At 64.8% G+C, this 56,941-nt stretch carries 51 protein-coding genes and 1 tRNA gene (2 of these 52 only partly in view); 26 read left to right on the forward strand and 26 right to left on the reverse strand.

Annotated features, from left to right (window positions below; genetic code table 11):
- The 5 genes from leuB to leuC all read right to left on the reverse strand — a co-directional run.
- On the reverse strand, positions 1-948 hold the 5' portion of the coding sequence (gene leuB, locus LZA78_RS11645) for a 3-isopropylmalate dehydrogenase (RefSeq protein ID WP_233677108.1). It extends 159 nt beyond the left edge of the window; 948 of the gene's 1,107 nt are visible here — the first part of the coding sequence; its start codon is at positions 946-948; its stop codon lies off the left edge, out of view.
- Between the two features lie 81 nt (positions 949-1,029).
- Positions 1,030-2,190, reverse strand: a complete 1,161-nt coding sequence (locus LZA78_RS11650) for an endonuclease/exonuclease/phosphatase family protein (RefSeq protein ID WP_233677109.1) — start codon at positions 2,188-2,190, stop codon at positions 1,030-1,032.
- A complete protein-coding gene (locus tag LZA78_RS11655) occupies positions 2,076-2,879 on the reverse strand; it encodes a hypothetical protein (RefSeq protein ID WP_233677110.1) in 804 nt (267 codons plus the stop codon). Before LZA78_RS11655 ends, LZA78_RS11650 begins: the two co-directional genes overlap by 115 nt.
- A 294-nt stretch (positions 2,880-3,173) precedes the next feature.
- A complete protein-coding gene (gene leuD / locus LZA78_RS11660) occupies positions 3,174-3,779 on the reverse strand; it encodes a 3-isopropylmalate dehydratase small subunit (RefSeq protein ID WP_233677111.1) in 606 nt (201 codons plus the stop codon).
- A gap of 12 nt (positions 3,780-3,791) precedes the next feature.
- Positions 3,792-5,219 carry a 3-isopropylmalate dehydratase large subunit gene (gene leuC, locus LZA78_RS11665; RefSeq protein WP_233677112.1) on the reverse strand — a complete coding sequence of 476 codons (1,428 nt, stop codon included), beginning with the start codon at positions 5,217-5,219 and terminating at the stop codon, positions 3,792-3,794.
- A 286-nt stretch (positions 5,220-5,505) separates the two neighbouring features.
- Here leuC and LZA78_RS11670 point away from each other — a divergent pair, with 286 nt between their 5' ends.
- The 4 genes from LZA78_RS11670 (at position 5,506) to LZA78_RS11685 (ending at position 10,286) form a co-directional block, all read left to right on the forward strand.
- Entirely contained in the window at positions 5,506-6,849 is a 1,344-nt protein-coding gene (locus LZA78_RS11670; RefSeq protein ID WP_233677113.1) for a mechanosensitive ion channel family protein, read from the forward strand.
- A gap of 133 nt (positions 6,850-6,982) precedes the next feature.
- Positions 6,983-7,345 (forward strand): ribosome silencing factor, encoded by a 363-nt coding sequence (gene rsfS / locus LZA78_RS11675; protein ID WP_233677114.1) that lies wholly within the window; start codon positions 6,983-6,985, stop codon positions 7,343-7,345.
- The gene (rlmH, locus tag LZA78_RS11680; protein WP_233677115.1) at positions 7,346-7,813 is read left to right on the forward strand and encodes a 23S rRNA (pseudouridine(1915)-N(3))-methyltransferase RlmH; all 468 of its coding nucleotides are present in this window, start codon (positions 7,346-7,348) and stop codon (positions 7,811-7,813) included.
- A 97-nt stretch (positions 7,814-7,910) separates the two neighbouring features.
- The gene (locus LZA78_RS11685; RefSeq protein WP_233677116.1) at positions 7,911-10,286 is read left to right on the forward strand and encodes a calcium-binding protein; all 2,376 of its coding nucleotides are present in this window, start codon (positions 7,911-7,913) and stop codon (positions 10,284-10,286) included.
- A gap of 5 nt (positions 10,287-10,291) precedes the next feature.
- On the opposite strand, the gene LZA78_RS11690 is transcribed toward LZA78_RS11685, so the two are convergent.
- Positions 10,292-11,098 carry an ABC transporter permease gene (locus LZA78_RS11690; protein WP_233677117.1) on the reverse strand — a complete coding sequence of 269 codons (807 nt, stop codon included), beginning with the start codon at positions 11,096-11,098 and terminating at the stop codon, positions 10,292-10,294.
- A gap of 95 nt (positions 11,099-11,193) precedes the next feature.
- On the opposite strand from LZA78_RS11690, the gene LZA78_RS11695 reads away from it, so the two are divergent.
- Together LZA78_RS11695 and LZA78_RS11700 are read left to right on the forward strand one after the other, a co-directional pair.
- A complete protein-coding gene (locus LZA78_RS11695; protein WP_233677118.1) occupies positions 11,194-12,363 on the forward strand; it encodes a KpsE/RkpR family capsule polysaccharide export protein in 1,170 nt (389 codons plus the stop codon).
- Positions 12,360-13,031 (forward strand): ABC transporter ATP-binding protein, encoded by a 672-nt coding sequence (locus LZA78_RS11700; RefSeq protein ID WP_233677119.1) that lies wholly within the window; start codon positions 12,360-12,362, stop codon positions 13,029-13,031. Before LZA78_RS11695 ends, LZA78_RS11700 begins: the two co-directional genes overlap by 4 nt.
- Here the strand turns inward: LZA78_RS11700 and LZA78_RS11705 are convergent.
- Positions 13,028-13,846, reverse strand: coding sequence for a hypothetical protein (locus LZA78_RS11705; RefSeq protein WP_233677120.1), 819 nt, complete (start codon positions 13,844-13,846; stop codon positions 13,028-13,030). The two genes, LZA78_RS11700 and LZA78_RS11705, sit on opposite strands and share 4 nt — an antisense overlap.
- A complete protein-coding gene (locus LZA78_RS11710; RefSeq protein WP_233677121.1) occupies positions 13,843-16,146 on the reverse strand; it encodes a rhamnosyltransferase WsaF family glycosyltransferase in 2,304 nt (767 codons plus the stop codon). Before LZA78_RS11710 ends, LZA78_RS11705 begins: the two co-directional genes overlap by 4 nt.
- A 148-nt stretch (positions 16,147-16,294) precedes the next feature.
- On the opposite strand from LZA78_RS11710, the gene LZA78_RS11715 reads away from it, so the two are divergent.
- Entirely contained in the window at positions 16,295-17,686 is a 1,392-nt protein-coding gene (locus LZA78_RS11715) for a phosphomannomutase (RefSeq protein WP_233677122.1), read from the forward strand.
- Here the strand turns inward: LZA78_RS11715 and kdsA are convergent, their stop codons facing one another.
- Both kdsA and LZA78_RS11725 read right to left on the reverse strand, forming a co-directional pair.
- Positions 17,687-18,517 (reverse strand): 3-deoxy-8-phosphooctulonate synthase, encoded by an 831-nt coding sequence (kdsA, locus tag LZA78_RS11720; RefSeq protein ID WP_233677123.1) that lies wholly within the window; start codon positions 18,515-18,517, stop codon positions 17,687-17,689. It lies immediately after the preceding gene.
- Positions 18,518-18,631: 114 nt separating this feature from the next.
- Positions 18,632-19,945 (reverse strand): DUF2793 domain-containing protein, encoded by a 1,314-nt coding sequence (locus LZA78_RS11725; RefSeq protein WP_233677124.1) that lies wholly within the window; start codon positions 19,943-19,945, stop codon positions 18,632-18,634.
- A 159-nt stretch (positions 19,946-20,104) separates the two neighbouring features.
- On the opposite strand from LZA78_RS11725, the gene rfbC reads away from it, so the two are divergent.
- The 6 genes from rfbC (at position 20,105) to LZA78_RS11755 (ending at position 25,913) form a co-directional block, all read left to right on the forward strand.
- Positions 20,105-20,677 (forward strand): dTDP-4-dehydrorhamnose 3,5-epimerase, encoded by a 573-nt coding sequence (gene rfbC, locus LZA78_RS11730; RefSeq protein ID WP_233677125.1) that lies wholly within the window; start codon positions 20,105-20,107, stop codon positions 20,675-20,677.
- Positions 20,674-21,720 (forward strand): dTDP-glucose 4,6-dehydratase, encoded by a 1,047-nt coding sequence (gene rfbB / locus LZA78_RS11735; RefSeq protein ID WP_233677126.1) that lies wholly within the window; start codon positions 20,674-20,676, stop codon positions 21,718-21,720. Before rfbC ends, rfbB begins: the two co-directional genes overlap by 4 nt.
- The gene (rfbD, locus tag LZA78_RS11740) at positions 21,717-22,565 is read left to right on the forward strand and encodes a dTDP-4-dehydrorhamnose reductase (protein WP_233677127.1); all 849 of its coding nucleotides are present in this window, start codon (positions 21,717-21,719) and stop codon (positions 22,563-22,565) included. The genes rfbB and rfbD overlap by 4 nt, the downstream gene beginning before the upstream one ends.
- A complete protein-coding gene (gene rfbA, locus LZA78_RS11745) occupies positions 22,562-23,443 on the forward strand; it encodes a glucose-1-phosphate thymidylyltransferase RfbA (RefSeq protein ID WP_233677128.1) in 882 nt (293 codons plus the stop codon). The genes rfbD and rfbA overlap by 4 nt, the downstream gene beginning before the upstream one ends.
- 7 nt (positions 23,444-23,450) lie before the next feature.
- Positions 23,451-24,377 carry a glycosyltransferase gene (locus LZA78_RS11750; RefSeq protein WP_233677129.1) on the forward strand — a complete coding sequence of 309 codons (927 nt, stop codon included), beginning with the start codon at positions 23,451-23,453 and terminating at the stop codon, positions 24,375-24,377.
- A 102-nt stretch (positions 24,378-24,479) separates the two neighbouring features.
- Entirely contained in the window at positions 24,480-25,913 is a 1,434-nt protein-coding gene (locus LZA78_RS11755) for a mannose-1-phosphate guanylyltransferase/mannose-6-phosphate isomerase (RefSeq protein WP_233677130.1), read from the forward strand.
- A gap of 5 nt (positions 25,914-25,918) precedes the next feature.
- Here LZA78_RS11755 and mtgA read toward each other — a convergent pair whose 3' ends face one another.
- The 6 genes from mtgA to LZA78_RS11785 all read right to left on the reverse strand — a co-directional run bounded on the left by mtgA (position 25,919) and on the right by LZA78_RS11785 (position 35,580).
- Complete coding sequence (gene mtgA / locus LZA78_RS11760) at positions 25,919-26,662, reverse strand: monofunctional biosynthetic peptidoglycan transglycosylase (protein ID WP_233677131.1); 744 nt, start codon at positions 26,660-26,662, stop codon at positions 25,919-25,921.
- 162 nt (positions 26,663-26,824) lie between these two features.
- A complete protein-coding gene (gene gltB / locus LZA78_RS11765; RefSeq protein WP_233677132.1) occupies positions 26,825-31,363 on the reverse strand; it encodes a glutamate synthase large subunit in 4,539 nt (1,512 codons plus the stop codon).
- Between the two features lie 12 nt (positions 31,364-31,375).
- Positions 31,376-32,092 carry a hypothetical protein gene (locus LZA78_RS11770; protein WP_233677133.1) on the reverse strand — a complete coding sequence of 239 codons (717 nt, stop codon included), beginning with the start codon at positions 32,090-32,092 and terminating at the stop codon, positions 31,376-31,378.
- A gap of 107 nt (positions 32,093-32,199) precedes the next feature.
- The gene (locus LZA78_RS11775) at positions 32,200-33,633 is read right to left on the reverse strand and encodes an NAD(P)-dependent oxidoreductase (RefSeq protein ID WP_233677134.1); all 1,434 of its coding nucleotides are present in this window, start codon (positions 33,631-33,633) and stop codon (positions 32,200-32,202) included.
- A 160-nt stretch (positions 33,634-33,793) separates the two neighbouring features.
- Positions 33,794-34,594: an undecaprenyl-diphosphate phosphatase gene (locus LZA78_RS11780; protein WP_233677135.1), complete on the reverse strand. Its 801-nt coding sequence runs from the start codon at positions 34,592-34,594 to the stop codon at positions 33,794-33,796.
- Entirely contained in the window at positions 34,594-35,580 is a 987-nt protein-coding gene (locus LZA78_RS11785) for a complex I NDUFA9 subunit family protein (protein WP_233677136.1), read from the reverse strand. Before LZA78_RS11785 ends, LZA78_RS11780 begins: the two co-directional genes overlap by 1 nt.
- 160 nt (positions 35,581-35,740) lie before the next feature.
- Here LZA78_RS11785 and LZA78_RS11790 point away from each other — a divergent pair.
- From LZA78_RS11790 to LZA78_RS11815, 6 genes are all read left to right on the forward strand, one after another.
- Positions 35,741-35,825 (forward strand) — tRNA-Leu (locus LZA78_RS11790).
- Between the two features lie 167 nt (positions 35,826-35,992).
- Positions 35,993-36,640 carry a hypothetical protein gene (locus LZA78_RS11795; protein ID WP_233677137.1) on the forward strand — a complete coding sequence of 216 codons (648 nt, stop codon included), beginning with the start codon at positions 35,993-35,995 and terminating at the stop codon, positions 36,638-36,640.
- A 126-nt stretch (positions 36,641-36,766) separates the two neighbouring features.
- Complete coding sequence (gene gpmI, locus LZA78_RS11800) at positions 36,767-38,287, forward strand: 2,3-bisphosphoglycerate-independent phosphoglycerate mutase (RefSeq protein ID WP_233677138.1); 1,521 nt, start codon at positions 36,767-36,769, stop codon at positions 38,285-38,287.
- The gene (locus LZA78_RS11805; protein WP_233677139.1) at positions 38,284-39,420 is read left to right on the forward strand and encodes a murein hydrolase activator EnvC family protein; all 1,137 of its coding nucleotides are present in this window, start codon (positions 38,284-38,286) and stop codon (positions 39,418-39,420) included. Before gpmI ends, LZA78_RS11805 begins: the two co-directional genes overlap by 4 nt.
- A gap of 15 nt (positions 39,421-39,435) precedes the next feature.
- The gene (locus tag LZA78_RS11810; protein WP_233677140.1) at positions 39,436-40,785 is read left to right on the forward strand and encodes a S41 family peptidase; all 1,350 of its coding nucleotides are present in this window, start codon (positions 39,436-39,438) and stop codon (positions 40,783-40,785) included.
- Positions 40,786-40,834: 49 nt separating this feature from the next.
- Positions 40,835-41,320: an RNA pyrophosphohydrolase gene (locus LZA78_RS11815; RefSeq protein ID WP_233677141.1), complete on the forward strand. Its 486-nt coding sequence runs from the start codon at positions 40,835-40,837 to the stop codon at positions 41,318-41,320.
- Here LZA78_RS11815 and nadC read toward each other — a convergent pair.
- From nadC to LZA78_RS11850, 7 genes are all read right to left on the reverse strand, one after another.
- A complete protein-coding gene (gene nadC / locus LZA78_RS11820; protein ID WP_233677142.1) occupies positions 41,317-42,162 on the reverse strand; it encodes a carboxylating nicotinate-nucleotide diphosphorylase in 846 nt (281 codons plus the stop codon). The two genes, LZA78_RS11815 and nadC, sit on opposite strands and share 4 nt — an antisense overlap.
- Positions 42,159-43,718, reverse strand: a complete 1,560-nt coding sequence (locus LZA78_RS11825) for an L-aspartate oxidase (RefSeq protein ID WP_233677143.1) — start codon at positions 43,716-43,718, stop codon at positions 42,159-42,161. The genes nadC and LZA78_RS11825 overlap by 4 nt, the downstream gene beginning before the upstream one ends.
- Positions 43,715-44,767, reverse strand: a complete 1,053-nt coding sequence (nadA, locus tag LZA78_RS11830; protein WP_233677144.1) for a quinolinate synthase NadA — start codon at positions 44,765-44,767, stop codon at positions 43,715-43,717. The genes LZA78_RS11825 and nadA overlap by 4 nt, the downstream gene beginning before the upstream one ends.
- Positions 44,768-44,879: 112 nt before the next feature.
- On the reverse strand, positions 44,880-45,575 hold the full coding sequence (gene dnaQ / locus LZA78_RS11835; RefSeq protein WP_233677145.1) for a DNA polymerase III subunit epsilon: 696 nt from the start codon (positions 45,573-45,575) through the stop codon (positions 44,880-44,882).
- The gene (coaE, locus tag LZA78_RS11840; protein WP_233677146.1) at positions 45,568-46,164 is read right to left on the reverse strand and encodes a dephospho-CoA kinase; all 597 of its coding nucleotides are present in this window, start codon (positions 46,162-46,164) and stop codon (positions 45,568-45,570) included. The genes dnaQ and coaE overlap by 8 nt, the downstream gene beginning before the upstream one ends.
- On the reverse strand, positions 46,161-47,000 hold the full coding sequence (locus tag LZA78_RS11845; RefSeq protein ID WP_233677147.1) for a shikimate dehydrogenase: 840 nt from the start codon (positions 46,998-47,000) through the stop codon (positions 46,161-46,163). Before LZA78_RS11845 ends, coaE begins: the two co-directional genes overlap by 4 nt.
- Positions 46,997-47,596, reverse strand: coding sequence for a Maf family protein (locus tag LZA78_RS11850; RefSeq protein WP_233677148.1), 600 nt, complete (start codon positions 47,594-47,596; stop codon positions 46,997-46,999). Before LZA78_RS11850 ends, LZA78_RS11845 begins: the two co-directional genes overlap by 4 nt.
- Positions 47,597-47,994: 398 nt before the next feature.
- Here LZA78_RS11850 and LZA78_RS11855 point away from each other — a divergent pair, with 398 nt between their 5' ends.
- The 7 genes from LZA78_RS11855 to LZA78_RS11885 all read left to right on the forward strand — a co-directional run bounded on the left by LZA78_RS11855 (position 47,995) and on the right by LZA78_RS11885 (position 55,384).
- Positions 47,995-48,459, forward strand: a complete 465-nt coding sequence (locus LZA78_RS11855) for a CopD family protein (protein ID WP_233677149.1) — start codon at positions 47,995-47,997, stop codon at positions 48,457-48,459.
- A gap of 139 nt (positions 48,460-48,598) precedes the next feature.
- Entirely contained in the window at positions 48,599-49,870 is a 1,272-nt protein-coding gene (gene rho / locus LZA78_RS11860) for a transcription termination factor Rho (protein WP_233677150.1), read from the forward strand.
- A gap of 15 nt (positions 49,871-49,885) precedes the next feature.
- Positions 49,886-51,169 carry a tRNA uridine-5-carboxymethylaminomethyl(34) synthesis GTPase MnmE gene (mnmE, locus tag LZA78_RS11865; protein ID WP_233677151.1) on the forward strand — a complete coding sequence of 428 codons (1,284 nt, stop codon included), beginning with the start codon at positions 49,886-49,888 and terminating at the stop codon, positions 51,167-51,169.
- 11 nt (positions 51,170-51,180) lie between these two features.
- Positions 51,181-53,043 (forward strand): tRNA uridine-5-carboxymethylaminomethyl(34) synthesis enzyme MnmG, encoded by a 1,863-nt coding sequence (mnmG, locus tag LZA78_RS11870; protein ID WP_233677152.1) that lies wholly within the window; start codon positions 51,181-51,183, stop codon positions 53,041-53,043.
- Positions 53,040-53,669 (forward strand): 16S rRNA (guanine(527)-N(7))-methyltransferase RsmG, encoded by a 630-nt coding sequence (gene rsmG, locus LZA78_RS11875; RefSeq protein WP_233677153.1) that lies wholly within the window; start codon positions 53,040-53,042, stop codon positions 53,667-53,669. Before mnmG ends, rsmG begins: the two co-directional genes overlap by 4 nt.
- Positions 53,662-54,477: a ParA family protein gene (locus LZA78_RS11880; protein ID WP_233677154.1), complete on the forward strand. Its 816-nt coding sequence runs from the start codon at positions 53,662-53,664 to the stop codon at positions 54,475-54,477. Before rsmG ends, LZA78_RS11880 begins: the two co-directional genes overlap by 8 nt.
- A gap of 4 nt (positions 54,478-54,481) precedes the next feature.
- A complete protein-coding gene (locus LZA78_RS11885; protein ID WP_233677155.1) occupies positions 54,482-55,384 on the forward strand; it encodes a ParB/RepB/Spo0J family partition protein in 903 nt (300 codons plus the stop codon).
- Positions 55,385-55,387: 3 nt separating this feature from the next.
- Here LZA78_RS11885 and LZA78_RS11890 read toward each other — a convergent pair whose 3' ends face one another.
- The 3 genes in view from LZA78_RS11890 to LZA78_RS11900 are tightly spaced (each overlapping or abutting the next) and all read right to left on the reverse strand, a layout consistent with a single transcriptional unit that may run on beyond the window.
- Positions 55,388-55,741 carry a YbaN family protein gene (locus tag LZA78_RS11890; protein WP_233677156.1) on the reverse strand — a complete coding sequence of 118 codons (354 nt, stop codon included), beginning with the start codon at positions 55,739-55,741 and terminating at the stop codon, positions 55,388-55,390.
- On the reverse strand, positions 55,741-56,898 hold the full coding sequence (gene hemW, locus LZA78_RS11895) for a radical SAM family heme chaperone HemW (protein WP_233677157.1): 1,158 nt from the start codon (positions 56,896-56,898) through the stop codon (positions 55,741-55,743). The genes LZA78_RS11890 and hemW overlap by 1 nt, the downstream gene beginning before the upstream one ends.
- Positions 56,895-56,941, reverse strand: the 3' end of a protein-coding gene (locus LZA78_RS11900; protein ID WP_233677158.1) for a RidA family protein. 337 nt of this gene lie beyond the right edge of the window; only the last 47 of its 384 coding nucleotides appear in the window; its start codon lies beyond the right edge, outside the window; it ends in the stop codon at positions 56,895-56,897. Before LZA78_RS11900 ends, hemW begins: the two co-directional genes overlap by 4 nt.

Below are 56,941 nucleotides of genomic sequence, written 5' to 3' on the forward strand. Positions count from 1 at the left end.
GAAGCTGTAACGCAGCGCCATGGCGAAGCTGAGGATACAGGCGATCGGGTTGGCCTTGCCCTGACCCGCGATATCGGGGGCCGAGCCGTGGACGGGCTCGTACATCGCTTTCGGGCGGCCGTTCTCCATCGGCGCGCCGAGCGAGGCCGAGGGCAGCATCCCGAGCGAGCCGGTCAGCATCGCCGCGCAATCCGAGAGGATGTCGCCAAAGAGGTTGTCGGTCACGATGACGTCGAACTGCTTGGGCCAGCGCACCAGCTGCATCGCGCCGTTGTCGGCATACATATGCGACAGTTCGACCTCGGGGTATTCCTCGTCATGGACGCGCTGGACGACTTCGCGCCACAGGATGCCCGATTCCATCACGTTGGCCTTCTCCATCGAGCAGACCTTGTTACCGCGGCGCTTGGCCAGCTCGAACGCCGAACGCGCGACGCGCTCGATCTCGCTCTCGGTGTAGCGCTGCGTGTTGATGCCCACGCGCTCGCCATTCTCTTCGAAGATCCCGCGCGGCATGCCGAAATAGACGCCCGAGGTCAGTTCCCGCACGATCATGATGTCGAGGCCAGCGACCACGTCTTTCTTGAGCGACGAGAAATCGGCCAGCGCGTCGAAGCACTGCGCCGGGCGCAGGTTCGAGAACAGGTCCATCTCCTTGCGCAGGCGCAGCAGGCCGCGCTCGGGCTTCACCGAGAAGTCGAGGTTGTCGTATTTCGGGCCGCCCACGGCGCCCAGCAGAACCGCGTCCACCTCTTGCGCCCTGGCCATGGTCTCGTCCGCCAGCGGCTTGCCATGCACGTCATAGGCCGCGCCGCCGACCAGGTCTTCGCTCACGTCGAAAACGAGGCCGCGCTTGTCGCCGTACCAGCTGATGATCTTTTTCACCTCGGCCATGACTTCAGGGCCGATACCGTCGCCGGCGAGGATGAGGATGGAAGGGTTGGCCATTCGTTTTCTCCAACGTCTATTGGTTGGAAGCGGCCTATCCAATGCCCGCCCTCGGGTCAAGCCAAGCCTTGGCATTGCGCGTCAGGGGAGCGAAATATCCACCCAGACAAGGGCATGGCGCGAGGCGGTGGCGGCTGTGTGCGCCATCGGCGCCTCGGGGGCGGGCCAGAAGGTGCCCGCGTCCAGCACCGTCAGATCGCGCGAGGGCAGCACGTAATCCACCCGCATATTGCCGATCCGCGCGTCGTCCCAGTCGGCGGTGTCGAGCGCCGCCTCGCCCCCGTGTTGCGCATTGCGCCCGGTCTGTGGCGCCATGGCCGCGCCAACGCTGGCGGGGCGCGGGTCTTGCAGGCGCAGATGAGCCAGCAGCGCGCGCAACGCGTCCGGTCGGCCCTCGCCATCCACCGGGTCGAGGTTTGCGTCGCCGAGCAGCACGAAAGACCCCTCGGGCGGGGTCATCGGCAGATCGCCGTCAAGATAGCGCAACCAGAAGGCGGCCTCGTCATGGTTGCGGCGGCCATTGCGATCCTCGGGGCCGTCGAAAACCGGCGGCGTCGCGGCCCAGGCCAGCAGGTGCAGGCTTTGGCCGCCCACGCGCAGTGGCAGATCCCAATGCGCGGTTGAAGAGAGACGCTGCACAGCCATCGCCTCGGGTGAGAGCCCGGCGCCCTCGATCAGGTTTCCCGGCAGATCGCGCCACAGAAAACCCGAGAAATCCTGCGCCACGCCGGCCTCAATCGGGTAGCGGGAAAGCAGCGCGAGGCCGCCCTCGCCCGAAAAACGGCCAAAGCCCTGCGCGTCGCCCACGCCGCCCGTTTTGCCGTCGCCATCCAGATCAAGACCGCTGGCCATACCGCTATTGGGCCGCGCGGCGAAGCGATACGGATAGGCCAGCCGATAGGCAAAGGCGCGCAGCGCGGCGCCGTCGTAATCCCAGTCAAAGCCCGTGAGCAGCAAGATATCGGGGTCAGTCTCGGCAATCACCGCGATGGCGGCGGCGATCTGCGCATCCTTGCCATCCTCGATGTCGCGCAGCAGCAGGCCCGGCCCCTTGCGGGTCAGATCGGGCGTCCAAGTGGCGATGCGCAGCGTTTCAGAGGCCGCAGGCCCGGCCAGCGCCGCAGCGATCAGGCCGCCAGATAACCCGAGCCAACCGCGAGACGGCGCTTCTCCTCGATCATGTCGGCGATCCGCCCCATGGCGAGGCCGCGCATGAACAGGCTTGTCGGAAGGAAGGACCATGCCGTCACCGTCCAGATCATGGTTTGCGGCGTTTCCAGCAAGATCGGCTCGAAGGTCGTCGAGATCGCCTTGAGGATCGCGGGAATGATGAAGGGCAGCAGGAAGCCCAGCGCGATATTGGCCCAGCTGTCGCGGCGCAGCTGCTCGACCACATCACCGCCCACGGTCGGATCGAAGGTGGGCAGGTTGACCCAGACGTTGAAGCCGCCCCGCGCGTTGGGCCAGCCCGCCAGTCGCATCACAAGGATAAAGAGGCCCAGCGTGGTGATCGAGATCAGGTAGCTGATCCCACCCACCGTGCGCAGCAGATCGACATGCTCGGGGTCGGTGCCGCGCGGCAGCATCAGCACGAGAATGCGCACCGGGCTATAGGGAAAGTCGAGCTTGGCGGCGAGGCTTGCACTGACCACATCGACGAACTGGGTCAGGGTCGAGGGTTCGAACCGGTCAAGGATGATCAGCGACTGGGTGATGATGATCCCCGCAAGCGCCAGAAACCGGATGCGGTTGAAGGGCGGCGCGTCGCGAAACTCGACCAGGCCGGGATAGACCGAGGCATATTCGAACAGGATGAACATCGCCGCGAAAAGCGACACGAGGGCCACGATCTGGACAGTATCACGCGAGACGGCAGGAAGCAGAAGCGCGGGGGTCACAATGACCAAACCCACGAGAACTGCGCGCAGCAACGCCCCTGCAATGCGTGAAATCACCGCTCCAACCCCTCACCACGGACGGTTCCGATACGATGCCGGCCCCTTGTCCCATGTTGTTCCCGCCGGATTATGGCGGACTGCCTCATTCTTGCCATCATTTTGCCCAATTCCAGATTGGCAGGCAATCTTTCAATCACCATCCTCGCAAATTTAAACCAAATCACCAGGTAACTGGTGCCGCTTTGCACCAAGAATGGTGCAAAAATAAGGCCGCCCAGAGGGCGGCCCAATATCTTGTATATCAGTGGCTTAAGGCCACTAGCTGGCTCAGACCCAGGGACGCGATTGCGCCGACTGTGCCTCGAACGTGTCGATGGCCGAAACCTTCTCGAGAGTCAGGCCGATGTCGTCGAGACCGTTCAGCAGGCAGTGCTTCTTGAACGCATCCACTTCGAACGGGATGGTGACGCCATCCGAGGTGGTGATCTGCTGGTTCTCCAGATCGACGGTCATGCGCGCGTTGGCACCCTTTTCCGCGTCCTTCATCAGCAGATCGACCTGCTCTTGCGGCAGCACGATCGGCAGCATGCCGTTCTTGAAGCAGTTGTTGAAGAAGATGTCTGCGAACGAGGTCGAGACGATCACCTTGATGCCGAAATCGGCCAGCGCCCAGGGGGCATGCTCGCGCGACGAACCACAGCCGAAGTTATCGCCCGCGACCAGGATCGAGGCTTCGCGGTATTGCGGCTTGTTCAGCACGAAGTCCGGCAGTTCGTTGCCCTTGCGGTCATAGCGCATCTCGTCGAACAGGTTCACGCCGAGGCCCGACCGCTTGATCGTCTTGAGGAAGACCTTCGGGATGATCATGTCGGTGTCGATGTTCACCAGCGGCATGGGCGCCGCGATGCCGGTCACTTTTTGAAACTTTTCCATCGTCGCGGCTCCTCAGGCGATCTCTTCTTCGGCCATCAGCTCGCGCACATCGGTCAGGTGACCGGTGATCGCGGCGGCGGCGGCCATGGCGGGGCTCATCAGGTGGGTGCGACCCTTGTAGCCCTGACGGCCCTCGAAGTTGCGGTTCGAGGTCGAGGCGCAGCGCTCGTACTCGGCCAGCTGGTCGGGGTTCATCGCGAGGCACATCGAGCAGCCCGCCATGCGCCATTCAAAACCGGCCTCGGTGAAGATCTGGTCCAGACCCTCTTCCTCGGCCTGATGACGCACAAGGCCCGAGCCCGGCACGACCATGGCGCGCACGCCGTTGGCGAGCTTCTTGCCCTTCACCACCTCGGCGGCGGCGCGCAGATCCTCGATCCGGCCGTTGGTGCAGGAACCAATGAAGACCACGTCGATCTTGATGTCGGTCAGCTTCTGGCCGGGCTCGAGGCCCATGTAATCGAGCGAGCGCTTGGCCGCCTCGACCTTGCCGCCAGTGAAGCTTTCCGCCGCCGGAACGACGGCCGAGATCGGCAGCACGTCCTCGGGCGAGGTGCCCCAGGTCACGACCGGCTCGATGTCTTCGGCGCGGATGGTGACGACCTTGTCGAAATGCGCGCCCTCATCGGTGAAGAGGGTCTTCCACCAGTTCAGCGCGGCCTCGTATTGCGCGCCTTTCGGGGCGTGCGGACGGCCTTTGACATATTCGAAGGTCTTTTCGTCCGGGGCGATCAGACCGGCGCGGGCGCCGCCTTCGATCGCCATGTTGCACACGGTCATGCGGCCTTCCATCGACAGCTCGCGGATCGCTTCACCGCAATATTCGATGACATAGCCAGTGCCGCCGGCGGTGCCGGTGTGGCCGATGACGGCCAGCGTGATGTCCTTGGCGGTCACGCCGGGCTTGAGCTTGCCGGTGATCTCGACCTTCATGTTCTTCGATTTCTTCTGGATCAGCGTCTGCGTCGCCAGAACGTGCTCGACCTCCGAGGTGCCGATGCCGTGCGCAAGCGCACCGAAGGCGCCGTGAGTGGCCGTGTGGCTATCACCGCAAACGACGGTCATGCCCGGCAGCGTCCAGCCCTGCTCGGGGCCGACGATGTGCACGATGCCCTGACGGATGTCGTTCACCGGGTAGTAGTTGATCCCGAAGTCCTTGGCGTTCTTGTCGAGCGCCTCGACCTGGATGCGGCTTTCCTCGTTGGCGATCACGCCCGAGACGCGGTCGAGCGTGGTCGGGACGTTGTGGTCCGGCACGGCGATGGTCTTTTCCGGGGCGCGCACCGGGCGGCCCGCCATGCGCAGGCCTTCAAAGGCCTGGGGCGAGGTCACTTCGTGGACCAGGTGGCGGTCAATATACAGCAGGCAGGTGCCGTCTTCGTCCTGGGAAACGACGTGGGCGTCCCAGATCTTGTCATAGAGCGTTTTGGGAGCGGACATGGCTCTCTCTTTCGATGGCTGTGAATTGGTCAGGGCAGGCGGCCGTGCCGGCAAGGGGCGACCGCAGGCGACAGGGGCACATGATCGCGCCCCCGCGCCGACATCAAAGTCGGGCGAGGATGGAACGGCTTTCGCCGTAGAAGCGCTCGCGCAGGCGGGCGCGGTCATCCATGTCGATAATTCGGCTCATGCGCCGCTAAATAAGCGCCCAAAGCGAGTCTGGCAATGAAAGAAACCGTGTTGGCGGGAATTGATTTGCCTGTATCGTGGTTTCAGGGAGGACCGCGTGGATTTAATAGACCCCGAGACACTCAAGGCGATCCAGTCGATCTGGGCCCAGATAGAGATATTCTTTCGGTCGATGGTCCTGCCCTCCCGGCTGTGGCAATTCGCGATCATTCTGGGGTGTCTGGGCATTGCCCATCTCGGCCGGATGTGGCTTGCACCCAAAGTCGACGATTGGGCCCGCCAGCATGAGCTGAGCACGCGCCAGATGCGAGCGGCCATTCTGCTTCGCAAGCGGATCCGCGGGATGATCTTTGTCGTGCTGGCCTGGATATCGGTCTTCGTGCTCAGCGAGATGAGCAGCTTCTACTCGCGCCGGTTCCTTGTCGATCTGGCCGCGACGCTGGTCACGGCCTGGCTCGTGGTCGGGCTGATCACACGCCTGATCAACAACCGTTTTCTGCGGCGCATCGTGACATGGGGCGCATGGATCTATGTCACGCTGCACTACCTTGGCTTTGCCGACGAGGCGGCAAGTATCCTTGACGGCGCGGCGATCGACCTGGGCGGCTTCCGCCTTTCAGCGCTGGCGGTGCTCAAGGCGCTGGCGCTGACCGCATTGCTGATTGCCGGGGCGCGGATCGTCACCGGGCGGGCCACGGCGCGCATTCGCGGGAACGAGGATATCTCGCCTTCGATGGCCGAACTGGTGATCAAGGTGATGCAGGTCGTCTTTTACGGCGCGGCCTTCTTCATCGGCCTGAAATCTGTGGGGTTCGACCTGACCGGGCTGGCGGTTCTGTCAGGCGCCATCGGCGTGGGCCTTGGATTTGGTTTGCAGAAGGTCGTATCGAACCTCGTGTCGGGGGTGATCATCCTGCTCGACAAGTCGATCAAGCCGGGCGATGTGATCAGCCTGGGCGAGACCTTCGGCTGGATCAATTCGCTTGGCGCGCGCTATGTTTCGGTCGTCACCCGCGACGGCAAGGAATACCTGATCCCGAACGAGGATCTGATCACCGGCCAGGTGGTCAACTGGTCCCATTCCGACGAGTTCGTGCGGATCGACCTGACCTTCGGCACCTCCTATCACGACGACCCGCACGAGGTGCGCGCCTTGGCGGTCAGTGCCGCGCAATCGGTGCCGCGGGTGCTGAAATCGCGCCCCGCCGTGTGCCATATCACCGGATTTGGTGAGAGTTCTGTCGATTATGTGCTCAGATTCTGGATCGAAGACCCCGTCGAGGGGCTTACCAACGTGCGCGGAGCCGTGTATCTGGCGCTCTGGGATGCGTTCCACGCGAACGGAATCTCTATCCCCTTCCCGCAGCGCGAAGTGCGGGTACTCGGTGGGTCCAGGCTCGACGTAACGGCCAGCGGCGAAAATCCGCAGGCCGGAAGTTGAGATTTGGCCCCGCCGATGTTACGTTTTTATTATGCCCGGCGCCGGGGCAAAGGCGGCGCTTGAACCTCTGGAGGACTATGTCCTGTCTCATTTATCTGTCGCGTCCGGCAGTTCCGGCGCAAAGGTGGCACTCATGACGGCCAAGCTGGCAGGTGCCGAAGTGACGAGCGACCAGCTTCTGGCGCGCGTCCTTTCCTCCCTCGAAGATGACAAGGCCGAGGATATCGTCACGATCGACCTGCGCGGTCGCTCGTCGATTGCCGATTACATGGTCATCTGCTCGGGGCGCAGCTCGCGTCAGGTCGGCGCCATCGCCGAGAAACTGACCGAGCGTCTCAAGGACGAGTTCGGCCGTCAGTGCAAGATCGAGGGCAAGGATCAGGGCGACTGGGTGCTGATCGACACGCAGGACGTGATCGTCCATGTGTTCCGCCCCGAAGTGCGCGAGTTCTATCAGCTCGAGAAGATGTGGATGCCGGCTGGCGGGCGCGTCTGAATGAAAGTGACGATCTGCGCGGTCGGCCGACTGCGCAAGAGCCCCGAGCTGGAGCTCATTTCCGACTATCTGGAACGGTTCGGCAAGGCCGGCCGGGCGTTTGGGCTCGGGCAGGCCTCGATCATTGAGGTCGAGGACAAGAAGAACCTCGGCATGGAGGCCGAGGCCGCGTTGCTGGATCGTGCGATCCCGGCGGGGTCGGTTCTGGTCACGCTCGACGAGCGCGGCGATCTGGTCTCCTCCCCCGAATTCGCAGAGCGTCTTGCGGGTTGGCGCGATCAGGCGCGCGACGTGAGCTTCGTGATCGGCGGGGCGGATGGCATCGCACCCGCGCTGCGCGCCCGCGCCGACTGGTCGCTCAGCTTCGGGCGGATGGTCTGGCCGCATATGCTGGTGCGCGTGATGCTGGCCGAACAGCTTTACCGCGCCGGGCAGATCGTGGCGGGCACACCCTATCACCGGGTCTGAGCGGCAAATCCGGCCCTGACCCTGGCTTATCAACACTTGCGAAACCGCTATCGGTGACACTCGCGGCCAGAGAGTTCTTGCTGGCAGGAGTGGGCGCATGGCGTCGGATCTGGTTTTCACCGGGACGATCTACGGGGGCGGGCTCAGCCTGCCGTCACCGACGGCCTCGATCCTGCTCAGCGCGGACGGGCAGATCACCGTGGCCGATTACGGCTTCGGCGCCAGCTATATCTTCGGCATCGGCGCGACCGGCTCACCCAGCCTATTGCTGGAGCGCTACCACCTGACCGAAACTCGGCTGGCCGCCACCGTCGCGGGCCGCGCGGGCAGCCTGTCGGTGGCCGAGATCGAGGCGGCCTTTGCCAGCACCCTGATCGGCAATCAAAGCGCGCAGGCCGGTTATCTGTCGCTTGCGCCCTCGCAGATCACGGCGGTGTCGCTTCTGGGGGTCAACTCGGGCGGGCAGAACTATCTGGTGGCAGCGCCCGCAAGCGGCGCGGGCCTGACCGTGTTCACCTGGGCCAACGGGGTGCTGACCCCGGTGCAGACCATCGCCGACACGCCCGAAACCCATGCCGGAGCGATCGCGGATATGGCCTGGCTGAGCGTGGGCGGCCAAAGCTATGTCTTCGTAGGCTCGGCGACCGAGGATGGCGTGACCGGTTATGCCCTTGGCGCGGGTGGCACGCTGAATGCCGTGTCGAGCCTCGGCAAGCTCGATTCCGTGCCGCTCGACACCGTCACGGCGCTTGGCGGAGCGCAGCTGACGCAGGGCGCCTATCTGGTGGTGGGCGCGGCGGGGTCATCCTCGCTGACCGTGATGGCGGTTGGGGAGGGCGGCGCGCTCAGCGTGACCGACCATGTGATCGACGATCTGGGCACAAGGTTCGCGGGCCTGACGCAGATGGCGGTTGTCTCGGATGGCAACCATGCCTTCGTGGTGGTGGCGGGCAGCGATGACGGACTTAGCCTGTTCGCGCTGACCGGATGGGGGCGGCTCGTGCATCTGGGCACGCTGGCCGACACCGGCGCAGCGGTGCTCGACAATGTCAGCGCGCTTGCCGCGTTGATCGAGGGCGACACGCTGCGCATCTTCACCACGGCCTCGGCCGAGGCGGGTTTGGGCAGCTATAGTGTCGATCTGTCCGGCTTCGGCATCGTCGCACAGGCCATGGGCACCAGCCTGGCCGGCACCGCGGGCGACGATATCCTGAGCGATGGCGCGGGGTCCGAGGTGCTCTCGGGCGGGGCGGGGCGCGATATCTTCGTGCTGCGCGCCGACGGGAAAAGCGACACGATCACCGATATCGCGCCGGGTCTCGACCGGATCGACCTGTCGGGGTGGAGCGGGTTCTACTCGGCCAGCCAGGCGCAGTTCGTGCCGACCAGCGATGGCGGCATTCTGACCTTTGGGGCGGAAACCCTAATCCTGCGCAGCGCCTCGGGCCAGCCGCTGACGCAATCCGATATCGCGCAGCTGATCGTGACGGGCGGCACGCATGTCACCGTTACCGTGGGTCCGCTGCAAAGCGGAACGCTCCCCCCGGCGGAACCCGACCCACCGCCGCCCGTCAACGGAAGCGCGCCGCTGATCATCGTGGGCGACGATCTGGCCGATCTGATCTCGGGCAGTTCGTCGAATGACTTCCTGGATGGCGACGGCGGCAACGACACAATCTACGGCCATGCGGGGGATGACTCGCTTCTGGGGCGCGACGGCGACGACTGGCTTTATGGCGGCGACGGCGATGACACGATCGCCGCAGCCGAAGGCAATGACGTGCTCTATGGCGAGTTGGGCAATGACGATCTGGGCGGAGGCGATGGCGACGACGTGCTTTACGGTGGCGAGGGGAACGACACGCTTGGCGGCGGGCCGCACAATGACCTGCTTTACGGCGAGGGCGGCCATGACAACATGAGCGGCGGCCCCGGCGACGACGAATGCTATGGTGGCGAGGGCAATGACGTGATCGCTGGCAGCTACGGCGCCGACCGGGTCGATGGCGGGCCCGGCAATGACAACCTTGGCGGAGGGCCAGGGCGCGATATTCTGATCGGCGGGGATGGCGACGACAGCCTTGGCGGCGGCGAGGCCGATGACACTCTTCTAGGCGGCGCGGGCAAGGATTTCATCGCCGGGGGCTATGGCAACGACCTGATCGACGGCGGCACCGGCAGCGACACGATCAACTCCGGCAAGGGCAATGACCGGATCACCGGCGGGCCGGGCCTCGATACCTTCGTCTTCAACGAGTATTTCGCGGGCGAAACCGATGTGATCACCGATTTCGCGGATGGTTATGACAAGATCCGCCTGATGGGCGTAACCCCGGTCGGCGGCTCTAGGTTCGACGCGCTCGATATCGCGGCCCATGACGGCGGGGTCGAGATTTCCTACGCGGGCCAGTCGATCTTTTTGGAGCATTTCTGGATCGAAGACCTCGACGCCTCGGACTTCATCTTCATCTGAGCGGCTCAGAACGGCGCGATATCGCGGTGGTAGCGGCGCAGCGCGATCAGCCCCGCCGCAAAGCAGATCGCCGAAACCGTCAGCACGTAAAGAGGCGAGAGATAGGCGCCCTCATAGCCCGCATAGAACCCTTTGCGGGTCTGGCCGATGACATGCACAAGCGGGTTCCACCACAGCCAGCCGCGATAGGGCTCGGGCACCGAATCGTAAACGAAGAACACGCAAGAGACGATGAACAGCGGCCGGTTCAGCACGGCCCAGGCGCGCTCCCACAGCGGGAAGGCGGTCAGCAGGTAGCAGTTCAGCGTGCCAACCCCTAGGGCCAGCGCAAAGCACAGCGCAAAGCCGAGCGCGATGGCGGGCAGGTCGAGCATCACATTGATCCGGTAGATCGAAAAAAGCAGCCCGTAGATCACCAGCGCCACCGTCACCATCGTGACCGCGTTGATCGCAAAGCGCGCCAGCACCGCATCAAGAAATGTCACCCCCGGATAGGTCAGCAGCGCGCGCGAGAAGCGCAGCGATACCGCGACCTTCTGGCTGATCTCCAGGTAGGCAAGGAACGGAAGGATCCCCGAGGCATAGAACAGCGCGAAATTCGTCCCAAGCGGCGGCGCGCTGAACACAAGCGAGAACAGGAAGGCCATCAGCATGATGCCCGCAACGGGTTCAAGCAGCGCCCAGAGATAACCTAGGGCCGAGCGCCCGTAGCTCGTGCTCATCTCGCGCAGGATCAGCGCCGCGATGGCGCGCCCGGCGCCACGGCGGCTGGGCGGTTGGGCGGGGCGAGGTGGAAAGGGCGCGACGGTCATGCGCCCTGCATATCCCGCTGCGCTTAACGTCACATTAAGCGCAACCGGCCCAAGCTGCGGGAATATGGATGTCCCGCAACAAAGGGTGCCCCGCCATGCAAAGCGCCAGAATCCCGCTCGAAGCCCCGCGAAGCGTGGCGCAGATCCGCCCCGCGGCGGGGCCCGCGCGCCTGCGCCGCCGCCATGTCGGGCTAATCGGCACCTTCGCGCTATGCGTCGTGATCCCGGCCTGCCTCTGGGCCGCCTATCTCTTTGCCGTGGCGCGCGATCAGTTCGCCAGCAACGTTGCCTTCTCGGTCCGCAAGCATGAGGTCGGCACCGCCGTGCAGATCCTCGGCGGGCTGACCGAGCTGGGCAGTTCGGGCCCGCAGGACGGCGATATCCTGCAAGACTATATCCAAAGCCCCGCGCTTGTGCGCGCAGTGGATCGGCGTGTCGATCTGGCGGCGGCCTTCACCCGGCCCGACGATCCGGTTTTCAGCCTTGGCGCGGATCGGCGGATCGAGGCGCTCACGGCCCATTGGCAGCGGCAGGTCCATGTCTATCACGACAGCGCAACCGGTCTGATCGAACTGCGGGTCGAGGCCTTCGATCCCGCCTCTGCCCAGGCCATCGCCAACGCGATCTATGAGGAGAGCAGCGCGCTGATCAATCGCCTCTCGGCCATCGCGCGCGAGGATACGATCCGCAACGCGCGCGAGGATCGCGACAAGGCGATTGCGCGGCTTAAGGCGGCGCGCACCGCGCTCACGGCATTCCGCAGCCGCACCCAGATTGTCGATCCGGCGAGCGATGCGCAGGGCCGAGCGGGGTTGCTCAACACGCTTCAGGAGCAGCTTGCCGCCGCGCTGATCGAGCTGGACCTGCTGCTTGAAAACACCTCGGCGCAGGATGTGCGCGTGGTTCAGGCGCGTCAGAAAGCGGCTGTGATCCGCGAGCGTCTGGCGGCCGAGCGTAGCCAGTTCGGCCGCGCCGAGGCCAGCGATCCGCAGGCCTTCCCCGAGCTGGTGGGGGAATATGAATCGCTGTCCGTCGATCTGCAATTCGCCGAGCAAAGCTATCTGGCGGCGCTTGCGGCCTATGACGCTGCACTGGCCGAGGCGCAGCGTAAGACCCGTTACCTTGCCAGCCATGTCCCGCCGACCCTGGCCGAGACCGCAGAATATCCGCGCCGTTTCGTCTTGCTTGCGGCGGTGGCGGGGGCGCTGATGCTCGGCTGGTCGATCCTGGCCATGGCCTATTACGCGCTGCGGGACCGGCGATGATCGAGTTGCGCGGCCTGTCGAAGAGCTTTCGCACCCGGTCAGGGCGCAAGATCGTCGCGCTGGACATTTCCGCGATCTTCCCGCCGCGCCGGGCCGTTGCAATTCTTGGTCGCAACGGGGCGGGGAAGTCGACGCTTCTGCGGATGATCTCGGGCGCGCTCGACCCCGATGCAGGGCGGGTGCTGCGGCGCGGCTCGGTATCCTGGCCGGTGGGTTTCGCGGGCAGCTTCCATCCCGATCTGACCGGCGTGCAGAACGTGCGCTTCATCGCCCGGGTCTACGGAGTCGATACTGACGAGCTGGTCGATTTCGTCGCCGACTTTGCCGAGCTTGGCGCGCATTTCCACCAGCCCGTGCGGGAATATTCCTCGGGGATGCGCTCGCGCTTGGCCTTCGGTGCCTCGATGGGCATCCGCTTCGACACCTACCTTGTCGATGAGGTCACAGCTGTGGGCGACGCCGCCTTCAAGGCCAAAAGCGAGGCCCTGTTCGAGGCCCGCCTGCAAGACAGCGCCGCCATCGTCGTGTCGCACGCCATGGGGCAGGTTCGGCGCCTGTGCGATCATGGCTGCGTGCTGGAGGACGGCAGGCTCCACTTCCATGAGGATGTGGAGGCCGCCATCGCCCACCATCAGCGCCTGATGAACACCGCCGAAACCGAGGACTAGGCCCTGCGGTTGTCGTAGCCAAAGCCGCGCAGAAGTGCGGCGTTCTGGGGGGCAAAGGCTTTCTCGGCCATCTCGATCCGCGCCTGCGATTTTCCGGCGTCGCTCTCGGCCACACGATGGAATGACGCGCGCAGCATTGCCCGGATCTCGGACGGGCCGACCCGCGGGTCGCGCATCGCCTCGGCAATCGCATCGCAATCCTCCATCCGCAGCGAGGGGTTGGTGAGGTTGCGGTTCACCTCCCAGTCGATGCCGGGTTCGGCGCCCAGAAGCCTCTCGAAAGTTGCCCGGATAGCGCGATGGCTTGCGATGACAAGCGGGGCTTCGGGGAACAATCGCGCCCAGCCCCGCAGGTAGACGGCAGGCTTAATCATCGCGGCACGGCGGCAGGTGAACGCATCGAAATCGAGCCCGTCATAGGGGTTGCGCGTGCTCAGCCAAGGTTCGAAATGCTGCTTCATGAACTGCGAGTAATCGCCGAACATGAACTCGCTGAACGGGCGCAGGAAGGCGATGACCTGAACCGATATCCCCTCACGCCGCACCAGATCCGCCAGCGCCTTGCCATGCTGCGGCAGAGCGTAAAGGTCTTCATGGCTCAGCACCACGGTATGGGTCTGCCCCTCGAACAGCGCGTTCAGGCGGGCGGCGTCGATATCCTTCAGATCCGCCGCATTGCCGGGGTGGTTGCCGGGCGGCTTTGGGTAGTGGACGCCCTGATCCAGCAGCGCCGCGCGGTTCTTCAGCATCACCTGTTGCAGGTAGGTCGAGCCACATTTGGGCGATCCGACATGGAGCAATATCTGGCGTTTCATGAAACCATCCGTTCGTGTTGCGGCAGCCGGGCGCCAAGCTCGGCCGCCAATGCGTCGATCATCGCCTCGGGTGACAGGCCAAGGCCGCCAAGCGCGATCTGTCGTTCCTGCGCGCTTACCGGGGCGCAGTGCCAAGCGCGCGAAAGTGCGGCGCTTAACGCGGGAACCTCGGGCGCGGCGGAAAGGATCGCGGGGCTAAGCCTGGCCAGATCTTTCGGCCCGAAGCTGTTCGTCACCACGCGCACGCCCGAGGCCGCCATCTCGATCGGCGGATGGCTGGGGTGCGGGGAATACATCAGTGACAACCCGACATCGGTATCGAGCAGGAACTGCGGATAATCCTCATAGGGCAGCTTGCCGAGGCTGATCAGCCGCAGCCCGTTGGGCATATTGACGTTCCCATGCTTGAGCCCGACCGAGACCAACTCGATCTGCCCGGGCTGAAGGTTCTCGGCCTCGATAAAGCGGGCGATGACCTCGAGCCCCGTCGCGAACATGTTGCGCGGCACCTCGGGCCGGCCGTAAAGCGCCAGCCTGCGCGGCCCCGTCGCCATGCGGCGCTGCCCCCAGCTGTAGCGGTCGATGTCGATGGCAGGGTGGAAGGCGAGCGTCTGCCGACCGGCAAAACCGAAGCCCTCCTGGTGGAAATAGTCGCGCAAGAGCGTCGTGTTGAAGATCGGGGCGAAGTTCAGCCCGTAGCTTGCCAGCGCGTCGGCATATTCAGGCCCCCAAGCGTAGAAATTAGGCTCAAAATCCTGGATCAGGTAGTGAAACCGGTCGTGGTGAAAGCCATGCTGGCGGATCAGCCGGTCCGCGACATGGGCCGTCCACCAGGCCGTCGCCAGAAAGCGATCTTCGCGATGCAGCGGCAGGGATGCGCTTTGCACCCCGCAATGCAGCGAGATCCGCTCGGCCGCGCCCGAGGCCTGACCTGCCGCACTCATCCGGTTCAGCACGAATGCGCGCGAGGCCGCGGGCGCCGCCATCGGCAGGTCGGTGGCAACAAGGCGCACGGTCAGCCCGCGCTCGGCCAGGCCGATTGCGATGTCGAGGGCGGTGACGATCCCGGCGAATATCTCGGTCGGGTTGAGGGTGGGCACGAGGACCACGATGGCCGGGCAGGGTGCCTCGAAGGCCGGGGTCCAGCGTGCCGATTTACGCAGGTCGATCAGCTCGCGGTAGCTTTTCAGCGGATGCGTGGGGGGGGCCGGTGCAGGCTCGACCGCGCGGGGTGCAACGCCGGGCGAGAGGGAATAGAGCCGCTCATCAAACCGGGCCAGCGCGGGGTTGAGCCCCTCGTCAAGGGTGCGGTGCAGCGCCCAGACGGCGCGCCCGAAATGGACCACGGCAAAGCTGCCGGCGATGCGGGCGCGCGTGAGTTGACCGCGCAGCGTCAGCCGCAACGCATCGGCGGCAAAGCTGCCCGCACCGCGCAACCGCCGCAGGTAGGGGCGGATCGGTGCGATCCGCGCCGAACCATCGACCAGTCGCCCGCTGGCCACGGCCTCGGCCATGCGCAGATAGGTGCTGTTGGCCAAATAGCGCGCCAGCGCGTAGCTGGTCGCACGGCGGCGCAGCCAGACCTTGTCGAAGCGCGGCAGGCGCCAGGGCTCGCGCGAGACGGCGCCGACGGTATTGGCGCCGTGCTGGCGGTAATCAACCAGCGGCGCGTCGATCAGCACCACGCCGCCCGCAGCCTCGGCCACCAGTCCAAGCCAGAGGTCATGGTAGAAATGGATGCCCGCCTGCGCCGGGAAGGGCAGCGCGATCTCAAGCACTGCGCGGCGCATCAGCACGGTCATGCCTGTGATCGTGTTACGATAGAGCAGCCCGCGCAGGCCGGGGCGCCGGTCGCGCCGCTCATAGGCGAACATCGAGGGGTGGATCACCGCGCCCTGTGCATCGACAAGGCGCGCGTCGCTATGCGCGAGCATTGCGGGGCTGTCGCCCAGGGCAGCAACGCCGCGCGCCAGCCGGTCAGGGTGCCAGATGTCGTCCTGATCGCTCAGCGCGAACAGCGCGTCGGGGCGGTTTTGCTCTTCCGACAGGGCCAGCGCGCGGGCAAGCCCGGCCTCAAAGGCGCGCACCGAATCGAGATTACGGTCAGTGCTGACCAGTGTCAGGCCAAGGTCCAGATCGGCGCAAAGACGCGCCACCAGCGGCCCCGAAACCCGATCCGCGATCACCGCGACAAGATGGGTTTCGACCCCTTCCTGCGCCACAAGAGATTGCAATTGCGCCTCAAGATAGCCGGGGTCGGGCCGAAATACGGCGAGGGTGATGTAAATGAATGGGGTCATGGGGCCGGTCGCTCGTTGGGGTAGCGTGAGGCTAGGGCGCGACCTCTTAAGATTGCGTGAACCGTGTTTTGTAGATCCGCCCGCCCGATTGCGCCCCCCGCCCCGCTGTCGCATAGTCGCCGCGATCAAGACTTGGGAGTCCACGACCATGCCGCCCAAATTTGGCACCTCCGGCCTGCGCGGCCTTGTGACCGAGCTGACGCCCGATCTGGTGGCCGATTACACGCGCGCCTTTCTGGCAAGCTGCGCGCATGGCGGGGCGGTGCATGTGGGCTGGGATCTGCGCCCCTCCTCGCCCGCAATCGCGGAGGAGATCATGCGCGCCATCGTGCAATCGGGTCTGACCGCGATTGATTGCGGCGCGCTGCCGACGCCCGCGCTGGCGCTGGCGGCGATGGGTGCGGGCCATGCGGCGATCATGGTTACCGGCAGCCATATCCCCGCCGACCGCAACGGGCTGAAGTTCTACACCCCGGCAGGCGAGATTACCAAAGACGACGAGGCACGCATCCTGTCGGCATTAGGCGCGGCACCCGGCCCCGGCGGCGGCACACGCATATCCGGCGGTCAGGCGGGTGCGGCCTACCAGCGCCGCTATACCGAGGCCTTTGGGACGAAGGCGCTGAGCGGCCTGCGCGTGGGGGTTTATGAGCACAGCTCGGTCGCACGCGATCTTCTGGGCGGGGCACTGCGCGCCATGGGGGCCGAGGTTGTCGCCCTGGCGCGCTCGGACATCTTCATCCCCGTCGATACCGAGGCGGTGGACGCGGGCACCCGCGCGCGTCTGGCGGAGTGGTGCGCGCAGAACCGGCTCGACGCGCTGGTCTCGACCGATGGCGATGCCGACCGGCCGATGCTGTGCGACGCCACGGGCAAGGTCGTGCCGGGCGATGTGCTGGGCGCTCTGACGGCGCGGGCACTTGGGGCGGATGTGATCTGCACGCCGGTTTCGTCAAACACCATGATCGACACGATGCCCGAGTTCGCACAGATCGCGCGCACCCGCATCGGCTCGCCCTATGTGATCGCGGCGATGGAGGAGATCCTGGCTACCGACCCCGCCGCACATGTTTGCGGCTATGAAGCAAACGGCGGCTTTCTTCTGGGCTTCGCCGCGCGGGGCCCGGCGGGTGTCATCGCGCCGCTGCTGACACGCGACTGCCTCTTGCCGATCGTCGCGGTGCTGGCGGCGGCGCGCAGCGCACAGCGACCGGTGGCCGATCTGGTAGCGGCGTTGCCCGTGCGTTTCACCGCGTCGGACCGCATCGCCGGGATCGAGCCCGAGGTCTCGGCCCGCTTCATCGCCGATCTGCGTGACAGCGCCGCAGCGCGGGCCGGGTTCTTCACCGAATACGGCGCCGAGACATCGCTCGATCTGACCGACGGGCTGCGGGTGCGCTTCGAGGGCGGCGCCATCGTGCATCTGCGGCCCTCCGGCAATGCGCCCGAGTTCCGCTGCTATACCGAGGCCGCGACCGAGGCCGAGGCCGCGCACCTGCTGCAGTGCTATCTTGCGAAACTGCGCGCGCGGCTTGGCTGATCAGATACCCTTTTGCAGCGCGTCGAAGGCGCGCAGCGTCTTGATCAGGCCTGCCATCTGATCGACCGGGATCATGTTCGGCCCGTCCGAGGGCGCGTTGTCCGGGTCTTCATGCGTCTCGATGAAAAGCGCCGAAACGCCGACCGCGCAGGCCGCGCGCGCCAGCACCGGCGCGAACTCGCGCTGCCCGCCCGAGGTCATGCCCTGCCCGCCCGGCTGCTGCACCGAATGGGTGGCGTCGAACACGACCGGGTAGCCGGTCTGCGCCATAATCGGCAGGCCGCGGAAATCGGTGACCAGCGTGTTGTAGCCAAAGGAGGTGCCCCGATCGCACAGCATGATGTTCTGGTTCCCGGTCGAGGCGATCTTTTCCGCCACATTGGCCATGTCCCAGGGCGCAAGGAACTGGCCCTTCTTGACGTTGATCGCGCGCCCGGTTTCGCCCGCGGCCAGCAGTAGATCGGTCTGGCGGCACAGGAAGGCGGGGATTTGCAGCACGTCGCAGACCTCGCCCGCGGGGGCGCATTGCGCGGCGTCATGCACATCGGTCAGGATCGGGCAGCCAAACTCGTCGCGGATCTTCGACAGGATCGTCAGGCCAGCGTCCATCCCCAGCCCGCGCTGCGTCTTGATCGAGGAACGGTTGGCCTTGTCATAGCTGGCCTTGAAGATGAACTTCGTGCCGGTCGGTGCGCAGGCCTCGGCGATCTTCTCCGCCATCATCCGCGCGTGGTCGAGGCTTTCCAGCTGGCACGGCCCAGTGATGAGCGCGATCGGCTCCTGTCCGCCAATGGCTATATTGCCCACGGTGACGATTTTCGGCTCGGTCATGCTCTGCTCCTTGCGGCTGGCCGGGCGTCCGGCGCTTGGCTGCAACTTGGGCATAGCGGGGCAAAAAGGCAACCGCCCCGCGCGATGGCGGGGCGGTTCGGTGATGCGATTTCGTCAGAACCAGCGGCCGGTCGCCATCAGGGTGACGCTCTGGCCGGTCAAAGACCCCGTGGCGAAAGCCGCAAACCCCCATTGCGTGGTCGAGGTCGCGCGGGCATTGACCCAGGCCGTCGCCGCACTGGTCACCGAGCCGCTGCCGACCGGCGTCGCCGCGAAGGGCATGGCGAAACTGGCGCTTTGCGAGCCCGAGGTCCAAAGCACCCCCGCCGCCGTGCTGACCGCCACCCCCGTCACCGTGCGCGTGCAGATCTGCGTGCCATCGGCCCAACGGACATACTCGCCATTGGTATTCGAGCCACGCTCGACCACCGCCCCGGTGGGAACGCCCCCCGATTGCGAGACCGTGCCCAGCATCGCAGGCAACCCCACCTGCCGCCAGGCGCCCCAGGCCCCGTTGATCAGAAGGCGCTCCCACACAGCGCCTGCGGCAAAGGCAGGCCGCAGGATCTGACGCGCGAAATCGGTGCTGTAGCGCAGGATCTCCATCACCGCGCCGGTGCCCGCGGGCAGCCCCGCCGGGAAGGCGCCGGTCGCGCTCTGGCTGACGCCATAGAACCCGGCGGGCAGGTCGGTCGCGTCGATATCGGCCACGCCCGGGGCGGCGATAGCGCCAAGGCCGAACGCCCCTACCGCCATCAGCCGCCCCTCCGTCGCGTCGGTGCGTCCCGATTGCACAGCCGCGCCCGAGGCGATCCCGCTTGCCGCATCAAGGCGCAGCGCGGGGGTGAAACTCACCCCGTCCGCGCTGGTCTTGATCGCAAAGTCGGTATCGCCTACCAGCCCCATCTCGGCGTGACCCGCCCAGTTGCTCTGGAAGAGCAGGCTGCACGTCTCCGTGTCCCCAGTCTTGTTGAGCTTGAGCCGATGCCCCGCGCCAGCGTGGCTCAGCAGCGTCGCGTCTGCGGCGACCGAGAGGCGGTTCGTCGCATCCGAAGTCGTACCGATCCCGAGCCCCTCGAGCATCTGCGTCGCGCCCACACGCACCCACTCACCGCCCGCATAGGCGCGCACATCCTCCCCCGCCGCCGCAATCCAGCCATCCTGCGGCGCGAAGAAATTCCACACCCCGTCCAGATAGGCCGCAAGCTTGCCCGCCGCCTGTCCCGCCCAGGCCCCAGTCGCACCGGAGCCCAGCGCATGAACAGTGCCACCCACTGGCACAGCGGGCGGCGTGGTTGCGTCGAACGCCACGACCGCAAGCTGCACAATGACATCGAGATGGCGCAGCGCCTCGTTATGGGTGACGTGCTTTTGCGCCTGCGAGGGCATGATATAGGGCAGGCCGAGAATGGCGGAGGTATCGGTCATGGCAATCCTGTCGCTCTGGAATGACGTTGGCCGCGATCATTCCGCGCTGTGGTTGAGCCGCCGCTAACCGCGCGCTCGGGCCGTTTACGTTAAGCTTATCTTAGGCTCGATCGACTGAACTGGCCGGGAACGTAACTGATTCCAGAACGGAACCCGGCCATGCAGATCGAAACGACGTGCCTCCCCGGTGTCTTGATGCTTACGCCCGCGCGCCATGGCGATGCGCGGGGCTATTTCTCGGAAAGCTGGAACCGGCGGCGGCTGGCCGAGGCGGGGGTGAACATCGACTTCGTGCAGGACAATCATTCCGTCTCGGCGCAGGTCGGCACGGTGCGCGGGCTGCATTATCAGGCGCCGCCCCATGCGCAGGCCAAGCTGGTGCGCTGCGGGCGCGGGCGGCTTTTCGATGTGGCCGTGGATTTCCGCCGTGGCAGCCCGAGCTTCGGCCAGTGGTTCGGGGCCGAGCTGAGCGCCGCGAATGGCCGCCAGCTGCTGATCCCGGCGGGCTTCCTGCATGGCTTTGTTACCCGCGAACCGGGGACCGAGATCATCTACAAATGCTCGGACTTCTACGCGCCCGAATGTGATGGCGCGGTGCGCTTCGACGACCCCGAGATCGGCATCGACTGGGGTATCGACCCGGCACAGGCGATCCTGTCGGGCAAGGATGCCGCTGCGCCCCTTCTGCGCGACGCGAAATCCCCATTCAGCTACCTGGAGGTCGCAGCATGAAGATCCTTGTTACCGGTGGTGCGGGGTTCATCGGCTCGGCAGTGGTGCGGCTTGCCATCGCGCGGGGCCACTCAGTGGTCAATCTCGACGCGCTGACCTATGCCGCCTGCCTCGACAACCTCGCCTCGGTCGCGCAAAGCCCGCGCTATGCGTTCGAGCATGCCGACATCCGCGACCCCGCGGCGCTTGAGGCGATCTTTCGCCGCCATACCCCTGATGCCGTGCTGCACCTTGCCGCCGAAAGCCATGTGGATCGCTCTATCGACGAGCCGGGCGTGTTCATCGACACGAATGTCACCGGCACGATGATCCTGCTGCAAGCCGCCCGCAGCTATTGGGAACGGTCTGGCCGCCCCGCGCATTTCCGCTTTCACCATGTCTCGACCGATGAGGTCTTCGGCTCGCTCCCGCCCGACCCGGCGGTGAAATTCACCGAAGATAGACCTTACGATCCGCGCTCACCCTATGCGGCGTCCAAGGCCGCGTCGGATCACCTCGTCCACGCCTGGCACGAAACCTACGGCCTGCCGGTGCTGCTGACCAACTGCTCGAACAATTACGGGCCGTTCCACTTCCCCGAAAAGCTGATCCCAGTGGTGATCCTCAACGCCTTGGCGGGCAAGCCGTTGCCGATCTATGGCACCGGCGCGCAGATCCGCGACTGGCTTTATGTCGAGGATCACGCCGAGGCGCTCTTGCTGGTGCTTGAACAGGGCCGCCCCGGCCGCAGCTACAATATCGGCGGCGAGAATGAGCGCACGAACCTCGATCTGGTCCAGACGCTCTGCAAAATCCTCGATGATCGCCGCCCCCGCGCAACGCCCTATGCCGAGCAGATCACCTTTGTCGCCGACCGGCCCGGCCATGACGCACGCTACGCCATCGACCCCACGCGCATCCGGACCGAGTTGGGCTGGCGTCCCTCGGTCAGCGTCGAAGAGGGGCTTGCGCGTACCGTGGACTGGTATCTGACGCACGAAGCCTGGTGGCGCGCACTGCAAACCCGCCGCGGTGTCGGCCAGCGTCTGGGGGTGGTGGCATGATCCTTGTGTTCGGCAGGACCGGGCAGGTCGCGCGCGAGTTGCGCCTGCTGTCCCCCGCTGCGCGGTTTCTGGGCCGGGAGGAGGCCGACTTGACCGATCCCGCCGCCTGCGCCGCCGCCATTCGCGCAATCCGGCCCGTCGCCGTTATCAACGCCGCCGCCTGGACCGCCGTCGATCTGGCAGAGCAGAGCGAAGATATCGCCACCTGCGTCAACGCGATGGCACCGGGCGCCATGGCGCGGGCCTGCGCGGCGCTGGATATCCCCTTCGTGCATATCTCCTCGGATTACGTCTTCGACGGTACCGGCTGCGATCCCTTCGCGCCCGAGGCCGCCACCGCGCCGCTCGGCGCCTATGGGCGATCAAAATTGGCGGGCGAAGAGGCTGTGCGCGCCGCCAACGGCTGCCACGCGATCCTGCGCACCTCTTGGGTGTTCTCGGCCCATGGCACGAATTTCCTACGCACCATGCTGCGGCTCGGACGTGGGCGTGACGGCGTAAGCGTCGTGGCCGATCAGATCGGCGGCCCCACCCCCGCCGATGCCATCGCCGCTGCCTGCCTGACGATCGCCCATACGCTGATCCACGATCCCGCGCGCTCGGGCACTTACCACCTGAGCGGCGCCCCCGATGTCAGCTGGGCCGAGTTCGCCCGCGCCATCATGGATGAGGCCGCCCTGCCCTGCCGCGTGGCCGATATCCCGACCAGCGCCTATCCTACCCCCGCGCGCCGCCCCGCCAATTCGCGGCTCGACTGTTCCGGGCTTGCCGCCTTCGGCCTTGCCCGGCCTGACTGGCGCGCCGCCCTTTCCCGCATCATTCCGCAGATCGGAGACCCCGCATGACCAAGCGCAAAGGCATCATCCTCGCCGGTGGATCGGGGACGCGACTCTACCCGATCACCATCGGCATCTCGAAACAGCTCCTGCCGGTCTATGACAAGCCGATGATCTACTACCCGCTCTCGGCGCTGATGCTGGCGGGTATTCGCGAGATCGCGGTGATCACCACCCCGCAGGATCAGGAACAGTTCCGCCGCACGCTCGGCGATGGCAGCCAGTGGGGGCTCAGCCTCGAATATATCGTCCAGCCGCGCCCCGAAGGCTTGGCGCAGGCCTATCTGCTGGCCGAGGACTTCCTCGACGGCGCGCCCTCGGCGCTGGTGCTGGGGGATAATATCTTCTTCGGCCACGGCTTGCAGGAATTGCTGTACCGGGTCAGCCTGCGTCAGGATGGCGGCACGGTCTTCGGCTACCGCGTCGCCGACCCCGAGCGCTATGGCGTCGTGGCTTTCGACGCCGCGGGTCAGGCCACCGCGCTGATCGAGAAACCGGCGCAGCCGCCCTCGCCCTATGCGGTCACCGGGCTCTATTTCCTCGATGGCGACGCGCCGCTGCGCGCGCGCGAGGTGCGCCCCTCTCCGCGCGGCGAGTTGGAGATTGTCACCCTGCTTGAAGGCTACCTGCGCGAGGGACGCCTGAACGTCGAGCTGATGGGCCGCGGCTATGCCTGGCTCGACACCGGGACGCATCACAGCCTGCTCGACGCCGGCAATTTCGTGCGCACCCTGCAACAGCGGCAGGGCCAGCAGGTTGGTTGCCTCGAAGAGATCGCCCATACGCAGGGCTGGGTCGATGACCTCGGCCTGTTGGAGCGCGCGGCGCGTTTCGACAAGAACGATTACGGCCGGTATCTGAGCAGCCTGACGACCCAGATGATGTGAGGCCGCGATGAGCGCGCCGCATGTCGCGATCCTGATGGCGGTGCGCAACGGCGCACGGCACCTGCCCGCGCAACTCGACAGCATCGCCGGGCAAGAGCATACCAATTGGACGCTGCTCGTCAGCGATGACGGATCGCGCGATGGCTCATCTGGGGTCATCTCGGGCTTCGCGCTGCGGGGGCACCGCGTGATCTGTCTTGATGGACCGCGCCAGGGGGCGGGCGCGAACTTCCTGTCGCTGGTGCGCCGAATGCAGGGCCATGTGCCCGCGAAAAGCTGGCTGGCCTTTGCCGATCAGGATGATGTCTGGCTGCCCGACCGACTTGCGCGCGGGATCGCGGCGCTGGAGGGCATCGCGGGCCCCGCGCTTTATTGCAGCCGCACCTGGATCACCGATGAGCGGCTGGAGCACCGCCGGATTTCCTTGCCATGCCAGCGCCCGCTGGGGTTTCGCAATGCCCTGGTGCAGAATGTGGCGGCGGGAAACACCATTCTTCTCAACCCTGCGGGCGCCCGTCTGGCCAACGCCGCCGCGCCCGAGGCGGCCCGGATCGTCATGCATGACTGGTGGATCTATCAGCTTCTGTCCGGCGCGGGCGCTCGGATGGTGCATGACGATCGCCCCGCCCTGCTCTACCGTCAGCACTCCGGCAATGAGATCGGCGCGAATGACGGCGCGGGGGCGAAGCTGCACCGTATTGGGCAGTTATTCGCGGGACACTATCGGCAGTGGAACAGCGTGAATGTCGCCGCTCTGAACGCCTCGGCGCATCGCCTGACGCCCGAGAACCGTGCGCTTTTGTCCGGTTTTACGGATGTGCGGCGCTCACCGCTTTGGCGACGGCCGGGTGCGCTTTGGCGGCTCGGGCTGTATCGTCAGTCGCGTGCAAGCACTGCGGCGCTTTGGCTTGCGGCAATGCTCGGTCGGCTCTGATCCACCGATCCCCGGAATAATGCACGCAGCGATGGTGCGAAGGGCTGCACAGCCGCGGGTCAGGTTGTATAGCTGAGGGCAAGGTTTCGAACGGATTATAGAATGAAGATCACGCCCTGCCTTCTTTGCGGTGGTTCCGGCACCCGGCTTTGGCCCCTGTCGCGCAAATCCTACCCCAAGCAGTTTGCCGCGCTCATCGGTGAGGAAAGCCTGTTTCAGGCCTCGGCGCGAAGGGTCTCGCAACCCATGGGCGGGCTTAGTTTTGCCGCGCCGCTGACGATCACCAACAACGATTTTCGCTTCATCGTGGCCGAGCAACTGACCGAGGCCGGGATCGACCCCGGCCCGATCCTGATCGAGCCCGAGGGCCGCAATACCGCCCCCGCCGTGCTGGCCGCTGCCCTTTATCTCGCGCAGACGGACCCCGAGGCGGTCATGCTTGTGGCGCCTTCGGATCACCTGATCCCCGATACCGCGGCCTTCCTTGCCTCGGTCGGGGCGGGTCTTTCGGCTGTCGCGCGCGGCGATCTGGTCACTTTCGGCATCGCGCCCACCCGCCCCGAGACGGGTTACGGCTATCTGCATCTGGGCGCACAGCGCGACAGCTCGGGCCAGCCCATCGCGCTACGCAATTTCGTCGAGAAACCCGATCTGGCGAATGCCGAGCGGATGCTAGCCGCAGGCGACTACCTTTGGAACGCGGGCATCTTCCTGTTCCGCGTGACGGATATTCTGGCTGCCTTCGAAGCCCATGCGCCGGAACTGCTGGAACCCGTGCGCCAGTCGGTCACGCAGGCGCGCAGCGATCTGGGCTTTGTGCGGCTCGCGCCCGAGGCTTGGGGCAAGGCGCGCGATATCTCGATCGACTATGCGGTGATGGAAAAGGCCCAGAACCTCAGCGTTGTGCCCTTTAGCGGCGCGTGGTCGGACCTTGGCGGATGGGATGCGGTCTGGCGCGAAAGCGGGCCGGATGCGCGGGGCGTTGTCTGCTCGGACCACGCAACCGCCATCGATTGCGCCGACAGCCTGTTGCGCTCCGAGGCCGAGGGGGTCGAGCTTGTGGGCATAGGGCTGGAAAACATCATCGCCGTGGCGATGCAGGACGCGGTTCTGGTCGCCGCCAAGGACCGCGCGCAGGATGTGAAAGATGCCGTCGCCGCCCTCAAGGCGCGCGGCGCCAAGCAGGCCACGCAATTGCCGCGCGACTATCGCCCCTGGGGCTGGTTCGAAAGCCTCGCGACCGGCGGGCGCTTCCAGGTCAAGCGTATCGTCGTGCATCCGGGCGCCGCGCTCAGCCTGCAAAGCCACTTTCACCGCTCGGAGCACTGGATCGTGGTCGAGGGCACCGCCGAGGTAACCATCGACGACACCACCCGCCTGATCAGCGAGAACCAGTCCGTCTATATCCCGCTTGGCGCGGTGCACCGGATGCGCAACCCCGGCAAGGTGCCGATGGTACTGATCGAGGTGCAGACCGGCACCTATCTGGGGGAAGATGACATCATCCGATACGAGGATGTCTACGCCCGCAACTGATCGCCTCAGTCGTCCTCGAAACACATGGCGCGGCCATCCACGCGGATGGTCTGCGCGCCATCCTCGATCGAGCGCGCGCGGCGCGACACGAAGGACGAGGGTTTCGAGGCCGAGCGATCCTTGGGATCGGGCAGCACGGCGGCCAGTAGCGCCGCCTGGCGCGGGGTGAGCCGGTCGGGCGTCGTGCGGAAATAGCGGAAGGCCGCCGCGTTGACGCCAAAGACACCCTCATCGAATTCGGCCACGTTCAGATAGACCTCAAGGATACGCCGCTTGGTCCAGACCGCCTCGACCACCGGGGTCAGCGCGGCCTCCATCGCCTTGCGCAGCCAGCTGCGGCCCTGCCACAGGAACACGTTCTTCACCACCTGCTGGCTCAGCGTCGAGGCGCCGCGCCCCGAGCCCTCGTCTATCGCCTGACGGATGGCGCGCATGTCAAAGCCCCAGTGTTCGCAGAAGTTCGCGTCTTCGGCCGCAACGACCGAGCGCGCCATGACCGGAGCGATTTCCTCGATCGGGGTCCATTGCCGATCGACCCCGCCAAGGCGGCGCGCCTCGGACCAGATGGTGATCGTCGTGGGCGGGTTGATGAAGGAATAAAGCACCACCAGCGCCAGCATCGCCGCGATGAAGCCCAGACCGATTCGCGCCGCCCATTTGAATAGCCAGCCAAACAGCGCCCGGTTCTGGGTTTGCTGCCCGCGCGGTTTGCGTTTCGTCTTGCCTGTGGTGGTTTTCTTCTGCGCCATGCCGCCATAAGTCACGGCTGGCCCCTGCTGGTCAAGCCGGTCGCTGCGCACAAGGCGCGCCACCGCCGATCTTGTCCGAAACGGGCCGTTTGCCGACGTCCCGAGATGAAAAGGGCGAGGCAATCTGCCCCGCCCTTTTGCATTCTGACTGCGTGCCTGTGCTTACTCGGCCGGCATCGCCTGCGGCTCGTCGCTCAGCGGGAAGGGCAGATGCACCAGCATCTCCTTCGGGCAGACCTGCAGGAAGTTGGCGCGCTCGGCCTCCCAGTTTTGCAGGATGTCGCTGGCCTTGCGCGAGCCGGTCTCCTTGGCGTGGCGCTCGATCAGGCCCTTCAGCTGGGCTTCCCAATGCGGGTGGCTGACCGCGCAGGTCACGAGGCTTTCGAGGTTCATGTAATCCTCGGCCAGCCCGTCCGGGTCATAGAGGTAAGCCATGCCGCCGGTCATGCCCGCACCGAAGTTCGCCCCGATGCGGCCCAGGATCACCGCGATACCGCCGGTCATGTATTCACAGCCGTTCGAGCCGCAGCCCTCGACCACAACCTTGGCGCCCGAGTTGCGCACACCGAAACGTTCGCCCGCGCGGCCCGCCGCGAACAGGTGACCGTCGGTCGCACCGTAAAGCACGGTGTTGCCGATGATCGTGTTCTCGCTGGCCACGAGCGGCGAGGCCATCGGCGGACGCACCACGATGGTGCCGCCCGACAGACCCTTGCCGACGTAGTCGTTCGCGTCACCCGACACCTCGATCTTGAGGCCTGGCGCCGCGAAGGCCCCCAACGACTGCCCGCACGAGCCGGTCAACTTCACCGTCAGGTGGTCGGGTTGCAGCGCGTTGCGCATCCCGAAGTTCTTGACGATGTGGCTCGAGGCGCGCGTCCCGATGGTGCGCAGCGTGTTGCGGACCGCATAGGACAGCTGCATCTTCTCGCCATCTTCGAAGAAGCGGTGACCGTCCTTGATGATCTCGGCATCAAGGGTATCAGGCACATAGTTGCGCGGCTTCGAGCGGTCGTAGACGATCTTGTCCCAGCCATCGACGGTGATCAACAGCGGGTTCAGGTCGAGGTCGTCGAGGAAGGCCGAGCCACGGCTGACCTGCGTCAGCAGGTCAGCGCGGCCGATGATCTCGTCCATCGAACGGGCACCGATCGAGGCCAGGATCTCGCGCACTTCCTGGGCATAGAAGGTGATCAGGTTCACGACCTTGTCCGCCGTGCCGGTGAACTTGGCGCGCAGCGCCGGATCTTGGGTGCAGACGCCCACCGGGCAGGTGTTCGACTGGCACTGACGCACCATGATGCAGCCCATCGCGATCAGCGCGGCGGTGCCGATGCCGTATTCCTCGGCGCCCATCATCGCGGCCATGACGATGTCGCGGCCGGTCCGCAGACCGCCGTCGGTGCGCAGCGTGACGCGGTCACGCAGCTTGTTCATCGCCAGAACCTGATGCGCCTCGGTCAGGCCCATCTCCCATGGCAGACCCGCGTATTTGATCGAGGTCGCCGGCGAGGCACCCGTGCCGCCGTTGTGGCCCGAGATCAGGATGATATCGGCCTTCGCCTTGGCCACGCCCGCCGCGATCGTGCCGACGCCCGACGAGGCCACCAGCTTGACCGTCACCTTGCAGCGCGGGTTGATCTGCTTGAGGTCGTAGATCAGCTGCGCAAGGTCTTCGATCGAGTAGATGTCGTGGTGCGGCGGCGGCGAGATCAGCGTCACACCCTTGGTCGAGTGGCGCAGACGCGCGATCAGGTCGGTGACCTTCATGCCCGGCAGCTGGCCGCCCTCGCCCGGTTTTGCGCCTTGGGCCACCTTGATCTCAAGCTCTTCGCAGTGGTTGAGGTATTCGGCGGTCACGCCGAAACGGCCCGAGGCCACCTGCTTGATCTTTGCGCTCGGATTGTCGCCGTTCGGCTCCGGCACGAAATGCGCCGGATCCTCGCCACCCTCGCCCGAGTCGGACTTGGCGCCGATGCGGTTCATGGCAACGTTGAGCAGTTTGTGCGCCTCGGGCGACAGCGCGCCCAGCGACATGCCCGGGGTGACGAAGCGCTTGCGGATCGAGGTGATCGATTCCACTTCCTCGATCGGAACCGGCTTGCCGAGCGTCTTGATGTCCAGCAGGTCACGGATATGGATCGGCGGGTTGGCCCGCATCATCGCCGAATACTGCTTCCACAGGTCGTAGGAGGCGCGATCACAGGCCGATTGCAGCAGGTGCATCGTCTGCGCTTCCCAGGCGTGCTTTTCACCCGTGCGGCGGGCCTTGTAGAAGCCGCCGATCGGCATGACGTCCTGGCCGCCCTTCCAGCCCTTGGTGTGCACCTCTTCCAGCTTGTGCTGGATGCCGTGCAGACCGATGCCCGAGATGCGCGAATGCATGCCGGGGAAATACTCGGCCACCATGGCGCGCGACAGGCCCACGGCTTCAAAGTTCAGACCGCCGCGATAGGACGAGATGATCGAGATGCCCATCTTTGACATGATCTTCAGCAGACCCGCGTCGATCGCATCGCGATAGCGGCGCATGTTGTCCACGAGGCTGCCTTCCAGCAGGCCGCGCTCGATCCGGTCGGCGATTGAGTCCTGCGCCAGGTAGGCGTTGACCGTCGTCGCGCCCGAACCGATCAGAACCGCGAAATAGTGGCTGTCGATGCACTCGGCCGAGCGCACGTTGATCGAGGTGAAGGTGCGCAGGCCCTTGCGGGTCAGCCACGAATGCACCGCCGAGGTCGCAAGGATCATCGGCATGGCGACCCTGTCGGCGCCCTGATGCTCATCGGTCAGCACGATATGCAGTGCGCCCGAACGCACCGCATCCTCGGCCTCGGCGCGGATACGCTCCAGCCCCTCGCGCAGGGCTTCCTGATCGGCATTGGCCGGGAAGGTGCAGTCGATGATCGCCACGGAATCACCGAACTGCTTGAACATCTGTTCATATTCGGCGTTCGCGATGAACGGGCTTTCGAGGCTGAGGATCTCGGTCTGGCTGCTGTCTTCGTCGAGCACGTTCTTGAGGTTGCCGAACCGCGTCTTGAGCGACATCACGCGGCTTTCGCGCAACGAGTCGATCGGCGGGTTGGTGACCTGGCTGAAGTTCTGGCGGAAGAAATGCGACAGCGGGCGGTATTGCTTGGACAGAACCGCCGGCGGCGTGTCGTCGCCCATCGAGGCGATGGCTTCCTTGCCGTCCTCGGCCATCGGCGCAAGGATCTGTTCCAGCTCCTCGACCGAGTAGCCCGCCGCGATCTGGCGCTTGCGCAGCTCGGCACCCGAGAACAGCGCCTTTTCCGGCACGTCGCGCATCAGCGCGTTCAGGTCCACCACCTTCTCGACCCATTCGCCGAAGGGTTGGCTGTTGGCCAGGCGGTCCTTGATGTCCTTGTCGTGGTAGAGCTTGCCCTCGCGCATATCGACCGCGATCATCTGACCCGGCCCGAGCGCGCCTTTTTCGCGCACACCCATTTCGTCGATCGGCACCATGCCGACCTCGGAACCCGCGATCAGCATACCGTCGCCAGTCACGACATAGCGCATCGGGCGCAGGCCATTGCGGTCAAGACCGCCGCAGACCCAGCGGCCATCGGTCATTGCCAGCGCGGCCGGGCCGTCCCACGGCTCCATGACAGAGTTGCAATAGGCATACATGTCCTGCCAGGCCTTGGGCATGTCGGTCGTGGCTTTCGACCAGGCCTCGGGGACCAGCATCGTCTTGGTCATCGGCGCCGAGCGGCCCGAACGCACCATGACTTCGAACACCGCGTCCAGCGCGCCCGAGTCCGAGGCGCCAGCCGGGATGATCGGCTTGATGTCCTCGGCGGCGTCGCCGAAGGTGCCCGAGGCCATGCGGATCTCGTGGCTCTTCATCCAGTTGATGTTGCCCTTGATCGTGTTGATCTCGCCGTTATGGGCAAGCATGCGGAAAGGCTGCGCCAGCCACCACTGCGGGAAGGTGTTCGTCGAGTAGCGCTGGTGATAGATCGCGAAGGCCGACTCGAAGCGGTCGTCCTTGAGGTCGGGGTAGAACTCCGCGACCTGCTCGGCCAGCATCATGCCCTTGTAGATGATCGAGCGCGTCGACAGCGAGCAGAGATAGAGGCCCGCGATCTGCGCCGCGATCGCCGCTTTCTCGATGCGGCGGCGGATGACGTAAAGCTCGCGCTCGAACTGCTCGTCGTCGATGTCCTTCTCGCAGCGGATCAGGATCTGCTCGATCTCGGGACGGGTGGCGTTGGCCTTGTCGCCCAGCACTTCGGTGTTCACCGGAACGTGGCGCCAGCCGTAGATGTAGTGGCCCATCCGCAGAACTTCGGATTCCACGATCGTGCGGCAGCGCTCCTGCGCGCCGAAATCGGTGCGCGGCAGGAAGATCTGGCCCACGGCCACGCGCTTTTGCATGTCCGGCTCGTGGCCGGTGCGGCGGATCTGGTCATAGAAGAAGGGAACCGGGATTTGCACATGGATGCCCGCGCCGTCGCCGGTCTTGCCATCGGCATCCACCGCGCCACGGTGCCAGATCGCCTTCAGCGCCTCGATGCCGTTCTCGACAACCTTGCGCGAGGCCTTGCCGTCCAGCGAGACCACAAGACCCACGCCGCACGATGCCTTCTCGTCGTCCAGCTTGAACAGCGAGTTCTCGTCCATCCACTTGCGCTTGGCTTCCTCGGCGGCAACCCAGGCTTCATCGTATTTCGTCATGTCAGTGCCTCCTCAGAGAGTGGGTCGGTCATTCAGGGGCGACGCGCCGGTCATCAGCATGTCGCAATCATATTTCGGGCGGGTCTCACCAAAACCCTCGTCGCCGGGAAAGGCGAAACTCACGGGGGTCATCAAGGTCGAGGCCTTGTCGCCAAAGACGTTCTCGAATTGCTCGGTATCCGAAAAGAACAGGCGCAACTCGCGGCTGATCAGTTGCCGGCCCTTGCGGTGGGCGAGGAAGTTTCCCGCCTCGTCCTCGACGGTCATGTCGAACTCGCAACGCTCCAGCGCGACGCCGTCGATGGTTACGCTTTCGCCGGTAAGCCGGTCGAAGCCCACGTTGCGGCGCACCTCGCCGAAGTTGTTGCGCGTGACGAAGTCGTAATCGTCGCGTCCCTCGGCCAGCAGCGCGCTGAACGAGGCATGATCGACCGAGCCTGCTTCGTCCAGCCGGTCAATCTCGCCGGTTTCGGTGCTGTAGCTCAGCATCCAGCGGGTCTCGTCGTCGAGCTTGGAGATGAAGAACACGCCCGAGCCATCAGCAAAGGCGATGTTGCGATAGCCGGCAGGGTCGGCCTCGCAGCGGTAATGGTTCGCGACCTGGCAATCGTGCAGTTGCACGGTCATTTCCAGATCGCAGCCGGGCGGCGGCGTGAACGAGGTGGCAGCCGCGGGCAGGACGGCGAAAAGCCCCCCGACCGTTGCCAGAATTGCCGCTCTTGCGATCACCGCAGTTACCCTTTCGAAGCCTGTTGGGTCAGCCGTGCTGACCCGATGAAGTCCGCCGGACCTCTGATCCGCATCGGCAAGAGGGTTCCCCCGCCGATGCGCCCTAATCACTCGGCCGCGACTGCCGCCGCGCCGTCGATGAACTTGACGACCGCCTCAGCCGCCTCGCGCCCGTCACGGATCGCCCAAACCACAAGGCTTGCGCCGCGCACGATGTCGCCCACCGCGAAAACGCCCGGCAGGCTGGTCATATGCGTGCCGAAGGACGCCTTGACGGTGCCCCAACGGGTCACTTCCAGCCCGTCCACGCCCCAAAGCTTGGGCAGGTTCTCGGGCTCGAAGCCAAGCGCCTTGATCACCAGATCGGCGGGCTCTTCGTAGATGCCGCCCTCGATCGGCTCGGGCGACTGGCGGCCCGAAGCATCCGGCGCGCCCAGCTTCATGCGCTGCACGGTGACCGAGGCGACCGGATTGCCCGAGAACCCCTTGGGCGCGGCCATCCAGACGAACTCGACGCCTTCTTCCTCGGCGTTCTGCACTTCGCGCTGCGAGCCGGGCATGTTGGCGCGGTCGCGGCGGTAGAGACACTTGACCGACTTGGCGCCCTGACGGATCGCAGTGCGCACGCAATCCATCGCGGTGTCGCCACCGCCGATTACGACGACGTTCTTGCCCTCGGCATTATAAGTGCCATCGGTGAATTCCGGCACATCGTCACCGAAGCTAAGCTTGTTCGACACGGTCAGGTAGTCGATCGCGCGCACGATACCGTCGGCATCTGCGCCCGGATCGGTCAGATCGCGGGTCTTGTAGACGCCGGTAGCGATGACGATGGCGTCATGCTTGCCGCGGATCGCGTCAAAGCTGAGGTCCTCGCCGACGTTGCAGTTCAGCACGAATTCGACGCCGCCCTGCGCAAGCTGATCGACGCGCTGCATGACGATGTCTTTTTCCAGCTTGAAGCCGGGGATGCCGTAGGTCAGCAGGCCGCCCGCGCGGTCGTAGCGGTCATAGACGGTGACTTGCAGACCCGCGCGGCGCAGCGCGTCGGCGGCGGCCAGGCCGCCCGGACCCGCGCCGATGATGCCCACCGATTCCGCGCGCTCGGTCGCGGGCTTAACGGGTTTCACCCAGCCCATGTCCCAGGCGGTGTCGGTGATATACTTCTCGATAGCGCCGATGGTGACGGTGCCATGGCCCGATTGCTCGATCACGCAGTTACCTTCGCACAGGCGGTCCTGCGGGCAGATGCGGCCGCAGATCTCGGGGAAGGTGTTGGTGGCCTGGCTGATCTCATAGGCCTCTTGCAGACGGCCCGCGGCGGTCAGGCGCAGCCAGTCGGGGATGTTGTTGTGCAGCGGGCAGTGCGTGTGACAATAGGGCACGCCACATTGCGAGCAGCGCGAGGCCTGCTCGGTCGCTTTCGCGTCGGCGAACTCGCGGTAAATCTCGTTGAAGTCGTGGGAGCGCACACTTGCGTCACGCTTCTCGGGCATCTCCTTCGCCGTATGGACGAACTTGAGCATGCGTTCCTTTGCCATGGCCGTGCCTCCCTTCGAATGGATCGGGTGCGCATGGTTACACCGGGTCTGTGGAAAATAAAAGTCAGCAATACTGTCTTAAATGGCATAAAAATGCAGCCGATGGTCGCGACAGGCGGTCGCAATACCCGAAATTAGGTCAACACGTGATACCTAACACTCAATAACCCACGTAAATAAACGCCAGAGCAGCGGTTCCGACGATGATTCGCCACCAGCCGAAAGCCGCGTAACCATGCCGCCCGACGAAATCCAAGAGGCCCCGCACAACAAAGACCCCCGAGATGAAGGCCGCAACGAAGCCAATCGCGATCAGGTCGATGTCATTAGCGTTGAGCAGATCGCGGCTCTTGTAAAGATCATAGGCGAAAGCGCCCGCCATGGTCGGCATCGACAGGAAAAAGCTGAACTCGGCCGCGGCGCGCTTGGACACGCCCATCAACATCGCGCCGACAATGGTCGAGCCCGAACGCGAGACGCCCGGAATCATCGCAAGGCACTGGAACAGGCCGATCTTGAACGCCATGGCGGGGGACAGGTGCATTGCGTCCGTCTCACGCTCGGGCAGGTTCAGCCGGTCAACCCAAAGCAGGATCACGCCGCCCAGCACCAGCATCGAGGCGATCAGGATCGGCGTCTCGAACAGCACTTTCTTGATGATGTCATGCGCGGCAACGCCGACGATCACCGCGGGTAGAAATGCAATCAGCACCGAAAGGATGAAGCGGCGCGCGGCCGGATCATGCGGGGCGGAGGCGAAGACATGGATCAGCCGTCCTGCATAGACGCCGACGATCGCCAGAATCGCGCCCAGCTGGATCAGTACCTCGAAGGTCTTGCCCGACGAGTTGAAGCCAAGAAAATGACCGGCCAAGAGAATATGGCCGGTCGAGGAAACGGGTATGAACTCGGTCAGCCCCTCAAGCAGGCCAAGCAGGCCCGCAATGATCGTGTCGCTCATTACGAGGTCTTGCGCATGTTCTTCGCAGAGGCCTGGATGGCGTCATACTGTCCATGCGGACGGAAGCGCCACAGGTAGTCAGGCAGCACGGCGCCGACCGGCGTCGGCTTGATGCCCAGATCCGCAAAGGTCTTGGCGCCTTCCGAAACCACATTGTCCTTTTGCAGGTTCTTCAGCTGGTCGAGCGTCAGGATCCGGTTGGTCACGAGGCCAAGCGTCACTCCCTGAAGCACGTCGAAGGCGCCAGCGATGATCTTGGCGACGAAGACGGGCAGGCTGACCACGAGGCGGCGGCGGTTGATCACCGCAAGCATCCGGCCCATCAGGCCCTTGAACGTATCCACATCGGGACCGCCGAGTTCGTAGATGCCGGTGGCCTTGCCCTCGGCGCCGATCACCGCCGCTTGTGCCACGTCATCGACCCAGACCGGCTGGAAGCGCGTGTCGCCACCGGCGACCGGCAGCACCGGGCCGAACTTGGCCATGGCCGCGAACTTGTTGAAGAAGCCGTCCTCGGTCCCGAACAGGATCGAGGGGCGCAGGATCATCGCGCTCGGGAAATGCTTGACCACCTCGGCCTCACCAAGCGCCTTGGTGCGCGCGTAGTTGCTTTCCGATTCCGCATCCGCGCCGATAGCCGAAACATGCACCAGCGACTTGACGCCTTCTTTCGCGGCGATCCGCGCGATCAGCCCGGCACCATCGGCCTGCACCGCGTCGAAACGGTTCGGGCCTTCGTTCACGAGGATACCGACACAGTTGATCACCGCATCCGCGCCGCGCATCGCTTCGCGCACACTGACGTGGTCGCGGATATTGCACAGAACCGGCTCGACCTGACCAACGGCACCGTAGGGCTTCACGAAGAGCGCCTCGTTCGGGCGGCGCACCGCAACGCGCACGCGCCAGCCGTCCTTTGCCATGCGCCGGGCGATGTAACGCCCGAGGAATCCGGAACCGCCATAGATCGTGACCAGCTTCGACATCGGCTTTGGCCTTTCAATTGAAAAAAGTTGTCCCCTGATTAGCGCCAAGGCCCTTGTCAAACAAGGCCAAAGGCCGGGTCGCAGACGGATGCGAAGAAAATCTTTCAAACCCCCGTTGACAGTGCCTGCGCCCCCGGATACATCGCCCCTCACGACACCGGCCCAGGTGGCGGAATTGGTAGACGCGCACGGTTCAGGTCCGTGTGCCGCAAGGCGTGGAGGTTCGAGTCCTCTCCTGGGCACCAAACAAAAAAGCCGCTCAAGCGAATAGCTTGGGCGGCTTTTTTGTTTGGCCAGCTAGCGCGCGACGCAGTCGCATGACTGCGGCATCGTGAAGAATTGCCCCATCTGGCAAACTGGCGTAGCCTGAAGCCTAGTTGACGTGTCGTCCTTATCTGAAAGGAGAACGCGAATGCTGCGCTCGGCTATGTTTTTAATCATCTGTTCTGCACTGATCGCCTCCGCGCCAGCCTCTGCTGACGCAAATGAGGTATACGGAAAAGCCAAGATCGCGATTCATTCCGATTACGCGCTGCAACCGAAGCAAAAGGACCGCTTCGCAGAGTTCAAGCGGCGCAACAACGTGTTCTACTCCGCCTTCGTGGTGAACACGCGCAGCGATACATTCTACACCATGACGGATGAGCATTCGCTTGAGGATGCGCAGGCTCAGGGCATCGCGGGGTGCCGCATGGTCTCGCCGCCCGACGCCGCGAAAAGCTGCACTCTTTACGCTTCCGCCACGCCCACGGGTGGAGCTGTCGCGAATATACCGCTCTCGGGCACCATCTCGATGTCGCTGAGCAAGGAAATCGCGAAAGCACTCAAGTCATCCAAGCACGAGACATTTGTGGCGGTTGCGATCAATCACGTAGGCGCGTGGGGCTTGGTGTGGAACCAGCAGACCGAGGCCGTCGCCCGCGAGCGCGCACTGAAAGAATGCGACACTGCAACAAAGGACCCGAACCGGATGCGGCTCTACCCCGATGCGCTCATCAAGGCCAACCGCAGCCGGGGCGGCTTCAAATGTCAGGTGGTTTCGGCGTTCCGCACCAAGTAAGCGCGCCACGACCGAAGCAGGACGCCCCGCAGATCCATCCGCTCACGCCTTGGCGAGGGTAGAGCGTCGCGGTTGCCCGTGGCGCTGCGGGCGCGTAAAAGGGCGCGAACCCTACAGGAGGCCCCGATGACCCGTCCGAAACCTGTCGTGCTGTGCATTCTCGATGGCTGGGGCGAGCGCGCCGAGATCGAAGGCAACGCCCCTGCGCAAGCCAACACCCCAAACCTCGACCGCGCCTTCGCGACCTGCCCGAAGGCCACGCTGATCACGCATGGCCCCGATGTCGGCCTGCCGACCGGGCAGATGGGCAACTCGGAAGTCGGGCACACCAATATCGGCGCGGGCCGCGTGGTGGCGATGGATCTGGGCCAGATCGACCTTGCGATCGAGGATGACTCGTTTTTCAAGAATGAGGCGATCCTGAAATTCACCGCGACGGTGAAAGCCGCCGGGGGCCGCGCGCATCTGATGGGTGTGATCTCGGACGGCGGTGTGCATGGCCATATCGAGCACACCCTGGCCGCGTGCAAGGCACTGGCCGGGGCGGGCGTGCCGGTCGTCGTTCATGCAATCACCGACGGGCGTGACGTGGCCCCCGACAGTGCCGCGCGCTTCATCGACGATTTCGTGGCGCGTCTACCCGAAGGCTGCACCGTCGGCACGGTGATCGGTCGCTATTGGGCGATGGACCGCGACAACCGGTGGGAACGCGTGGGCCTTGCCTATGACGCCATGGTCAAGGCCGAGGGGCTGCATGCGGCCACGCCGGCCGAGGCCGTCGCGCAATCCTATGCCAAAAGCGAGATGGACGAATTCATCAAGCCCACCGTGATCGCGGGCTACACCGGCACCGCCGACAATGACGGCTTCTTCTGCCTGAACTTCCGTGCCGACCGCGCGCGCGAGATCCTGCGTGCGCTGGCCGAGCCGGGCTTTGCCGAGCTTGACACCTCAGCGCGGCCGAAATGGTCGGCGCTGCTGGGTATGGTCGAGTATTCGGTCGATCACAGCAAATACATGGACACGGCCTATCCCAAGCGCGACATCGTCAACACTTTGGGCGAGTGGGTCTCGAAACAGGGGCTGACGCAGTTCCACCTGGCCGAGACCGAGAAATACCCGCATGTGACCTTCTTCCTGAACGGCGGCAAGGAAGCGCCGTGGGAGGGCGAGGACCGCTTCATGCCGAAGTCGCCGAAGGTCGCCACCTACGATCTGCAACCCGAGATGAGCGCGCCCGAAGTCACCGACAAATTCGTCGAGGCGATCGAGAAGGGCTATGACCTGATCGTGGTGAACTATGCCAACCCCGACATGGTCGGCCATACCGGTAGCCTGCCCGCCGCTATCGCCGCCTGCGAAGAGATCGACCGCGATCTGGGTCGCGTGGTGGCCGCGCTGGAAAAAGCCGGGGGCGCGATGATCATCACCGCCGACCACGGGAATTGCGAGACCATGATCGACCCGGTGACCGGCGGCCCGCACACCGCGCATACCATCAACCCGGTTCCGGTGGCGCTGGTCGGCGGCCCGGCTGGCGCCACGCTGCACAAGGGGCGTCTGGCCGATCTGGCGCCGACGCTGCTCGATCTCATGCAGCTGCCCGTGCCGCCCGAGATGACCGGCAAGTCGCTGATCGGGCGGTGATGCGCGCCACGCTTCTTGCCTGGATGCTCAGCGCCTCGGCGGCGCTGGCCAGCCCTGCCGCCGACAGCGCGTTGCAGGCCGCCGAGGATCTGCGCGCCTCGATCACCGCATTGGACGAGGCGCAGACCAAGGCCGACCGCATCGCCACGCTGACCGAAACGCTGGCCGCCTATGAGCGTGGCCTCGGATCGCTGCGCGACGGGTTGCGCCGCGCCGTGATCCGCGAGCGCGAGATCAAGGCGGGCTTCGACGCGCAACGCGACCAGATCGGACGACTCTTGGGTGTGATGAGCACGATGGAGCAATCCGAAGGGCCGCTCTTGCTGCTGCACCCCACGGGGCCGCTCGGCTCGGCGCGCTCGGGCATGGTGTTGGGGGCGGTGACCCCGGCGTTGCAGGCCGAAGCCGAGGCGATGCGCGGCGAGCTGGAAGAAATCGCCACGCTGCGCGCCTTGCAAAAGAACGCGGCCGAGGTGCTGGAAGGCGGGCTTGCCTCGGTCCAGGCGGCGCGCACGGCGCTGAGCGAGGCAATCGCGCAGCGCAGCGCCCTGCCGGGGCGCTACCTCGAAGACCCCGAAGATCTGCGCCTGCTTGTGGAAAGCGCCGATACGCTGGAGGGCTTTGCCACCGGCCTGACCGGCCTTGATTACGACATCGGCCCGCCGCTTGAAGATTTCTCCAGCGCCAGGGGAACGCTACCCCTGCCGGTCATGGGATCGGTGCTGCGCAAGTTCAACGAGGCCGACGCCGCAGGCATCCGCCGCCCCGGTCTTTTGATCGCCACCGCCCCCGCTGCACTGGTCACATCGCCCTGGCCTGCGACGATCCGCTACCGCGGTCCGCTCCTGGACTACGGAAATGTGATGATCGTCGAGCCCGCCGAGGGCTATCTTCTGGTTCTGGCCGGGCTTGGCACCGTCTATGGTGAGACCGGCGATGTGCTTGGGCGCGGCTCTCCTATCGGGTTGATGGGGGGCGCCGAGCCGGGCGCGCAGGAATTCGGGGCGGAATTCGTTCAGGCGGCGCAAGATGGCGGTGGCGCAGGACGGACGGAGACGCTTTACTTGGAATTGAGAGAGGGCGATGCGCCCGTGGACCCCGCCGCGTGGTTCGCACAGACCAAAGACCAGTAGGATCAAGGGTTGAGAATGAAGAAGTTCGTGATGGCCGCAATTGGCGGCACCGTTGCCGGGGCGCTGATCTCGACGCAGATTGCAGCGCCTCTTCTGGCCCAGGAAGCGGCCAAGCCGGTGTCCGTCTATGAGCAGCTCGACCTGTTCGGCGACATCTTCGAGCGCATCCGCCAGGACTATGTCGAACAGGTGGACGACAAGAAGCTGATTGAGGCCGCTATCAACGGCATGCTCAGCTCGCTCGATCCGCATTCGAGCTACCTGCCGCCCGATGACTACACCGACATGAAGGTGCAGACGCGCGGCTCGTTCGGCGGTCTTGGGATCGAGGTCACGCAGGAAGAGGGCTTCGTCAAGGTCGTCTCGCCGATCGACGGCACGCCTGCTGCGGCGGCCGGTATCCAGGCCGGCGATTTCATCACCCATGTGGATGGCGAAAGCGTTCTGGGGCTGACGCTCGATCAGGCGGTCGACAAGATGCGCGGCCCGGTCGGCAGCGAGATCACCATCACCGTCGTGCGCGAAGGCACGCCCGAGCCGTTCGACGTCGCCATCACCCGCGACACGATCAAGCTGACCGCCGTCAAGAGCCGGGTCGAGGGCACCACCGTTGTGCTGCGCATCACCACTTTCAACGACCAGACCTTCTCGAACCTTGAGGAGAATCTCAAGAAATCGGTCGAGGAGGCGGGCGGTATCGACAAGGTCAACGGCTTCGTCGTCGACCTGCGCAACAACCCGGGCGGGCTGCTCACGCAGGCGATCTCAGTTTCCGATGCGTTCCTGAATGCTGGCGAGATCGTCTCGACCCGCGGCCGCCGGGCCGAGGAGAGCGAGCGTTTCAACGCGACTCCGGGCGATCTGGCGCAGGGCAAGCCGATGGTCGTGCTGATCAACGGCGGCTCGGCCTCGGCGTCCGAGATTGTCACCGGTGCGCTGCAAGATCACCGCCGCGCCATCGTTGTCGGCACGAAAAGCTTCGGCAAGGGCTCGGTCCAGACCGTGATCCCGATCCAGGGTGAGGGCGCGATGCGCCTGACCACGGCGCGCTACTACACGCCCTCGGGTCGCTCGATTCAGGCGCTCGGGATTGCGCCCGATATCGTCGTGGAACAGCCCGCGCCGCAGCCCGCCGTCGAGGGCGAAGAGGACAAGGCCACCCCGCGCTCCGAGGCGGATCTGCGCGGCGTACTGTCGAATGACTCGATGACCGAGGATGAAAAGCGCCAGGCCGAGGAAGAGCTGAAGAAAGCCGAAGAGGCCGCCAAGCTGCGGCTTGAGGATTACCAGCTGGCCTATGCCATCGACATCCTCAAGGGACTGTCGGCGATGGCCCCCGCGGCGCCGGCCGCGCCCGCGAACTGATACCCGGGGGGCCTTGAGGCCCCCTTTCTTCTTGCCACGGATTATCCTGATGACGCCCGAACAGATCGCCGCACTTCCCTATCGCAAGAATGTGGGGGTGGTGCTGGTCAACCCGCAGGGGCTCGTGTTCACGGGTCAGCGGATTGATAGCCCCGTGCCTGCCTGGCAGATGCCACAGGGCGGGATCGACGAGGGCGAAAAGCCCAAAGAGGCCGCGCTGCGCGAGCTGTGGGAAGAAACCGGCGTGCGCCCCGATCTGGTCGAGAAGCTTGCCAAGACGCAGGACTGGATCACCTATGACCTGCCCGCCGATCTGGTGGGCAATATCTGGAAGGGCCGTTATCGCGGGCAGAAACAGAAATGGTACCTGTTCCGCTTTCTCGGCGATGACAGCCAGGTCAACATCGCGACCGAGCACCCCGAATTCGCGGTCTGGTCGTGGAGGCCCCATACCGAGGTGATCGAGGGCATCGTGCCCTTCAAACGCGCGGTCTATGAGGCGGTCTTTACCGAGTTCCGCGACTTCTTCGCCTAGAAATCCAGCCCGAGGTCGAGCGTGCGCGCCGAATGCGTCAGCGCCCCCGACGAGATGTAATCCACCCCGGTCGCGGCCACCTCGGTGATGCGTTCTAGGCGCATGTTGCCCGAGGCCTCCAGCACCACGCGGCCCGCGTTGATCGCAACGGCCTTGTGCAGGGTGGGGGTGTCCATATTGTCGAGCAAGATCACATCGGCGCCGCCGACCTCCAGCGCCTCTTCAAGTTGGGCTAGGCTATCCACTTCCAGCTCGATGCGCATCATGTGGCTGCGCGCGGCGCGGGCGGCCTCAAGCACCGCGCGGATGCCGCCAGCGGCGGCAACGTGGTTGTCCTTGATCAGGATCGCGTCCGACAGGCCGAAACGGTGGTTCGAGCCGCCGCCATGCGCCACGGCCATCTTTTCGACAACGCGCAGGCCCGGCGTCGTCTTGCGGGTACAGGTCACGCGGGCCTTGGTGCCCTTGGTTTGCAAAACGAACGCCGCCGTCATCGTGGCGATGCCGGTCAGGCGGCCCGCGAAGTTCAGCGCGACGCGCTCACCCATCAGGATCGAACCCGCATCGCCCTCGATCGTCATCAAAGTCTGGCCCGGCGTGCAGGGCTGGCCATCGGCAACCAGCGTCTCGACCTTCAACGTGGGATCGACAAGGCGGAAGGCAATCGCCGCGATCTGCATCCCCGAGACCACACCCGCCTCGCGCGCATTCAGCCGCGCGGCATAGCGAGTGCCCGCCGGGATCACCGAGCGGGTCGTCACGTCGCCCATCGGCGTCAGGTCTTCGGTCAGCGCCGCACGGACCAGCGGTTCGAGGATGAAATCGGGAAGCGTCGCGGTCATGTTTCCTCCAGCGCGCGGGTGCGGATCTCCAGCGCCTCGGCAAGGGTCATATGGGTGCGTTCGGCCTGCGCCGGATCGGCCTGCGGATAGTCCGAGCGGTAATGACCGCCCCGGCTTTCACGGCGCTTGAGCGCCGCGGCGGCAATAAGCGTGGCGGTCGCGGTCATGTTGCGCATGGATTCCGAGGTCGCCACGGCCTCGATCCCGGCGATCACGCGCAGGGTGCCGGTCAGACCTGAAGCGTCGCGCACGACACCCACGCCATCGGTCATCGCATGACGCAGGCGCGCAACGGCGGCCTCGTCAATCGCCTCGGCACCCGGTGGGAAATTCAGCGTCACCAGATCGGCGGGGGAGGGCGTGCCAAGCGCCTTGTCGATGCCAAGCGCGCAGATCCGGGCATAGACCAGCGCCTCCAGCAGCCCGTTCGAGGCCAGACGGTTCGCGCCATGCAGCCCGGTCGAGGACGCCTCGCCGCAGACCCAGAGGTTACCCAGCGACGCGCGCCCCTCGTGGTCGGTATCAACGCCGCCCATGTGGTAATGCGCAGCAGCGGCCACCGGGATCGGCTGCGAAACAGGGTCTATTCCAGCGCGTTTACAGGCCTCGGCCACGGCGGGGAAGCGGGTCAGAACCTCTTCGCCCAGAACCGCGCGGGTATCGAGCGCAGGCTCGCGCCCGGCCTGACGTTCGAGGTAAACGGCACGGGCCACGATGTCGCGCGGCGCGAGTTCGGCCAGCTCATGCACGGCCAGCATGAAGCGCTCGCCGCGGTTGTTGATCAGGATCGCGCCTTCGCCGCGCAGCGCCTCGGTCGCCAGGGGCGCGGGGTCTTCGCCGGTGGCGATAGCGGTGGGGTGGAATTGCATGAACTCCGGGTCACCAATCCGGGCGCCTGCGCGCGCCGCCATACCGATGACCTGCCCGCGAATGCGCGGCGGGTTGGTGGTGACTGCAAAAAGCCCGCCGGAACCGCCGCCCGCCAGCAAAACCGCCGGAGCCCGCACCAGCGTGCGACCCGAGGGTTCATGCGCGCGCTCAACCCAGACGCCGGTGACCTTGCCGCCCTCGACCTCAAGCCCCGAGGCGATGACGCCCTCTGCCACCTGGACGGAGGGGGTCTGGCGAACCTCGGCGATCAGGGTCTGCATGATCTCGCGCCCGGCCTGATCACCCTTGACGCGCACGACGCGCGCGGTTGAATGCGCGGCCTCGCGCGACATGACATAGCCGCCCGATGCATCGCGGTCGAAGGGCGTGCCCAGATCGGTCAGGTCGAGGATATGGCGCCGCGCCTCGGCGGTGACCAGACGCGCCACCGCGGCATCGACGGTGCCAGCGCCGGCATATTCGGTATCCAGCGCATGGGCCTCGGGCGTGTCGCCTGCAGCCATCGCCGCGGCAACGCCACCCTGCGCCCAGGCCGACGATGCGCCTTCACCCAGCGTTTCCGGCGAGATCACCAGAACCGGGCGCGGCGCAAGTTTCAGCGCCGCATAAAGCGCGCCCAGACCCGCGCCGACGATGATGACGCGTTGAGTCTGAATGGTGGTCACTTGGCGATTTTCCGCGACAGCTCGATCATCCGCTCGACCGCGATGCGCGCCTTGGCGGCGATCTCGGGGTCAACAAAAACCTCGGACTGACCGCTGTGCAGCGACCAGAGGATCTTTTCGAGCGTGATCTTCTTCATGTAGGGGCACATGTTGCAGGGGCCGACAAAATCGACCTCGGGCAGGGCGTCCGCGATGTTCGAGGCCATCGAGCATTCGGTGACCAGCATCGCCTTTTGCGGCTTTTCACGCTCGACATAGTCGATGATCCCCGAGGTCGAGCCCGAGAAATCCGAAACGCTGACGACCGAGGGCGGGCATTCGGGATGCGCGATCACACGGGTGTCGGGGTTCCACTTGCGGAATTCGGTGATGTCCTCGGCTGTGTATTGTTCATGCACGATGCACGAACCGGCCCACCAGACGACCTTCTTCTGCGGCACCTGCTTGGCGACGTTCTGCGCCAGATACTGGTCGGGCGTCATGATGACCACGTCGCTGTCCATCGCGGCCACGATCTGCGCGGCATTCGACGAGGTGCAGCAGATGTCCGAGGCGGCCTTCACTTCGGCGGTGGTGTTGACGTAGCTCACAACCGGCGCGCCGGGATATTGCGCGCGCATCGAGGCAATGCCCTCGGCGGTGATCGACTCGGCCAGCGAGCAGCCCGCCGCCATGTCGGGGATCAGCACACGCTTGGCCGGGTTCAGGATCTTCGAGGTCTCGGCCATGAAATGCACACCGCATTGCACGATGGTTTCGGCCTCGACCTTGGTCGCCTCGATCGCCAGTTGCAGGCTGTCGCCAACCACATCGGCCACGCCGTGGTAAATCTCGGGCGTCATGTAGTTATGCGCCAGAATGACCGCGTTCTTTTCGGCCTTCAGGCGATTGATCGCGCGGATATAGGGGGCGTAGCGGGCGAAATCGACCAGCGGAACCACGCGATCCATCTTGGCATGGATGTCGCGCATCTCTTCGGCCAGCGCCATCGAGGGCGCGAGGTCATAGGCCTCGGCCAGCGTCGCGCGCATCGCAGCAAAGTCCAGCATGGGTATCCTCCCCCAAAACCGAGAACGGAGTTGCATGTAAGGGCAATGGCGTTGGGGTTAAATGGGAAAAATGCCCTTTGTAACGCATTTATTGCAAAATGCGGCCCTTGGGTCAGGCAAATCGCTTCCAGATCGCGCTATCGCCCAGCTTGGCGACGAAGGCGGCGTGCGCCTCGGCCTCGGCCTCGGTGATGCGCGGGGGCAGGGGAGCGGGGCGGGCGTGGGGGCGCCATTGCTCGGCTGCACCCCGTCCTTGGCCATCCGAGGCCTCGATCGACAGGCCAAACCCCGGCTGGCGGCCACCGATCAGTTCCAGATACACCTCGGCCAGGATTTCACTGTCGAGAAGCGCGCCGTGCAGCGTGCGCGCCGAGTTGTCGATCCCGAAGCGGCGGCACAGCGCATCGAGCGAGGCGGGCGAGCCCGGAAATTTGCGCCGTGCGATCATCAGCGTGTCGAGCGCGCGATCATTGGCGATCAACGGCTTCTTCACCCAGCTAAGTTCGGCGTTGAGGAACTTCATGTCGAAGGCGGCGTTATGAATGACCAGCTTCGAATCCGGGCCGATGAAATCCAGAAAATCCTTCGCGATCTGCGCGAACTTGGGCTTGTCGCGCAGAAAGTCGTCGCCAAGGCCGTGAACCTCGAAGGCCTCTTTCGGCATGGCGCGTTCGGGGTTGATATATTGGTGATAGGTGCGCCCGGTTGGGACGTGGTTGAACAGCTCGAGCGCGCCGATCTCGACGATCCGATGCCCTTCCGAGGGCTCGAAACCCGTTGTTTCGGTATCGAGAACAATCTCACGCATGGCGGCCCCTGATCTGTGCAATCAGGTGTCGCACAGCATCGCGGGTCTGATCAAGCGTCAGGGTCTCGATCACATGATCGGCGCGTGCACGTTTCTCGGCATCGGGCATCTGGCGCGACAGGATCATCGCCAGTTGCTCTTCGCTCATCTGTCCACGCGCCAGAACGCGGGCGCGCTGCACCTCGGGCGGGGCCGAGACCACCAGCACCGCATCGCAGGCCGCATCGGCGCCGGTTTCATACATCAGGGGAATATCGAGCAGGATCAGATCGGCATCGGCGTGATCTGCGATGAAGGCCTGACGCGAGGCCGTGGTCAGCGGGTGAACTATGGATTCCAGCCGGGTCAGCGCCTGCTTATCAGCCTGCAACACCTCGCGCAGCCGGGCGCGATCGACCGCGCCCGCGACAATGACACCGGGAAAGGCCGCCGCAATCGGGGCCACCGCCGCGCCACCCGGGGCGTAAAGCGCATGCACTGTGGCATCGGCATCCCAGACCGGCACGCCTTCCGCAGCAAACATCTGCGCGGTCGTGGATTTGCCCATACCGATGGAGCCGGTCAGACCCAGAAGGAAAGGGCGGCTCATGCGCTCAGGACCGCGTCGCGCAGATCCTGCGTGACCTCCGGGCGGCGGCCGAACCAGCGCTCAAACCCCGGCACGGCCTGATGCAGCAGCATCCCAAGCCCATCGACCGTCACACAGCCTATCGCCTCGGCCTCTTGCAGAAGACGCGTGCGGAGCGGGGTGTAAACGATATCGGTAACCACTGCGGTGGGCGAAAGCGCATCGAGCGGCACGCGGAAATCGGCCTTGCCGTCCATGCCAAGCGACGAGGTATTCACCACGGTCGCCGCGCCTTCGAGCATATTTCCCGCCTGCACCCAGTCATAGACGACGACGCGGGCGCCAAATTCGGTGCGCAGGTTCTCGGCCCTGGCGCGGGTGCGGTTGGCAATGCGCACCTCGGGGCAGCCGACCTCGAGGAGCGAGGCGACGATGGCACGCGCCGCGCCACCCGCACCGATCACGGCCGCGGGGCCCGCGCCCGGCTGCCAGCCCGGCGCACCATCGCGCAGATTGGCGATAAAGCCGTAACCGTCGGTATTGTCCGCATGGATCTTGCCATCGGGGCGGAAGATCAGCGTATTCGCCGCCCCGATCAACGCCGCGCGGTCCGAGACAACATCGGCAATCGCCAGCGCGGCCTCTTTATGTGGGATGGTCACGTTGCAACCGACAAAGCCCGCCTTGGGCAGGGTGCGCAGCACGGTCTCCAGATCTTCGGCGGCGACATCCATCGGGATGTAATGTCCCTTGATGCCGTAATGCTTCAGCCAGTACCCATGCAGCGCGGGCGAGCGCGAATGGGCGATGGGTGATCCGATCACTCCGGCTAGGGGAATACGGGGATGATCGGTCATGTCGTCAGCTCTCCTCGGGCGCGCAGCCAGTTCAGGAATTCGATCAGGGGCAGGCCTAGGACGGCAAAGTAGTCGCCTTCTAGGCCCGAGAAAAGCCGCACGCCTTCCTCTTCAAGCTTATAGCAGCCGACCGCATGGCGGATGCTGTCCCAGTTGCGGGCGACATAATCGGCGATGAAGTCGTCGGACAGCGGATGCATGGTCAGCCGTACCTCGGCCACATGACGCCAAAGCGGGCGGCCATCGCGCATCGCCACCAGCGCCGAGAGCAGCCGATGCGTGCGCCCCGAGAGATCGCGCAGCTGCTCGACCGCTTCCTCGGGGCTTTCGGGTTTCGCGAATATGCGGCCCTTCAACTCCAGCACCTGGTCGGCCCCCAGTGTCAGCACACCCGGATTGGCGGCCGATACCTTGGCAGCCTTCATCTCAGCCAAGGTATCGGCCAGATCGCGGGGCGTGGCGCCCTCGGCCTCTAGGGCATGGCGGATCATCTCTTCGTCGATCCGGGCAGGGCGGGTTTCCACCACGAGCCCCGCGTTGCGCAACAGCTGCGCGCGGATGGCGGATTGCGAGGCAAGGATCAGCGACAGGCTCATGTGGATAAAACTCGGGAGAAGCCTTTGGGAAAGGCTGTGGGCGCAATTGTGTGTTTCATTTCCTCCCCAATCACGGGGGCTTTTGTCAAGGAAGGGCGCGAATTCTCCACCTGTGGGACCGGCTTCGCGGAAAATGTGGGATTTTTGCACAGCCCACAGACTGACCGCATGCTATGCGCAAAGATATCAACCGCCAGAGATCCAGTAACAAACTGTTCTTATTATAATTTTCTGGGATTTCCACAGAATCTGCTTTGATAGGCGGAAGATCTGTCCAGACTATGGATAAGTGTTGAAGAACCCAGTAATCCACATCACCCACAGGGCCTACATCCATCATCATCTTTTCTTTTATAAAGAATCTTATTTAGAAGTAGCCTGCGGCAAGCGAGGGACCCATGACCGACATCCTGTCTGACTACTATCTTTGGGTGAAGAGCTTTCACATGATGTCCGTGCTCGCCTGGATGGCTGGCCTGTTCTACCTGCCGCGGCTTTACGTCTATCACGTCGAGGGGCTGAAAAAGCAGGGTGTGGTGCGGGACTCGGACATGGACCTTCTGTTCCAGCACCAGGAGCGGCTGCTGCTCAAGGCGATCATGAACCCCTCGCTGATCGCGAGCTGGCTGTTTGGGCTGATGCTGGTCTTCACACCGGGGATCGTCGATTGGGGCAGCGTCTGGCCCTGGACTAAGGCCGCCTCGATCCTGGGCATGACCTGGTTCCATATGTGGTGCGCGCGTCAGCGCAAGGCGCTGGCCGTTGGCACGAACACGCTGACCGGCCGCCAATACCGCATGATGAACGAGATTCCGACGCTGTTCATGGTGGTCATTGTCATCTCGGTGATCGTGAAATTCTGAGCATTCGTTGACTCAACAGCCCCGAGCGCGTAAATGCGGGGCAAGCCCCGGCCGTCCGGCCGATCGGTTCTTCGGAATATTTCTCTGATATGCGCGCCGGCCCTGCCGGTGCTGGCACCGTTACAAGGTGGGATTCCCCATGAGCACTGAACGCTTGAACCTCTCTGACCTGAAGGCCAAGAGCCCGAAGGACCTGCTGGCCATGGCCGAGGAATGGGAGATTGAAAACGCCTCGACCATGCGCAAGGGCGAGATGATGTTCTCGATCCTCAAGGAGCATGCCGAGGACGACATCGTGATCGGCGGCGATGGCGTGCTTGAGGTGCTTCAGGACGGCTTCGGTTTCCTGCGCTCGCCCGAGGCGAACTACCTGCCCGGCCCCGATGACATCTATGTCTCGCCCGAAATGATCCGCCATTTCAGCCTGCGCACCGGCGACACGGTCGAAGGTATCATCCGCGCCCCCGGCGAGAATGAGCGTTACTTCGCCCTGACTGGCGTCGAGCGGATCAACTTCGAAGACCCCGAGCGCGCGCGCCACAAGGTCGCCTTCGACAACCTGACACCGCTTTATCCGGACGAGCGTCTGAAGATGGAGATCGAGGATCCGACGATCAAGGATCGCTCGGCCCGGATCATCGACCTGGTGGCCCCGATCGGGAAGGGCCAGCGTTCGCTGATCGTGGCGCCGCCGCGCACCGGTAAGACGGTGCTGCTGCAAAACATCGCCCACTCGATCGAGAAGAACCACCCTGAGTGCTACCTGATCGTTCTGCTGATCGACGAACGCCCCGAGGAAGTCACCGACATGCAGCGCTCGGTGAAGGGGGAGGTGATCTCGTCCACCTTCGACGAACCGGCGACGCGCCACGTGGCTGTGGCCGAGATGGTCATCGAAAAAGCCAAGCGTCTGGTCGAGCATAAACGAGATGTTGTGATCCTTCTTGACTCGATCACAAGACTTGGTCGTGCCTATAACACCGTCGTGCCGAGCTCGGGCAAGGTTCTGACCGGTGGTGTGGATGCCAACGCTCTGCAACGCCCCAAGCGCTTCTTCGGCGCGGCGCGCAATATCGAAGAGGGCGGATCGCTCACCATCATCGCCACCGCGCTGATCGACACCGGCTCGCGCATGGACGAGGTGATCTTCGAAGAATTCAAGGGCACGGGTAACTCGGAGATTGTGCTCGACCGCAAGGTGGCCGACAAGCGCGTCTTCCCGGCGATGGACATTCTCAAGTCCGGCACCCGGAAGGAAGACCTGCTGGTCGATCAGAAGGATCTGCAAAAGACCTACCTGCTGCGCCGCATCCTCAACCCGATGGGCACCACGGATGCGATCGAGTTCCTGATCTCGAAGCTCAAGCAGACCAAGACCAACGGCGAATTCTTCGAGTCGATGAACGGCTGACGCCCGGAGGGGCTCATGGACACGATCTTTGCTCTGGCCACCGCCCGCGGAAAGGCGGGGGTGGCCGTCATTCGTATTTCGGGCCCGCGCGCCTGGGTGGCGGCCGAGGCGCTGGCGGGCAACCTGCCAGAGCCGCGCGTGGCGGGGCTGCGGCGGTTGCGGCTGGGGGCGGAAGACCTCGACGAGGCGGTTGTGCTGTGCTTCCAGGCTGGCGCGAGCTTTACCGGCGAGGACGTGGCCGAACTGCATATACACGGCGCCATTGCCACGGTCGCGGCGGTGTTGCAGGCGCTTGGCCGGATCGACGGGCTGCGCCTGGCCGAGCCTGGTGAATTCACCCGCCGCGCGCTGGAAAACGGGCGGCTGGATCTGGCGCAGGTCGAAGGGCTTGCCGATCTGATCGACGCCGAGACCGAGGCGCAGCGCAAGCAGGCGCTGCGGGTTCTGTCGGGGGCCGTGGGGCAGGTTGTCGATCAATGGCGATCGAAGCTGGTGCGCGCCGCGGCGCTGATCGAGGCGACCATCGACTTTGCCGATGAAGAGGTGCCGGTCGATGTATCGCCCGAAGTGCTCGACCTGATTGGGGGCGTAGCACAGGATATTCGCCGCGAGCTGGCGCGGCTGTCTGCGGCCGAACGCATCCGCGAGGGGTTCGAGGTTGCCATCGTCGGCAATCCGAACGCGGGCAAGTCCACGCTGCTCAACGCGCTGGCCGGGCGCGAGGCGGCGATCACCTCGGAAATCGCGGGCACGACGCGCGATGTGATCGAGGTGCGTATGGACCTGGCCGGGCTGGCGGTAACGCTGCTCGATACCGCCGGGCTGCGCGAAACCGACGATGTCGTTGAGGCCATCGGCGTGCGCCGCGCGCTGGACCGCGCCGGGCAATGCGACCTGCGGATCTTCCTGCTCGATCAGGATGAGATTCCGCTGATCCAGCCGCAGGACGGCGATCTGATCGTGCATGGCAAGGCTGATCTGCACCCGGTGGAGGGGCTGTCGATCTCGGGCAAGACCGGGCAGGGGCTGGATCGGTTGATCGCCGAAATCACCGCGCGGCTTTCGGAGCGCGCGAGCGGTGCGGGCGTCATGTCGCGGGAACGCCATCGTGATGCGCTGATCCGCGCTATTGGGGCTTTGGAATCAGCGCAAGATGAGGTATTGCGCGGGGGCGAGCGGGCCGAGCTTGCGGCCGAAGGATTGCGGCAGGCGGCACGGGCGCTCGAATCGCTGTTGGGGCGGGTGGATGTAGAACACCTGCTTGACGAGATCTTCGCCAGCTTTTGCATCGGCAAGTAGGAGTGTTTCACGTGAAACATTTTGACGTCATCGTTGTCGGGGGCGGTCACGCCGGAACCGAGGCCGCGCATGCCGCGGCCCGCATGGGTGCGCGCACCGCGCTGGTGACGCTGCGCGCCGATGCGATTGGCGTGATGTCGTGCAACCCGGCGATCGGCGGTCTGGGCAAGGGCCATCTGGTGCGCGAGATCGATGCGATGGATGGCGTCATGGGCCGCGCGGCGGATATGGCGGGCATCCAATTCCGCCTTTTGAACCGTCGTAAGGGCCCGGCAGTGCAGGGCCCACGCACGCAGGCCGACCGCAAGCTTTATCGTCTGGCGATGCAAGGCCTCACGGCCGAGCAGCCGAACCTTGATGTGATCGAGGGTGAGGCCGCGAGCTTCATGACCACGGGCGGCCGGATTACAGGTGTGCGCCTGGCGGATGGCTCCGAACTGCCGGCGAAAGCGGTGGTGCTGACGACCGGCACCTTCCTGCGCGGGCTGATCCATATTGGCGACCAAAAGCAACCCGGCGGGCGGATGGGCGACAAGCCCTCGATCTCGCTCGCCGACAACCTGCGCGATCTGGGGATCGAGACCGGGCGTCTGAAAACCGGAACGCCGCCGCGTCTGGATGGCCGCACGATCAAATGGGAACTGCTAGACATGCAGCCGGGCGATGACGAGCCCGAGTTGTTCTCCTTCCTGCATCGCGCGCCCTTCGTGCGACAGATATCGTGCGGGATCACCCATACGAACGAGAAAACGCACCAGATCATCCGCGACAACCTTTCGCGCTCGGCCATGTATGGCGGGCATATCGAGGGGGTGGGGCCGCGCTACTGCCCCTCGATCGAGGACAAGATCGTGCGGTTTGCCGACAAGACCTCGCACCAGATTTTTCTCGAACCCGAGGGGCTGGACGATCACACCGTCTATCCGAACGGAATCTCCACCTCGCTGCCCGTCGATGTGCAGGAGGATTATGTCCACTCGATCTACGCTCTGGAGGATGTGAAGATCCTCCAGCCCGGATACGCGATCGAATATGATTACGTCGATCCGCGCTCTTTGACGCAAAGTCTGGAGTTGCGGAGCCAGCCGGGCCTGTTCCTGGCGGGGCAGATCAACGGCACGACTGGCTATGAAGAGGCGGCGGCGCAAGGCTTGGTCGCAGGCCTGAACGCCGCGCGGGTGGCGGCAGGGCAGGAACCCGTGCAATTCAGCCGCACCAACAGCTATATCGGCGTGATGATCGACGATCTGACGACGCGCGGCGTGACCGAGCCCTACCGTATGTTCACCTCGCGCGCCGAATTCCGCTTGTCGCTGCGGGCGGACAATGCCGACCAGCGCCTGACCGGCTTTGGTCTCGATCTGGGCTGTGTGGGTGAAACCCGTCAGGCGGCCTTCGAGAGCAAAATGGAGCAGCTGGCCTCGGGTCGTGACCTGATGGAATCGCTGACCTTGACCCCGCGCGAGGCCGCCGCGCGTGGCTTTGCGCTCAATCAGGACGGGGCGCGGCGCAGCGTGTTCACGTTGCTCTCATTCCCGGATATCGCCTTGCCCGATCTTGCGTCGATCTTCCCCGAGCTTGACGGACTCGCCCCCGAGATCTCGGCCCAGCTTGCCAAGGACGCGCTCTATGCGAATTATGTGGCGCGGCAAGAACGGGACGTCGAGGCGATGAAGCGCGACGAAAACTGGGAGATCCCGGCGGATTTCGATTACGCATCCATGCCGGGCCTGTCGAACGAACTCAAACTGAAACTGTCGCGCGCCCGCCCGCAGACGCTCGGGCAGGCCGCCCGCGTCGATAGCGTGACCCCGGCCGCGCTGACCCTGATCCTCGCCAAGCTGCGGCAAATCAGGCGGATGAAGACCGCATGAGCGATCCGAAGGAAGCCCGGCTTGCCGCGGTGCTCGATGTTTCACGTGAAACATTCGACCGCCTGAACGCCTATGAGGCGCTGCTGAAGAAGTGGAATCCGGCGATCAATCTGGTTTCCGCGCAAACGCTCGCGCAGGTGTGGGAGCGGCATTTCCTCGATTCCGCGCAGGTTTTCGCGCTGGCTGCGCCCCACGCCGGGCATTGGGTTGATCTGGGCAGCGGCGGCGGCTTTCCGGGGCTGGTGATTGCCGCGATTGCGGCCGAGCTGGCGCCGGATCTGACCGTGACGCTCGTCGAAAGCGACCGGCGCAAATCGGCTTTTCTCGCCACGGTTTCGCGCGATCTGGGGCTGAACACCCAGATCATTGCGAAGCGAATCGAAGAGGTTGATCCCCTCGACGCAGATTTCCTGAGTGCCCGCGCCCTGGCCTCGCTTGACGCGCTTTTGGGCTTTGCCGAACGCCACCTGCGGCCTTCCGGCACCGCTTTTTTTCCGAAGGGCGCGAAGTGGCGCGATGAGCTTGCCGAGGCCCGGAAAAGCTGGTCCATTTCCCTCAAAACCCATCCGAGCATGACCGATCCCGAAGCCGCGATTCTCGAGATCACAGGAGTTCAGCGTGTCTGATCCGACCCGTCCGCCAGGGCCGAAAATCATTGCCGTCGCGAACCAGAAGGGGGGCGTTGGCAAGACCACCACGACCATCAACCTAGCCGCCGCCCTTGCCGAGCAGGGGTTTCGCGTGCTGCTGGTCGATCTTGACCCGCAGGGGAACGCCTCGACCGGGCTTGGGATTGAGCCTGAGGATCGCAAACACAGCACCTATGATCTGCTGCTTGACGATGCGCGGCTCAAGGATGTGATCCTGCCAACCGCCGTCGCGGGGCTGTGGATCAGTCCGGCGAATAGCGATCTGTCTTCGGCGGATATGGAGCTTGTGTCGCTTGAGAAGCGCAGCTTTCTGCTGCACGACGCGCTGCGCCAGCCGGATATCGACGCCTTTGCCTTTGATTACGTGCTGATCGACTGCCCGCCCTCGCTCAGCCTGCTGACGGTCAACGCGATGGTCGCCGCGCATTCGGTGCTGGTTCCGCTTCAGGCGGAATTCTTCGCGCTGGAAGGGCTTTCGCAGCTGATGCTGACGATCCGCGAGGTGCGGCAAAGCGCCAATCGCGTGCTGCGGATCGAGGGCGTTGTCCTCACGATGTATGATGTTCGCAACAACCTGTCGCAACAGGTTGAGGCAGATGCCCGCGCGACCTTGGGCGAAATCGTGTTCCGCACGATGATTCCGCGCAATGTTCGGGTGTCCGAAGCACCGTCCTACGCGCTGCCGGTGCTGCAATACGACACCGCCTCGCGCGGGTCCGAGGCCTATCGCGCCCTTGCGAATGAGCTGATCGCGCGTCACCTTGCGGCAGACAAGAAGGGGTGAGGATATGAGCGACAAGAAAATCGAACGCCGGGGACTGGGCCGCGGGCTGTCTGCGCTGATGGCCGATGTGAACCTGACGCGCTCCGAACCCGAGGCCGCGCCGCGTCGGGCCGAGAATGTGATCCCGGTCGAGAAGATCGAGCCGAACCCCGATCAGCCGCGTCGCGATTTCTCGCCCGAGGCGCTGGAGGAACTGGCCGCCTCGATCCGTGAAAAAGGCGTGATTCAGCCGCTTCTGGTGCGCCCGCATCCGCGCAAGCCCGGCTCTTACGAGATTATCGCCGGCGAACGTCGCTGGCGCGCGGCGCAGATGGCCCAGGTGCACGAGCTGCCGGTGGTTGTTCGCGAACTCGACGATACCGAGGTTCTCGAGGTCGCGATCATCGAGAACATCCAGCGCGCCGATCTGAATCCGCTGGAAGAGGCGCTTGGCTATCGTCAGCTGATGGACCGCTTCGGCCATACGCAAGAGAAGGTGGCCGAGGCGCTTTCGAAAAGCCGCAGCCATATCGCGAACCTGCTGCGTCTGCTGCAACTGCCCGACGAGGTGCAAGGAATGCTGCGCGAAGGCCGCCTGACCGCGGGCCATGCGCGCGCGATGATCACCGCGCCCGATCCGGTCAAACTGGCGCGTGAGGCGGTCGAAAGGGGCCTGTCCGTGCGCGAGGTCGAGCGCCTTGCCAAGCAGGATGCGCCGAACCCCGGCCGTTCCTCGGGTGGCGGCTCGGTCAAGCGGGCGCCCGAGAAGGACGCCGATACGCGGGCGCTGGAATCGGATCTCTCCGCAACACTTGGTATGCGGGTCAATATCGACCACAAGGGAGAGGAGGGCGGTCAGCTCTCGATCCAATACCGGGATCTAGATGAGCTGGACCAGATCTGCCAGCTTCTCAGCGCGCTGCGCTAAGGCCTAGCTGTTCGGGCGGGTCCAGATGAACAGGCTGACGCCCGCGAGGGCGACGGCCTGAACCGCCAGAACCTTCACCGGAAAGTCCAGGATTACCGCCAGGATGAGGCTCGCGATGATCGAGATCGTCGCGGCCCATTTGCCACGCGCCGAAATCGCCCCCCGATCGCGCCAATCCGCGATGGCGGGGCCGAATTTCGGGTGTTCGAGCATCCAGTCATGCAGCCTCTCAGAGGATCGCGCAAAGCAGAAGGCCGCAAGCAGGACGAAGGGAACCGTAGGCAGCAATGGCAGGAATACCCCCAGCAGCCCCAGCCCCAAGCTGATCGACCCCCCGATGAGCCAGAGCACACGCATCAGGGCATCAGCTCCCGTATAACGGCGTTCAGCACGGCGCGGCCTTCCTTGGTGACCAGAATTCGACCCTGTTCCAGCGTAATCATGCCGATTTCTTGCAGCGCGGCCAGCTTCGCCGCATCCAGATCCTGCCCGCTCAAGGCGCGATAGCGCGCGGGGTCGATCCCTTCGGCAAGGCGCAGGCCGAACAGCAGAAACTCGATCGCCTGTTCGTCGAAAGGCAGCGCCTCGCGCAGGGTCTCGCCCGAGCCGTGCTCTTCGACCAGCGAGAGCCAGCGGGCGGGCATTTTCTCGGTATCGGTTGCGTGGCGCTGGCCGTCCAGCGTCAGGCGGCCATGCGCGCCGGGACCGATGCCGACATAATCGCCGTAGCGCCAGTAAATCAGGTTGTGACGGCTTTCCGCGCCGTGGCGAGCGTGGTTCGACACTTCATAGGCGGGCAGTCCGGCCGCCTCGCAAATCTCCTGCGTGCGCAGATACATATCGGCGGCCTTGTCGTCATCGGGCAGGCCGCGCAGCTTTCCGGCGGCATGGCGCAGCCCGAAGGCCGTGCCATCCTCGATCGTCAGTTGGTAGATCGAGAAGTGATCGACCGCCATAGCCAGCGCCTCGCGCAGTTCGGCCTCCCACGCGGGCAGATCTTGATCCTGGCGGGCATAGATCAGGTCGAAACTCACGCGGTTGAAGTGCTTGCGGGCGATATCGAAGGCGGCGCGCCCCTCGGCCACGCTGTGCATCCGCCCAAGCCGCCGCAGATCGTCGTCATTGAGCGCCTGCATTCCCATTGAGACGCGATTGACCCCGGCTTCGGCATAGGCGCTAAAGCGGCCGGATTCGATGCTGGTGGGGTTGGCCTCCAGCGTGATCTCGACATCATTGGCCAGCCGCCAGGTCGCGCGCACCTTGTCGAGGATGTCCGAGACCAGCTGCGGCTCCATCAGCGACGGCGTGCCGCCGCCGAAAAAGACCGAGTTCAACACCCGGTCCCCGGTCTGCGCCCCGGCGCGCTCGATCTCGGCCAAAAAGGCTCTGTTCCAGCGGTTTTGGTCGATTTCAGCGGCCACATGGCTATTGAAATCGCAATAGGGACACTTCGAGGCGCAAAACGGCCAGTGCAGGTACAGCCCAAACCCGCCGTTGCGCCAGTCTTCGGTCATCCCTTGAACGCCGTGACTTCGATTTCGATCTTCATCGCCGGAT

Source organism: Rhodobacter flavimaris, from assembly GCF_021378075.1.
Taxonomy (GTDB): domain Bacteria; phylum Pseudomonadota; class Alphaproteobacteria; order Rhodobacterales; family Rhodobacteraceae; genus Rhodobacter; species Rhodobacter flavimaris.

Excerpts from the sequence above, each read along its gene's own strand:
- LZA78_RS11650 (WP_233677109.1), bottom strand. The coding sequence starts at position 2,190 with ATGGTCCTTCCTTCCGACAAGCCTGTTCATGCGCGGCCTCGCCATGGG.
- leuD (WP_233677111.1), bottom strand. The coding sequence starts at position 3,779 with ATGGAAAAGTTTCAAAAAGTGACCGGCATCGCGGCGCCCATGCCGCTG.
- leuC (WP_233677112.1), bottom strand. The coding sequence starts at position 5,219 with ATGTCCGCTCCCAAAACGCTCTATGACAAGATCTGGGACGCCCACGTC.
- rsfS (WP_233677114.1), top strand. The coding sequence starts at position 6,983 with ATGACGGCCAAGCTGGCAGGTGCCGAAGTGACGAGCGACCAGCTTCTG.
- rlmH (WP_233677115.1), top strand. The coding sequence starts at position 7,346 with ATGAAAGTGACGATCTGCGCGGTCGGCCGACTGCGCAAGAGCCCCGAG.
- LZA78_RS11685 (WP_233677116.1), top strand. The coding sequence starts at position 7,911 with ATGGCGTCGGATCTGGTTTTCACCGGGACGATCTACGGGGGCGGGCTC.
- LZA78_RS11690 (WP_233677117.1), bottom strand. The coding sequence starts at position 11,098 with ATGACCGTCGCGCCCTTTCCACCTCGCCCCGCCCAACCGCCCAGCCGC.
- LZA78_RS11695 (WP_233677118.1), top strand. The coding sequence starts at position 11,194 with ATGCAAAGCGCCAGAATCCCGCTCGAAGCCCCGCGAAGCGTGGCGCAG.
- LZA78_RS11700 (WP_233677119.1), top strand. The coding sequence starts at position 12,360 with ATGATCGAGTTGCGCGGCCTGTCGAAGAGCTTTCGCACCCGGTCAGGG.
- LZA78_RS11705 (WP_233677120.1), bottom strand. The coding sequence starts at position 13,846 with ATGAAACGCCAGATATTGCTCCATGTCGGATCGCCCAAATGTGGCTCG.
- LZA78_RS11710 (WP_233677121.1), bottom strand. The coding sequence starts at position 16,146 with ATGACCCCATTCATTTACATCACCCTCGCCGTATTTCGGCCCGACCCC.
- LZA78_RS11715 (WP_233677122.1), top strand. The coding sequence starts at position 16,295 with ATGCCGCCCAAATTTGGCACCTCCGGCCTGCGCGGCCTTGTGACCGAG.
- kdsA (WP_233677123.1), bottom strand. The coding sequence starts at position 18,517 with ATGACCGAGCCGAAAATCGTCACCGTGGGCAATATAGCCATTGGCGGA.
- LZA78_RS11725 (WP_233677124.1), bottom strand. The coding sequence starts at position 19,945 with ATGACCGATACCTCCGCCATTCTCGGCCTGCCCTATATCATGCCCTCG.
- rfbC (WP_233677125.1), top strand. The coding sequence starts at position 20,105 with ATGCAGATCGAAACGACGTGCCTCCCCGGTGTCTTGATGCTTACGCCC.
- rfbB (WP_233677126.1), top strand. The coding sequence starts at position 20,674 with ATGAAGATCCTTGTTACCGGTGGTGCGGGGTTCATCGGCTCGGCAGTG.
- rfbD (WP_233677127.1), top strand. The coding sequence starts at position 21,717 with ATGATCCTTGTGTTCGGCAGGACCGGGCAGGTCGCGCGCGAGTTGCGC.
- rfbA (WP_233677128.1), top strand. The coding sequence starts at position 22,562 with ATGACCAAGCGCAAAGGCATCATCCTCGCCGGTGGATCGGGGACGCGA.
- LZA78_RS11750 (WP_233677129.1), top strand. The coding sequence starts at position 23,451 with ATGAGCGCGCCGCATGTCGCGATCCTGATGGCGGTGCGCAACGGCGCA.
- LZA78_RS11755 (WP_233677130.1), top strand. The coding sequence starts at position 24,480 with ATGAAGATCACGCCCTGCCTTCTTTGCGGTGGTTCCGGCACCCGGCTT.
- mtgA (WP_233677131.1), bottom strand. The coding sequence starts at position 26,662 with ATGGCGCAGAAGAAAACCACCACAGGCAAGACGAAACGCAAACCGCGC.
- gltB (WP_233677132.1), bottom strand. The coding sequence starts at position 31,363 with ATGACGAAATACGATGAAGCCTGGGTTGCCGCCGAGGAAGCCAAGCGC.
- LZA78_RS11775 (WP_233677134.1), bottom strand. The coding sequence starts at position 33,633 with ATGGCAAAGGAACGCATGCTCAAGTTCGTCCATACGGCGAAGGAGATG.
- LZA78_RS11780 (WP_233677135.1), bottom strand. The coding sequence starts at position 34,594 with ATGAGCGACACGATCATTGCGGGCCTGCTTGGCCTGCTTGAGGGGCTG.
- LZA78_RS11785 (WP_233677136.1), bottom strand. The coding sequence starts at position 35,580 with ATGTCGAAGCTGGTCACGATCTATGGCGGTTCCGGATTCCTCGGGCGT.
- LZA78_RS11795 (WP_233677137.1), top strand. The coding sequence starts at position 35,993 with ATGCTGCGCTCGGCTATGTTTTTAATCATCTGTTCTGCACTGATCGCC.
- gpmI (WP_233677138.1), top strand. The coding sequence starts at position 36,767 with ATGACCCGTCCGAAACCTGTCGTGCTGTGCATTCTCGATGGCTGGGGC.
- LZA78_RS11810 (WP_233677140.1), top strand. The coding sequence starts at position 39,436 with ATGAAGAAGTTCGTGATGGCCGCAATTGGCGGCACCGTTGCCGGGGCG.
- LZA78_RS11815 (WP_233677141.1), top strand. The coding sequence starts at position 40,835 with ATGACGCCCGAACAGATCGCCGCACTTCCCTATCGCAAGAATGTGGGG.
- nadC (WP_233677142.1), bottom strand. The coding sequence starts at position 42,162 with ATGACCGCGACGCTTCCCGATTTCATCCTCGAACCGCTGGTCCGTGCG.
- nadA (WP_233677144.1), bottom strand. The coding sequence starts at position 44,767 with ATGCTGGACTTTGCTGCGATGCGCGCGACGCTGGCCGAGGCCTATGAC.
- dnaQ (WP_233677145.1), bottom strand. The coding sequence starts at position 45,575 with ATGCGTGAGATTGTTCTCGATACCGAAACAACGGGTTTCGAGCCCTCG.
- coaE (WP_233677146.1), bottom strand. The coding sequence starts at position 46,164 with ATGAGCCGCCCTTTCCTTCTGGGTCTGACCGGCTCCATCGGTATGGGC.
- LZA78_RS11845 (WP_233677147.1), bottom strand. The coding sequence starts at position 47,000 with ATGACCGATCATCCCCGTATTCCCCTAGCCGGAGTGATCGGATCACCC.
- LZA78_RS11850 (WP_233677148.1), bottom strand. The coding sequence starts at position 47,596 with ATGAGCCTGTCGCTGATCCTTGCCTCGCAATCCGCCATCCGCGCGCAG.
- LZA78_RS11855 (WP_233677149.1), top strand. The coding sequence starts at position 47,995 with ATGACCGACATCCTGTCTGACTACTATCTTTGGGTGAAGAGCTTTCAC.
- rho (WP_233677150.1), top strand. The coding sequence starts at position 48,599 with ATGAGCACTGAACGCTTGAACCTCTCTGACCTGAAGGCCAAGAGCCCG.
- mnmE (WP_233677151.1), top strand. The coding sequence starts at position 49,886 with ATGGACACGATCTTTGCTCTGGCCACCGCCCGCGGAAAGGCGGGGGTG.
- rsmG (WP_233677153.1), top strand. The coding sequence starts at position 53,040 with ATGAGCGATCCGAAGGAAGCCCGGCTTGCCGCGGTGCTCGATGTTTCA.
- LZA78_RS11885 (WP_233677155.1), top strand. The coding sequence starts at position 54,482 with ATGAGCGACAAGAAAATCGAACGCCGGGGACTGGGCCGCGGGCTGTCT.
- LZA78_RS11890 (WP_233677156.1), bottom strand. The coding sequence starts at position 55,741 with ATGCGTGTGCTCTGGCTCATCGGGGGGTCGATCAGCTTGGGGCTGGGG.
- hemW (WP_233677157.1), bottom strand. The coding sequence starts at position 56,898 with ATGACCGAAGACTGGCGCAACGGCGGGTTTGGGCTGTACCTGCACTGG.